57 protein-coding genes and 1 other annotated feature (1 of these 58 running past the window's edge) are annotated in these 57,671 nt (G+C 53.2%); of the genes, 5 read left to right on the forward strand and 52 right to left on the reverse strand.

The window, feature by feature from the left end:
* Positions 1-282: 282 nt before the first annotated feature.
* The 11 genes from EGT51_RS06385 to gmk all read right to left on the reverse strand — a co-directional run bounded on the left by EGT51_RS06385 (position 283) and on the right by gmk (position 13,267).
* Complete coding sequence (locus EGT51_RS06385) at positions 283-957, reverse strand: thiamine diphosphokinase (RefSeq protein ID WP_135367929.1); 675 nt, start codon at positions 955-957, stop codon at positions 283-285.
* Positions 957-1,610 carry a ribulose-phosphate 3-epimerase gene (rpe, locus tag EGT51_RS06390; protein WP_135367930.1) on the reverse strand — a complete coding sequence of 218 codons (654 nt, stop codon included), beginning with the start codon at positions 1,608-1,610 and terminating at the stop codon, positions 957-959. Before rpe ends, EGT51_RS06385 begins: the two co-directional genes overlap by 1 nt.
* A gap of 12 nt (positions 1,611-1,622) precedes the next feature.
* Entirely contained in the window at positions 1,623-2,519 is an 897-nt protein-coding gene (gene rsgA, locus EGT51_RS06395) for a ribosome small subunit-dependent GTPase A (RefSeq protein ID WP_135367931.1), read from the reverse strand.
* Between the two features lie 666 nt (positions 2,520-3,185).
* Positions 3,186-5,222 (reverse strand): Stk1 family PASTA domain-containing Ser/Thr kinase, encoded by a 2,037-nt coding sequence (gene pknB, locus EGT51_RS06400; RefSeq protein ID WP_135367932.1) that lies wholly within the window; start codon positions 5,220-5,222, stop codon positions 3,186-3,188.
* Entirely contained in the window at positions 5,222-5,968 is a 747-nt protein-coding gene (locus EGT51_RS06405) for a Stp1/IreP family PP2C-type Ser/Thr phosphatase (protein WP_135367933.1), read from the reverse strand. The genes pknB and EGT51_RS06405 overlap by 1 nt, the downstream gene beginning before the upstream one ends.
* A 12-nt stretch (positions 5,969-5,980) precedes the next feature.
* Positions 5,981-7,324, reverse strand: coding sequence for a 16S rRNA (cytosine(967)-C(5))-methyltransferase RsmB (gene rsmB, locus EGT51_RS06410; protein WP_135367934.1), 1,344 nt, complete (start codon positions 7,322-7,324; stop codon positions 5,981-5,983).
* Positions 7,324-8,268, reverse strand: coding sequence for a methionyl-tRNA formyltransferase (gene fmt, locus EGT51_RS06415; protein WP_135367935.1), 945 nt, complete (start codon positions 8,266-8,268; stop codon positions 7,324-7,326). The genes rsmB and fmt overlap by 1 nt, the downstream gene beginning before the upstream one ends.
* A 438-nt stretch (positions 8,269-8,706) precedes the next feature.
* Positions 8,707-11,124, reverse strand: a complete 2,418-nt coding sequence (priA, locus tag EGT51_RS06420; RefSeq protein WP_135367936.1) for a primosomal protein N' — start codon at positions 11,122-11,124, stop codon at positions 8,707-8,709.
* Between the two features lie 11 nt (positions 11,125-11,135).
* Complete coding sequence (gene coaBC / locus EGT51_RS06425; protein WP_135367937.1) at positions 11,136-12,347, reverse strand: bifunctional phosphopantothenoylcysteine decarboxylase/phosphopantothenate--cysteine ligase CoaBC; 1,212 nt, start codon at positions 12,345-12,347, stop codon at positions 11,136-11,138.
* An 86-nt stretch (positions 12,348-12,433) separates the two neighbouring features.
* A complete protein-coding gene (gene rpoZ / locus EGT51_RS06430) occupies positions 12,434-12,649 on the reverse strand; it encodes a DNA-directed RNA polymerase subunit omega (RefSeq protein ID WP_061776946.1) in 216 nt (71 codons plus the stop codon).
* Positions 12,650-12,652: 3 nt separating this feature from the next.
* Positions 12,653-13,267: a guanylate kinase gene (gene gmk, locus EGT51_RS06435; protein ID WP_135367938.1), complete on the reverse strand. Its 615-nt coding sequence runs from the start codon at positions 13,265-13,267 to the stop codon at positions 12,653-12,655.
* 417 nt (positions 13,268-13,684) lie between these two features.
* On the opposite strand from gmk, the gene EGT51_RS06440 reads away from it, so the two are divergent.
* Entirely contained in the window at positions 13,685-14,011 is a 327-nt protein-coding gene (locus EGT51_RS06440; RefSeq protein ID WP_135367939.1) for a hypothetical protein, read from the forward strand.
* A 59-nt stretch (positions 14,012-14,070) separates the two neighbouring features.
* Here EGT51_RS06440 and EGT51_RS06445 read toward each other — a convergent pair whose 3' ends face one another.
* The 23 genes from EGT51_RS06445 to EGT51_RS06555 all read right to left on the reverse strand — a co-directional run bounded on the left by EGT51_RS06445 (position 14,071) and on the right by EGT51_RS06555 (position 34,836).
* The gene (locus EGT51_RS06445) at positions 14,071-16,167 is read right to left on the reverse strand and encodes a SpaA isopeptide-forming pilin-related protein (protein ID WP_135367940.1); all 2,097 of its coding nucleotides are present in this window, start codon (positions 16,165-16,167) and stop codon (positions 14,071-14,073) included.
* Positions 16,168-16,332: 165 nt separating this feature from the next.
* Complete coding sequence (gene recN, locus EGT51_RS06450) at positions 16,333-18,048, reverse strand: DNA repair protein RecN (RefSeq protein ID WP_135367941.1); 1,716 nt, start codon at positions 18,046-18,048, stop codon at positions 16,333-16,335.
* Between the two features lie 74 nt (positions 18,049-18,122).
* Positions 18,123-18,578, reverse strand: coding sequence for an arginine repressor (locus EGT51_RS06455; protein ID WP_125575189.1), 456 nt, complete (start codon positions 18,576-18,578; stop codon positions 18,123-18,125).
* Positions 18,579-18,670: 92 nt separating this feature from the next.
* Positions 18,671-19,486, reverse strand: coding sequence for a TlyA family RNA methyltransferase (locus tag EGT51_RS06460; RefSeq protein ID WP_135367942.1), 816 nt, complete (start codon positions 19,484-19,486; stop codon positions 18,671-18,673).
* Positions 19,487-20,389 (reverse strand): polyprenyl synthetase family protein, encoded by a 903-nt coding sequence (locus EGT51_RS06465; RefSeq protein WP_135367943.1) that lies wholly within the window; start codon positions 20,387-20,389, stop codon positions 19,487-19,489. It lies immediately after the preceding gene.
* The gene (locus EGT51_RS06470; protein WP_135367944.1) at positions 20,379-20,627 is read right to left on the reverse strand and encodes an exodeoxyribonuclease VII small subunit; all 249 of its coding nucleotides are present in this window, start codon (positions 20,625-20,627) and stop codon (positions 20,379-20,381) included. Before EGT51_RS06470 ends, EGT51_RS06465 begins: the two co-directional genes overlap by 11 nt.
* A complete protein-coding gene (xseA, locus tag EGT51_RS06475) occupies positions 20,620-21,972 on the reverse strand; it encodes an exodeoxyribonuclease VII large subunit (protein WP_135367945.1) in 1,353 nt (450 codons plus the stop codon). Before xseA ends, EGT51_RS06470 begins: the two co-directional genes overlap by 8 nt.
* A complete protein-coding gene (locus tag EGT51_RS06480; protein WP_135367946.1) occupies positions 21,959-22,825 on the reverse strand; it encodes a bifunctional 5,10-methylenetetrahydrofolate dehydrogenase/5,10-methenyltetrahydrofolate cyclohydrolase in 867 nt (288 codons plus the stop codon). The genes xseA and EGT51_RS06480 overlap by 14 nt, the downstream gene beginning before the upstream one ends.
* A gap of 576 nt (positions 22,826-23,401) precedes the next feature.
* Positions 23,402-23,830, reverse strand: coding sequence for a transcription antitermination factor NusB (nusB, locus tag EGT51_RS06485; protein ID WP_135367947.1), 429 nt, complete (start codon positions 23,828-23,830; stop codon positions 23,402-23,404).
* Entirely contained in the window at positions 23,827-24,270 is a 444-nt protein-coding gene (locus EGT51_RS06490; RefSeq protein ID WP_125575196.1) for an Asp23/Gls24 family envelope stress response protein, read from the reverse strand. The genes nusB and EGT51_RS06490 overlap by 4 nt, the downstream gene beginning before the upstream one ends.
* A gap of 39 nt (positions 24,271-24,309) precedes the next feature.
* Positions 24,310-24,870 (reverse strand): elongation factor P, encoded by a 561-nt coding sequence (gene efp, locus EGT51_RS06495; RefSeq protein WP_125575197.1) that lies wholly within the window; start codon positions 24,868-24,870, stop codon positions 24,310-24,312.
* A gap of 76 nt (positions 24,871-24,946) precedes the next feature.
* Entirely contained in the window at positions 24,947-26,011 is a 1,065-nt protein-coding gene (locus EGT51_RS06500) for a M24 family metallopeptidase (protein ID WP_135367948.1), read from the reverse strand.
* Positions 26,012-26,109: 98 nt separating this feature from the next.
* Complete coding sequence (rpmA, locus tag EGT51_RS06505) at positions 26,110-26,403, reverse strand: 50S ribosomal protein L27 (protein WP_125575279.1); 294 nt, start codon at positions 26,401-26,403, stop codon at positions 26,110-26,112.
* Between the two features lie 24 nt (positions 26,404-26,427).
* The gene (locus tag EGT51_RS06510; RefSeq protein ID WP_135367949.1) at positions 26,428-26,766 is read right to left on the reverse strand and encodes a ribosomal-processing cysteine protease Prp; all 339 of its coding nucleotides are present in this window, start codon (positions 26,764-26,766) and stop codon (positions 26,428-26,430) included.
* A gap of 27 nt (positions 26,767-26,793) precedes the next feature.
* Positions 26,794-27,102 (reverse strand): 50S ribosomal protein L21, encoded by a 309-nt coding sequence (gene rplU, locus EGT51_RS06515; protein WP_011667708.1) that lies wholly within the window; start codon positions 27,100-27,102, stop codon positions 26,794-26,796.
* A 21-nt stretch (positions 27,103-27,123) separates the two neighbouring features.
* Positions 27,124-27,202: a sequence feature (ribosomal protein L21 leader region), on the reverse strand.
* 48 nt (positions 27,203-27,250) lie between these two features.
* The gene (locus EGT51_RS06520) at positions 27,251-27,922 is read right to left on the reverse strand and encodes a TetR/AcrR family transcriptional regulator (protein ID WP_225428693.1); all 672 of its coding nucleotides are present in this window, start codon (positions 27,920-27,922) and stop codon (positions 27,251-27,253) included.
* Between the two features lie 381 nt (positions 27,923-28,303).
* The gene (locus tag EGT51_RS06525; RefSeq protein WP_135367950.1) at positions 28,304-28,846 is read right to left on the reverse strand and encodes a dUTPase; all 543 of its coding nucleotides are present in this window, start codon (positions 28,844-28,846) and stop codon (positions 28,304-28,306) included.
* A 10-nt stretch (positions 28,847-28,856) separates the two neighbouring features.
* Complete coding sequence (locus EGT51_RS06530; protein WP_135367951.1) at positions 28,857-29,798, reverse strand: hypothetical protein; 942 nt, start codon at positions 29,796-29,798, stop codon at positions 28,857-28,859.
* Positions 29,791-30,669: an exonuclease SbcC gene (locus EGT51_RS06535; protein WP_135367952.1), complete on the reverse strand. Its 879-nt coding sequence runs from the start codon at positions 30,667-30,669 to the stop codon at positions 29,791-29,793. Before EGT51_RS06535 ends, EGT51_RS06530 begins: the two co-directional genes overlap by 8 nt.
* Before the next feature lie 613 nt (positions 30,670-31,282).
* Positions 31,283-32,623: a type I glutamate--ammonia ligase gene (gene glnA / locus EGT51_RS06540; RefSeq protein WP_135367953.1), complete on the reverse strand. Its 1,341-nt coding sequence runs from the start codon at positions 32,621-32,623 to the stop codon at positions 31,283-31,285.
* A 41-nt stretch (positions 32,624-32,664) separates the two neighbouring features.
* Positions 32,665-33,045, reverse strand: coding sequence for a MerR family transcriptional regulator (locus tag EGT51_RS06545; RefSeq protein ID WP_135367954.1), 381 nt, complete (start codon positions 33,043-33,045; stop codon positions 32,665-32,667).
* A 109-nt stretch (positions 33,046-33,154) separates the two neighbouring features.
* Entirely contained in the window at positions 33,155-34,084 is a 930-nt protein-coding gene (gene miaA, locus EGT51_RS06550; protein WP_135367955.1) for a tRNA (adenosine(37)-N6)-dimethylallyltransferase MiaA, read from the reverse strand.
* On the reverse strand, positions 34,081-34,836 hold the full coding sequence (locus tag EGT51_RS06555) for a glycerophosphodiester phosphodiesterase (protein ID WP_135367956.1): 756 nt from the start codon (positions 34,834-34,836) through the stop codon (positions 34,081-34,083). The genes miaA and EGT51_RS06555 overlap by 4 nt, the downstream gene beginning before the upstream one ends.
* 204 nt (positions 34,837-35,040) lie before the next feature.
* Between EGT51_RS06555 and EGT51_RS06560 the strand changes: the two genes are divergently transcribed.
* Positions 35,041-35,217 (forward strand): DUF3042 family protein, encoded by a 177-nt coding sequence (locus tag EGT51_RS06560; protein ID WP_125575207.1) that lies wholly within the window; start codon positions 35,041-35,043, stop codon positions 35,215-35,217.
* Positions 35,218-35,538: 321 nt separating this feature from the next.
* Here EGT51_RS06560 and EGT51_RS06565 read toward each other — a convergent pair whose 3' ends face one another.
* From EGT51_RS06565 to EGT51_RS06595, 7 genes are all read right to left on the reverse strand, one after another.
* Positions 35,539-35,949 carry a rhodanese-like domain-containing protein gene (locus EGT51_RS06565; protein WP_135367957.1) on the reverse strand — a complete coding sequence of 137 codons (411 nt, stop codon included), beginning with the start codon at positions 35,947-35,949 and terminating at the stop codon, positions 35,539-35,541.
* A gap of 29 nt (positions 35,950-35,978) precedes the next feature.
* The gene (locus EGT51_RS06570) at positions 35,979-36,950 is read right to left on the reverse strand and encodes an ROK family glucokinase (RefSeq protein WP_135367958.1); all 972 of its coding nucleotides are present in this window, start codon (positions 36,948-36,950) and stop codon (positions 35,979-35,981) included.
* Positions 36,951-36,954: 4 nt separating this feature from the next.
* Positions 36,955-37,185 carry a YqgQ family protein gene (locus EGT51_RS06575; protein ID WP_135367959.1) on the reverse strand — a complete coding sequence of 77 codons (231 nt, stop codon included), beginning with the start codon at positions 37,183-37,185 and terminating at the stop codon, positions 36,955-36,957.
* 42 nt (positions 37,186-37,227) lie between these two features.
* Positions 37,228-37,908, reverse strand: a complete 681-nt coding sequence (locus EGT51_RS06580; protein WP_135367960.1) for a rhomboid family intramembrane serine protease — start codon at positions 37,906-37,908, stop codon at positions 37,228-37,230.
* Positions 37,909-37,923: 15 nt separating this feature from the next.
* On the reverse strand, positions 37,924-38,475 hold the full coding sequence (locus EGT51_RS06585) for a 5-formyltetrahydrofolate cyclo-ligase (RefSeq protein ID WP_135367961.1): 552 nt from the start codon (positions 38,473-38,475) through the stop codon (positions 37,924-37,926).
* 58 nt (positions 38,476-38,533) lie between these two features.
* Positions 38,534-38,683, reverse strand: coding sequence for a 50S ribosomal protein L33 (gene rpmG / locus EGT51_RS06590; RefSeq protein ID WP_081721478.1), 150 nt, complete (start codon positions 38,681-38,683; stop codon positions 38,534-38,536).
* A 790-nt stretch (positions 38,684-39,473) separates the two neighbouring features.
* The gene (locus EGT51_RS06595) at positions 39,474-41,585 is read right to left on the reverse strand and encodes a peptidoglycan D,D-transpeptidase FtsI family protein (protein WP_135367962.1); all 2,112 of its coding nucleotides are present in this window, start codon (positions 41,583-41,585) and stop codon (positions 39,474-39,476) included.
* Positions 41,586-41,985: 400 nt separating this feature from the next.
* Here EGT51_RS06595 and EGT51_RS06600 point away from each other — a divergent pair, with 400 nt between their 5' ends.
* Positions 41,986-44,760: a YfhO family protein gene (locus EGT51_RS06600; protein ID WP_225428694.1), complete on the forward strand. Its 2,775-nt coding sequence runs from the start codon at positions 41,986-41,988 to the stop codon at positions 44,758-44,760.
* Positions 44,761-45,175: 415 nt separating this feature from the next.
* Here EGT51_RS06600 and EGT51_RS06605 read toward each other — a convergent pair whose 3' ends face one another.
* The 9 genes from EGT51_RS06605 to EGT51_RS06645 form a co-directional block, all read right to left on the reverse strand.
* The gene (locus tag EGT51_RS06605; protein WP_135367963.1) at positions 45,176-45,484 is read right to left on the reverse strand and encodes a HesB/YadR/YfhF family protein; all 309 of its coding nucleotides are present in this window, start codon (positions 45,482-45,484) and stop codon (positions 45,176-45,178) included.
* 220 nt (positions 45,485-45,704) lie between these two features.
* Positions 45,705-46,181, reverse strand: coding sequence for a transcription elongation factor GreA (gene greA, locus EGT51_RS06610; protein WP_125575216.1), 477 nt, complete (start codon positions 46,179-46,181; stop codon positions 45,705-45,707).
* A 99-nt stretch (positions 46,182-46,280) separates the two neighbouring features.
* Positions 46,281-46,964: a uridine kinase gene (gene udk / locus EGT51_RS06615; RefSeq protein WP_135367964.1), complete on the reverse strand. Its 684-nt coding sequence runs from the start codon at positions 46,962-46,964 to the stop codon at positions 46,281-46,283.
* A gap of 3 nt (positions 46,965-46,967) precedes the next feature.
* Positions 46,968-48,101, reverse strand: coding sequence for an endolytic transglycosylase MltG (gene mltG / locus EGT51_RS06620; RefSeq protein WP_135367965.1), 1,134 nt, complete (start codon positions 48,099-48,101; stop codon positions 46,968-46,970).
* 571 nt (positions 48,102-48,672) lie between these two features.
* Complete coding sequence (pheT, locus tag EGT51_RS06625; RefSeq protein ID WP_135367966.1) at positions 48,673-51,081, reverse strand: phenylalanine--tRNA ligase subunit beta; 2,409 nt, start codon at positions 51,079-51,081, stop codon at positions 48,673-48,675.
* 9 nt (positions 51,082-51,090) lie between these two features.
* Entirely contained in the window at positions 51,091-52,137 is a 1,047-nt protein-coding gene (pheS, locus tag EGT51_RS06630) for a phenylalanine--tRNA ligase subunit alpha (RefSeq protein ID WP_135367967.1), read from the reverse strand.
* A 332-nt stretch (positions 52,138-52,469) separates the two neighbouring features.
* Positions 52,470-52,838 (reverse strand): winged helix-turn-helix transcriptional regulator, encoded by a 369-nt coding sequence (locus EGT51_RS06635; RefSeq protein WP_125575221.1) that lies wholly within the window; start codon positions 52,836-52,838, stop codon positions 52,470-52,472.
* Between the two features lie 33 nt (positions 52,839-52,871).
* On the reverse strand, positions 52,872-53,369 hold the full coding sequence (locus tag EGT51_RS06640; protein WP_125575222.1) for an HD domain-containing protein: 498 nt from the start codon (positions 53,367-53,369) through the stop codon (positions 52,872-52,874).
* 291 nt (positions 53,370-53,660) lie between these two features.
* Entirely contained in the window at positions 53,661-54,431 is a 771-nt protein-coding gene (locus EGT51_RS06645) for a TrmH family RNA methyltransferase (protein WP_135367968.1), read from the reverse strand.
* A 113-nt stretch (positions 54,432-54,544) separates the two neighbouring features.
* Between EGT51_RS06645 and EGT51_RS06650 the strand changes: the two genes are divergently transcribed.
* Together EGT51_RS06650 and yidC are read left to right on the forward strand one after the other, a co-directional pair.
* On the forward strand, positions 54,545-54,817 hold the full coding sequence (locus tag EGT51_RS06650) for an acylphosphatase (RefSeq protein WP_135367969.1): 273 nt from the start codon (positions 54,545-54,547) through the stop codon (positions 54,815-54,817).
* Positions 54,818-54,923: 106 nt separating this feature from the next.
* Positions 54,924-55,838, forward strand: coding sequence for a membrane protein insertase YidC (gene yidC / locus EGT51_RS06655; protein ID WP_135367970.1), 915 nt, complete (start codon positions 54,924-54,926; stop codon positions 55,836-55,838).
* Between the two features lie 557 nt (positions 55,839-56,395).
* Here yidC and EGT51_RS06660 read toward each other — a convergent pair.
* Together EGT51_RS06660 and EGT51_RS06665 are read right to left on the reverse strand one after the other, a co-directional pair.
* Positions 56,396-56,800, reverse strand: coding sequence for a YxeA family protein (locus tag EGT51_RS06660; protein ID WP_135367971.1), 405 nt, complete (start codon positions 56,798-56,800; stop codon positions 56,396-56,398).
* A gap of 212 nt (positions 56,801-57,012) precedes the next feature.
* On the reverse strand, positions 57,013-57,671 hold the final stretch of the coding sequence (locus EGT51_RS06665; RefSeq protein ID WP_135367972.1) for a HAMP domain-containing sensor histidine kinase. The gene runs 943 nt beyond the window's last position; only the last 659 of its 1,602 coding nucleotides appear in the window; its start codon lies off the right edge, out of view; its stop codon occupies positions 57,013-57,015.

A 57,671-nucleotide genomic window follows, 5' to 3' on the forward strand; every position in this document is an offset into this window, starting at 1 on the left:
TTTCCTCGCTTTCAATTGGTTTCGACGACTTGATTGTAGCACAGAGGTGATATGCCTCTTTTTTATACAAAAATGGCGTCGATGGAGTTCTCCATCAACACCAAATATCATAGAACCTTAATTTTTCGTATCTAGTCACTCATTGGTTAAACAAATCAACCATCTCTTCCATAAGACAGTTTACCAGAAGACCGCCAACTTTGCTGGCCTCGGTACCTCACTTCGCCCAGCTAAAAAACGTCACGACCATCCCCACCGGATCATCGTGACGCTTTTTTGTGGCTATTCATGCCGCGCTTCGTAGGTATCGCAGCTTTGAATCACACACAACACCCCGGTGTCGAACTGAAATTCCCCCGTCTCGCCCGTAAATTCATTGCTGGCTAATGAGATGGGATAAGGAATCGGTTCGTCATGGAGCTGATATTTTTCGTCTAACAAACTCAGATGGTCGATGGACGTCAGTGGGATAAAGGCCAGATAATTTTTATCCGGTTCTTTACGTAGCTGATAGTGCCCCGGCAGGTAAAACGAAATCGTGTTTTGCTTGTCGATCAAGCGAATGCGGTTGGCATAACGCTTGTATTGGGGCTCCAAGACGATAAACAGGTTCGCTAAAAAGTGGTCGAGGCGACCACCCGTGGCCCCGTAAATATCGACTTGTTCGGCGCCGTAGTCCCCAAAGGCCACGGACACCGCCATCTGCGTATCAGTAAAATCTTTTTCGGGTTGCGACTGCCGAATATCTTTGACATTGCGCCGGACCCGTTGCAGTTCTGGGGCCGCCAGAGAATCGAAATCCCCAATGGCCGCCACCGGTTGTACATTGTGTTCGATCAACCGCAGGGTCCCTCGATCAACGCCAATCCAGGGGCCAACGATTTTCTCAGTGAGGTCCGCCGGCCAATTAGCCTTAGGGCCCCCCACTAACAGATTAAACGTTCCGCCCCGAGGCATTATTTTGTCGCGTCCTTCAGGGCTTGAATCCGCGCAGCTGGGTCGTCGGCGTTGAAGACGTATGAACCAGCTACAGCAACCGTGGCACCGGCGTTTGCGCAGTCAACAACGGTTTGATCGTTGACCCCACCATCGACTTCGATATCAAAGTCGTAACCCTTGGCCTTCTTGATGGCATCCAGTTCGGCGATCTTAGCGACCGTGCTGTGTAAGAACTTCTGACCACCAAAGCCAGGGTTGACCGTCATCACTAAGACTTGGCCGACCATGTCCAAGACCGGTTCGATCATGGCAACGGGCGTCCCCGGGTTGATGACCACTTCTGGCGTTGCGCCAGCGTTTTGAATCATTTGTAAGGCCCGGTGAATGTGCGGCGTCGCTTCGACGTGCACACCGATGATGTCGGCGCCGGCCTTAGCAAAGTCCTCAACGTAACGTTCTGGGTTTTGGACCATCATGTGCACGTCTAAGACCATCTTAGTGATGGGACGAATGGCCTTGACCCAGCCGGGACCGTAAGACAGTGCTGGGACGAAGTTGCCGTCCATGATATCGATGTGTAAGACTTCGGCTCCTGCTTGGTCCACCTTTTCGATATCTGGTTGTAAGTTCACGTAATCGGCACTTAAAATTGAAGGCGCTACTTTAATCATAAATTCTCTTCCTCATTTCTTCTTGTTATAAATTGGTTTTTGATTCTTTAACAACGTGAGTAATTGTAAATAATTGTCGTAACGGCTCTGCATGAGCTCACCGTCGGCCAGCGCGGCCTTCACGGCACACCCTGGCTCATTGACGTGCACACAGCCCCGGAAACGACAATCACCGGCCAACGCCACGAATTCTGGGAAATAATGACTCAGCTCCCGGTAATCCAGTGTCAACGTTTCGTACGACGAAAATCCCGGCGTATCGGCCACTAACCCGCCAGCGATGGGCATCAAACTGACCTTTCTGGTGGTGTGACGCCCCCGGTTCAACGCGGTCGAAATCTCGCCGGTGGCCAGGTCCAAATCGGGCGCGATGTGGTTCAACAAGGTCGATTTTCCGGCCCCGGTCTGTCCCATGATCACGGTTTCCTTGTCGGCCAAGGTCGCCTGGAACTGGTCTAAGCCGTCCTGTGAAAATGGCGCCCGACTCAAGATTACCGGATACCCAATCTTGCGATAACCCGCTGCCAGCTGTTCAAAGTACTGGTAACGGTCATCGTCGATCAGATCGGTCTTCGTGAAGTAGATGACGGGCGCAATCCCGCTGACTTCTAAGGCAATCAATTGCCGGTCCAACAAGCCCGTCGAAAATTCCGGCTGGGCCACGGCGGTCACAACGACCCCCTGGTCAATGTTGGCCACCGGCGGCCGGGTCAACGCGTTGTCCCGCGGTAAAATCTCTAGAATATAGCCTTCCTGCGGCGTCGAGCTCTCAAAAGTCACTCGGTCCCCGACCAACGGCGTAATCTTGCGTTTCCGAAAGTTTCCCCGCGCGCGGGTCCGGTACAGCTGACCGTCGCTAAAGACGTCATAAAAGCCACTGAGCGATTGACGAATCTGTCCTTCTGTCAATGCGCACCTCCTTTATGGGTTTGTTTCCAGTTTACACTAATTTGCAAATTGACACTAGTTTTCCTGCGGTTGTGTTAAATATCACAACTAAAGCAGTCGTCTCGCTACCCTTCCACTAGAACTTGTCTGCCCGCCTACCGTTACCCAGAATTGCCGCCCAGTCCTCGCCAATTGCCTGCGGCAGTCACAGTAAGCCTGCGCAACGTCTGACGGCTAACAAACACGTCTATCGACAACTACAGTAGCCTTAACTGGACACCCGCGACTACGCCTGGTTATACCGATGATCGGTCCACTATAAACGTGATTGAAGCCGGTGGGTATGGTAAGTCTCAAGGCATTAAACCAGTATTACTGGCAATCGCCTACGTAGACGAGAGTTCGCCAAATATGGGCTCAGCAGTGGGAGTTTTCAGGCCGCTTAGGCAACTGGCGTCTTTGAGACGTGCTTTCCGGCTCAAAGCGAGGGCGAGACCGCACTGTGGCTCGACCGGTCCGCCCACCGCGTTCCAGTCCCATATTTGGCGAACGGTAGTCGGCCAGCTCGGGTGATATGGGATAAAATATCCCATATCCATATGCATCACCTTTAAACGGCCGAAAAGTTCGCCAAAAAAAGCCCAATTCCCATTATACAGAGAATTAGGCGTAAATTGCAGATTTTTCTTAATTTTTCGTGACGTGACTGTCCGACGCAATCACGTGGCCGTCACGGACCACCTTGTAGGCCCCGGACTTACCGGAGGCCACGGTGAACGGCAACGTCACGCTGGTGTCTGACGTGATCGTCATTTGCTTATAGATGGTGCTGAGCGAATGGTCCTGGTCGCGCAAGTAGATCTGAATCAGATTGGAGGCCGACGAGCTACTGCTGCTACTGCTGTCGTCATCACTATCGTCTTCGCTCGAACTCTCGCTGGCACTGTCATCGTCAAACGGAATCTTCACGTTCACGCTGAATTGATCGACACTGGAGCTGCTTTCACTCTCCACGCCGCGCGACATGGTCAACGTGACCTCGTCGCCTTCCTGGACCACAGCACCCTCACCAGGGGACTGCTTGATGACGCGGCCCTTGGCCACATCATTGGAATAGGCGTAGTCAAACGCCAGGTTCAGGTTGCGGTTGGTGGCGTAGCTTTGTGCCTGGGCCTTGGTCTTGTTGGTCAGATCGGCCAGCGTGACCGTTTCCGACCCCGTGGAGACCGTAAACGTGATATCGGTCTTGGCTGGGACGACCTTTTGGCCCGCCTGGACGCTTTGCTGCATGATCCGACCGGCCGGGACGCTGGTGGAGTGCACCGATTCGCGGTGGACCTTAAAGCCCAGCGCCTCTAACTTCGCGGCGGTGCTGGCGTACGCATCCCCCTGGTAATCGGCCAGCTGATAACGCTTCGGTCCCGTACTGATCCACAGATCCACGACCGTCTGGCGTTTCAACTGGGTTCCCGACCGCGGCTCGGTCCGCACGGCGCGATGAACCTTGACCGTGGCACTAGCCGTCTTGTGGACCTTGCCCACCGTCAAGTAGGCGTTGGTCAGGCGACTCTTGGCCACCTGTTCCGTCCGCCCAGCCACGCTCGGTACACTGGTCATCTGCGGCCGAAAGAGCGCCATGCCGATCAAAATGCCCGCGACCAGCAACAAGACGACTAGCCCGGCCAGCAGGAACTTGCGGCGACGGGGATGACGGGTCTTCTTGCGGCCCTTTTTCCCCGCTGCTTTAGCAGGCGCCGAATCGGTCGCCGTTTTTTCCTGTGGTGTGGTCTGAGTCGCCGCTGCGGCCGTTTCCGGCGTCAACGAACTTAACGCACTGAGAGGCAGGACCTTGGTCTCGCCATCATCGTCTTGGGCCGGGGTAAATTTGACTTCCCCCGCCCGTTTCGGCGATAACGAGGTCTTCAGGTCCGCCGCCATACTCGCCGCGTCGGTGTAACGGTCCTCGGGGCGCTTGGCCGTGGCCTTGAGTACCACATTTTCCAACGCCTGCGGGATCCGCGGGTCGATCTCTCGTACCGACGGAATCTCCGATTGGAAATGCTTCAACGCAATGGAGACGGCCGTTTCCCCCTCAAAGGGTACGGTGCCCGTCAGGAGTTCGTAGAGGATGATCCCCAACGAATAGATGTCGGACTTTTTGGTTGCCATCCCCCCACGTGCCTGTTCCGGTGACAAATAGTGCACGGACCCCAGCACCGTGTTGGTCTGCGTCAGACTGTGTTCAGACAAGGCCACGGCGATCCCGAAGTCGGTGATCTTAGCGACCTTGTGCTGGTCGATCAAAATATTTTGCGGTTTCAAATCCCGGTGAATGATATTGTGCTCATGCGCCGTTTGGACCGCACTCAAGATCTGTTCCATGATGTGGATGACTTCTTGATAGGCGATTGGGAAATGGGCCTTGATGTACGCCTTGAGGTCGGTCCCCTCGACGTATTCCATGACCAAATACTGCATGCCATTTTCCTCACCCACGTCATACACCTGGACGATGTTGGGATTGACCAGTTCGGTTGCGGCCAGCGCCTCTCGCTGGAACCGACGAATCGTGCTGGGGTCATCCCGCAGATCAAGTCGTAACAATTTTACTGAAACGTCACGGTCTAAAATCAGATCGTGCGCCAAATACACGTTGGCCATCCCACCTTCGCCGAGCGCGCGAATGATGCGGTACCGGCCACTTAAGGTATAACCCGTCCGCATTAGTCTGCCACCTCCCGTGAGAAGTTGGTCAGGAGTAACACGGTAATGTTATCGAGTCCCCCGGCATCGTTGGCCAGTTCGATCAGGTGATCACACTTTTCTTCGGCCGTGCGTTCACTGGTCAACACGGCTTGAATCGTCTGGTCATCGACCATGTTGGTCAACCCATCCGTACACATCAACAGCTGGTCGTTTAGCACCAACGGGTAGGTGTTGAGGTCAAAGCGCGCATCGTCAGAAATGCCTAGCGAGCGGATAATGACGTTTTTTTGGGGATGGTGCCGAGCCGCTTGGCGACTGATCTCGCCGCGCTTGACCAGTTCATTGACCAGCGAATGGTCCTCGGTCAGTTGGCGCAGTTTGCCATCGCGTAACAAGTAGGCGCGTGAATCCCCGATGCTGGCGATGACGACTTCTTCCGTGAAGTATAACGCCGCCACCAGCGTCGTGCCCATGCCGTTGAGATCCGCAAATTGATTGGATTTATCAATGATCGATTGGTTCTCGGCGGTAATCTGGCGCGTGATCCACTCACTGGCCGTCGCCGGCGTGGTGAGCTTGGTCTGTTCAAATTCGTGCCCCAGATGGGAAACGGCCATGGCACTGGCCACGTCGCCCCCCTGGTGTCCGCCAATACCATCCGCAATGATGGCCAGGTGTTGACCCGCTAAGTTCGTGAAAACATCGACATAGTCCTCGTTGTCATTGCGCTGTTTGCCAATGGACGTGCGGTATGCCACTTTCATGACGACTCACCCCTACTTTTTCTTCCGAAAGGCACTGACGAAGAACCCGTCCGAATCAAAATCATCCGGATAGATGTTCAACGTATCTGTGGTCCGGTCGGCCTTGACGTCTAAGGCCGTCTTGACCCGCATGGACTCGAAGTCCGGATGGGCAGCCAAGAACTTCGCCGCCACGTCCGCATTTTCCGTGTCCAAAATCGTGCAGGTACTGTAGACCAAAATGCCGTTTGGCTTTAATTTTTCACTCACGGCAGCCAAGATGCCCAGCTGAACGCGTTGCAGTTGCTGGATATCTTGGGCCGATTTTTCGTAACGAATCTCTGGTTTTCGCCGGATCAGGCCCAACCCCGAACACGGGGCGTCGACTAAGATGCGGTCGAATTGCTTCTTCGGGAACTTGTCGTTGATCTTGCGGGCATCTAAGGCCACCGCGTCGACCCGGTCGGCAACGTGGAGCCGTTTGGCGTTGGCTTCAATCAAGTTGACCTTCTTTGCGTGCAGGTCTAAGGCCGTCACCTTCCCACCGGAATGGGCATCGAGCAACGCCGCAATCTGGGTGGTCTTGCCGCCAGGGGCCGCACAGGCATCTAGGACCTGATCGCCGGGCCGGACTTGCAAGGCCTCGACCGGTAACATGGCGCTTTCGTCTTGAATCGTCAGTTCACCGGTCTCAAAGACGTTGCTTTGATTGGCGGCCTTGTCGTCTAACCGAAAGGCATTGCTGGCCACCACGCTGGGCGTGACCGTGTAGCCTTGGTCCGTCAGGGATTGGGCCACGGTTTCTGGTGTGGCCACGGCCGTGTTGACCCGCACGGATTGCGCGGCCGGTTGGTTGATGGTCGCTAAAATGCTGAGCGCCTTGTCGTCACCGACCTGTTGTTGGATGGCCGTCACCAGCCATTCCGGCACGGAATACTGCAGGCTCAACCGCTTGGTCGGGTCCTTGATCTGACTCAAGTCAGGCAAGCCTTGGCGGTCAATGGCGTGTAAGACCCCGGTCACGAACCGGCGAATCCCTTCGTGGCCCCGGTCCTTGGCCAATTGAATGGCTTCATTGAAGATGGCCCGCTTGGGGACCCGATCCAAGTACAGTTCTTGGTAAAGGGCCACCAGCAGGGTCATTTTGACCCATGGCAAGACCTTTTGGTTGGGCTTGATAAACCCGTCCAGATAGTATTCCAACGTCAATTGGTGTTGGATGGTCCCGTAAACCAAGTTCGTCACAAAGCGGCGATCCACGTCGCTCAAGTTGTGGCTTTCTAACGTCTGTTCCAGTTGTAAATTCGAGTAAGCCCCGTTTGCGACACGGGTCAATGCCTCGACCGCTAAAGCCCGTGGTGTTGTGTTTTTTGTCATTATTCAGCCACCTGTTCGCCAATTGTCAATGCGTCGCTCGTCCCGTTCAGAAAGTCCGTAATGCTTAATTTGGGCTTGCCGGCCGGTTGAATCTCGTCTAATCCTAAAACGCCGTGTTCGCCGGTCGCAATCGCCAAGTGGTGCTTGTCATGGCTGACCAAAGCGCCGGGCTTGAGGTCGGTCGTTTGGTCCAAGACCGTCACCCGCCACAGCTTGGTGCGCACGCCGTTCAAGTAAATGTGGGCGATAGGCGCTGGCCGCAGTGCACGGACCTTGCAGTCGATCAAATGGGCGCTGAGGTTCAGGTCGATCCGTTCCTCATCGGACTTGATGGTTGGTGAGAAGGTCACTAGCTTTTCATCCTGTGGTACCGGGGTGATTTCGCCCGCCAGGAGCTTGGGCAAGGTCTCTAAGAGCAGGTCACGACCCAGGTCACTGAGCTTGTCAAACATGGTACCGACATCGTCTTGATCCGTGATGGGAATGGCACGTTGGGCCAAGACATCCCCGGCATCCATCTTCTTTTCCATGAACATGATGGAGACCCCGGTTTCCTTGTCGCCATTCATGATGGCGTAATGCACGGGCGCGCCACCGCGATACTTCGGCAGTAACGACGCGTGCACGTTTACGGCAGCGACCTTGGCCGCCTTTAACAGCTTGGTCGGCAAAAATTGCCCAAAGGCTGCCGTCACGATCAAATCCGGTGCCAATTCAATGGCCCGCGCCATTTCGGGGCTACCGGAGATCTTTTGGGGTTGGAGCACTTCGATGCCGTGTGCCACCGCCACTTCCTTGACGGGCGACGCGGTCAACACGTGCTTGCGTCCCACCCGGCGATCCGGTTGGGTCACCACGGCCAACACCTCATAGCCGTGGTCGATTAAACTACTGAGAATGGGGGCCGAAAATTTCGGCGTGCCCATAAAAATTACTGAAGTCATGTCTTGCACCATACTTTCTGATAGTTTTACTGATTGTTGGTTCGCTTTAAAAAGGGAGCTGGTGGTTGGCCTGACCGTTCCGAGGCGTTCTCGGGACTTAGCGGTTAGCCGCCGAGCGTCCACCAAATCTTGGTTGGCAGGTGGTCGACGAGCCAAGCCCGGTAAGTGGTCTGGGCCTCGCTTGGAGCTGGAAACCACGGTTTGAAACGGCCTGATAGCCGAAACATGTGGCAACAGGCAACTGGTTTCACTGGCCCCCCACCTTTGTCGAAACGTGCGCCCAAAGGCAGCCGGTTCCGCTGGCCCCCCAACATAGCCGAAACGTGCGCCCAAAGGCAACTGGTTCCGCTTAACACTGCTAGGCAAATGATCCAAACCCGGGATTATCCGCCTAGCACCGTTAATGCTCGCCAGTTAACCGCCTTTGGGCCCACTCTTTTACATAAAGTTCATCGGTTCGGGGTCGATGGTGATGGTCAGACCGTGGCGGGCGGGGATTTGGGCCGCCTGCCGGATCTTTTCTAAGACCGCTTTGAGTTGCGGCTCCCTTTTGTATTTGATCACAACTTGATAATAATACTTCCGCTTGACCCGCGCAATCGCCTTGGGCGTCGGGCCTAAGATAATTGCGTTGTCGCTTAAGCCTTTTTGTAACTGGCCGACGATCTGGTACATCGCCTTAGCCGCCTTAGCCTCTTCTTCATGGCTGGCCGTCAGTTGGACCGCAAAATAATACGGCGGGTAGTTGCCCTGATGGCGCATGTGCATTTCCGTCACGAAGAAGCGCTCGTAATCCTGTTGTTGGGCGAGCTCGATGGCGTAATGCTCGGGGTTAAAGGTCTGGATGAACACCTCACCTGGCTTTTCGGCCCGGCCGGCACGCCCACTGACCTGGGTTAACAGCTGGAAGGTCCGCTCACTGGCCCGAAAGTCGGGCAGCCCCAGTGCCGTGTCGGCATTTAAGACCCCGACCAGCGTCACGTTGGGGAAATCCAGCCCCTTGGCGATCATCTGCGTCCCCAGCAAGATATCGGCTTGGTGTTGGCCAAATTGCCGCAGGAGCTTTTCATGTGCCCCCTTACGCCGCGTGGAATCCACGTCCATCCGTAAGATGCGCGCCGTCGGAAATTCCTTTTGCAGGGCTGTTTCGACCTTTTGCGTCCCCGTGCCGTAGTAGCGAATCTTGCGGCTATGACAGTTGGGGCAAATGTGGGGGATGGCCTCTTCATGGCCGCAGTAATGGCATTTCATCGTGTGCGTATCCATGTGCAGCGTCAAGGAGATGTCACAGTTCGGGCATTTCAACACGAACCCGCAGTCCCGACACATCACAAACGACGAGTAGCCCCGCCGGTTTAACATCAAGACCATCTGTTCCTGCCGGTCCAACCGTTCCTGAATGGCCGTCAACAGGGGCTGGGAGAAGTCGCCTTCGCTGTGTTGCTTGACCTCTTCACGCATGTCCACGATGTGTACGGCGGGCAAGGGATGATCGTTGACCCGCTTAGCCAAGACCAGCCGGGTGTACAGACCCTTGGCGGCCCGCGCCCGCGTTTCTAGTGACGGCGTGGCACTTCCCAAGACCACGGGGCAGTGATTGTACCGTCCCCGCCACAAAGCCACGTCGCGGGCGTGGTAGCGCGGATTTTCGTCTTGTTTATAACTACTTTCATGTTCCTCATCCATAATAATGATCCCGAGGTTGCGCACCGGGGCAAAGACGGCCGAACGGGCCCCCACGACCACGGTCGCTTCACCGCGGTCGATGCGCCGCCACTCATCGTACTGTTCACCCTTGGACAGGCCGCTGTGGAGCACGGCGACCTGGTGGCCAAAGCGCGCTTTGACGCGGTTGACCATCTGCGGCGTCAGCGCAATCTCGGGCACTAACATCAACGCGGTGCGGTGCTGTTGTAAGGCGACCGCCATGCTTTGCAGGTAGACCTCCGTCTTCCCACTACCGGTGACGCCTTCCACCAAGAAATTCTCTGTGCGTTGTTCGTCAACGGCACTGGTGATGGCATCCACCGCGGTCTGTTGCTCGGCATTGAGCCGTAGCGGTTGCGTGGGCTTGACGGGTTGATGAAACGGGTCGCGGTACACTTCCAGCGGCTGTTTCACCACCCAGCCCTTGTCCGCAGCGGTCGCAATGACGGCTGTGCTGACGTCGGCAGCGTGAGCGACTTGGCTTTGGGCTACCAATTTATCCGGGGCCATGGTCTGCAGGTACCCCAGCAGTTCGGCCTGTTTAGGCGCTTTTTTGGCCACCGTTGCCTGGATCTCTTGGAGCTTTGCGACCGGTAATGCCGGCTTGATGCCCGTCGTGGTCTTAGCGGCGGCCTTGCTGGTCACCTGGTAGACGACCTCGACCTTGCCCGCCCGTTGCAGGCGCAAGAGGCCGGCCAGCGTCGCTTCATCTAATTTGGCTGTGTCAAAGTCACGCGGCGCTCCCTGGGGAAAATACGCCTGCATCTCATCGGCCGATAGCGGCTCGGTCGGTTGAATCTGCCGTTCCGTTTGGGCCTTCAATAGGTTGGGCAACATGGTTTGAATGCAAGTGATTCGAAAGGCGTAGGTCGTATCGGCCAGCCACTTGGCCAGCTGTTGGAGCTCGTCATCGAGCACTGGCGCCAAATCGAGCACGCTTTGAATCGGCTTTAAGTCCCCGTCAAAGTTGGTGTCGTCACTCAGGCCAACCACGACGCCGGAAACGACGCGGTGGCCGCGACCAAACGGTACCGTGACCCGCATCCCCACCTGAACTTGGTGCGCTAACGCCGCGGGAATGGCGTAAGAATAAGGTTCATTCGTCTGCATGGTTGGCACGTCCACAATAATTTGGCCAATCTGGGCCATGGTGTCTCACCTCACTTTTCTGCTAATAACTGGGCCACGCGGTCAACTAAAGCCCGCGCGATCATTGTTTTACTGGTCTTGGGCGTCTGGTCGGTCACGCCGTTCGGGGCGATGAAGGTCACCTGATTGTCATCGCCGTTGAAGCCGATGTCGGCTCGGGAGACATCGTTGGCGGCTAACAGGTCCAAGGACTTGCTGACCAGCTTCTTTTGGCCGTTAGCCAGCAAATTTTGCGTTTCCGCGGCAAAACCCACGGTCACCTGACCGGGCTGCTTGATGGCCGCCACTTGTTTTAAGATATCCGGCGTTTTCTTGAGTTTTAAAATCAATTCATCATTGTCCGCCGTCTTTTTGATCTTCTGATCGGCAGTCACATCCGGTTGAAAGTCCGCAACGGCCGCGGCCATCACTAAGGCATCCGCCTGGGGAAAAGCTGCCAACACTGCTTCGGACAGGTCCGTGGTGCTTTGAATGGGCACCACGGTGACGCCCGCGGGCGCGGTGAGTTTGGTCGACGCCGTGATCAACGTGACGTCCGCGCCGGCCTGTTTGGCGGCTGTGGCCACCGCGTAGCCCATTTTACCGGAGGAGTCGTTGGTCAAAAAGCGTACGGGATCCAGGCGTTCGCGCGTCCCCCCGGCCGTGACGATGACCCGTTTGCCGGCCAAAGTCTGCGGGGTAAAGAGCCCCAGCGTCATCAAATTGGCCACGATGTCGGTGGGTTCGGGAAACCGCCCCGGCCCTGAGTAGCCTTCTGCCAGTTGGCCCGTCGCTGGGGTCAAGACGTGGACACCATCCGCTTGTAAATGCTGGACGTTGCGTTGGGTTGCCGGGGCCTGCCACATGTGGCTGTTCATGGCCGGTACCACGACCTTAGGCGCGGCGGTCGCCAGCCACGTGGCACTCGCGGCGTCATTGGCCAATCCGTTGGCCAGCTGCGCCATGAGATTGGCCGAGACCGGGGCCGCGATGGCCAGGTCCGTCCAGTCGGCCAGCTCCACGTGGGCGATCTGCCCCTGGGCCTGCCACCAGGTGTCATCCGTCAGCACCGAGGCCTTGGTCAACGCCGCAAACGTCGCCGCCGTCACAAAATGCGCGGCCCCCGCGGTCAACACGATACGGACTTGGGCCCCCGCTCGTTCCAGTTGGCGCGCCAGCAAGGCCGCCTTGTAAGCCGCCACACTGCCACTGACCGTCAAAGTGATGTGTTTGTCTTCAAACATTGCGTTTCCTCCAATTCAATAGCGCCGTCTTGATAAAAAAGGCCAGATTACCCAACGGCAACCTGGTCTTTCCTGAATCGCCAAACTTAGGCGTCCAGATCCTTTTCGTCCGGATCGATCATTAAAGCACCGGCAGCGATTTCTTCCAATGCCCGACCAATCGTCTTGGGCGACTTGTAATCGGTCAAAAGTGGCTTGGCACCGGCATCCAATTCATGGGCCCGCTTGCTAGCCAACATAATCAAAGAGTAACGGGAATCAACTTGTGCTAATAAATCATCAACTGAGGGATAAAGTAACATCTTTTATTCGTCTCCAATCATTTGTTCGTAATCCGGCATGACCCGGGTCACCCGTAAACGTTCACTGCGAATGATCATTTGAATCCGCTCAACGGCCTTGCTAACCTCGTCGTTGACCACGGCGTAGTCGTAGTTGCGCATCATCCGAATCTCACCAACCGCTTTTTTGATGCGCTTGTTGATGACATCCATGGCATCCGTGCCCCGACCAATCAGCCGGTGCTTCAATTCCATTAAGTCCGGTGGCGTTAAGAAGACAAACACAGCGTCTGGGCAGTTGGCCCGCACCTGCATGGCCCCGTTGACTTCAATTTCCAAGAAGACATCTTTGCCCTGATCTAAGGTCTCATTTACATATTTTAACGGGGTACCGTAGTAGTTGTCAACATACTTGGCATACTCCAGCATTTCACCGTTACGAATGTTTTCTTCAAATTCTTCCTTCGAGACGAAGTAATAGTCGACCCCATTGACTTCGCCTTCCCGCGGTTTCCGAGTGGTCATCGAAATGGAGTACGAAAAGTCGGTCGCCCCCGTTTCAAACAGCGCCTTACGAACCGTTCCCTTACCAACTCCGGAAGGACCCGAGAGGACAATGAGCATTCCACGTTTAGCCATCGTTTAAAAATCCCTTCATCACAAAATTTAATTAAGCCGCCATCCCCAAAACGAGTTGGCGGTCAGCACCAGATTGCTTGGCGCAAACTATAATCTATAGGATACTATATTACCACTATTCAGCGATAAATACTGCATATCGCGCCTATTTGTCGAAAAAAACCGGTGAAATCGGGTTAATCCTGACTGGTCACTGGCGGTTAGCCGGCCGTGCCACCACGTTCCGTGTTCGCCCAGACCCCGTCAGCCGACCGGTCGCAAAAATAATGCTGCTGACCTACACACGAGAACATGCGTCCCCCAACGGTTAGCCGCCCTTTACCGTCACAGGCGGCAACCCAATCGAACAAAAAGGCTTGCAATCTCAAACAAACGTTCGTATAATAAAAATACAAACAAATGTTCGAGGTGATCAGCATGCAAAATTCAATCGCAAAACGTGTGACCCTGTCTGATCGGGTCGCCACCCTATCACAGGAACTCTTCAGCCCGTTACCGGTCATTGATGGCCAAGTCGTTTACGCCCAGATGCCTGACTTCCAGTTGACGCTTTTCATCCAACAAGCCCTGGACCGCCACTACCTGGTTCGGCTCCAGTTCAAGGCGGCCCCCGACGTGGCGCCCACGACCGTCATTGGTCAGTTGAAAGAAGACGCCGCTGGTCACCTCATGCTAAAACAAAACAAACAGCTTGCCACCATCGTAACCCCCGCCCTTTTGCGGTCAATCCAACGCGTGAAGTAAGCCAAACGACCATGATAGAATTCTGACGTTCTACCATGGTCGTTTTTTTAACCTGAATTTTAGTTCTTCCGGGTGCGGCGGTATTGCCAGAGGCTTAGGCTACTGCCAAGCAATAGCAACCCACCAATCGCGGCGTAAATAGTCTTGGCTTCATTGGTTTTAGGCAACAGCTTGTCAGCTAGGCCACGGTGATGCTGGCTTGGTGTCGACGTTTGTTGGGTTGGGGTGGAGCTAGCACTCACACCAGCATTCAAATCGTCAGAAGATCCACTATTAGTCGGATTGTAACTCGTCTTATCTGCATGACTCCCCTTATTATCAATAGCGCTCGCAAAACTACTTGATGTCATTGAGTAGACATTACCGCTGCCAGTATCCGTTGAAGAGACACTACTCGATTGGGCACTCTCCGACGAAGCGCTTAGGGAACTACTAGAACTACTAGAACTACTAGAACTGCTCGAGCTACTTGAATTGCTTGAAACAATTATACTGCTGGAGCTATCACTAGTAACAGTCGAACTGGAAGTTGTCAGACTTCCACTGCTCCCCGAACTGCTATCGGAACTACTCTCTGGTACATCTTTTTGTTCGACTGAAACAGCAGTATCATCTTCTTGCGTATCAGCAATCGTGAACGGAATTGGCGTTCGATCTAATTCATAGCCATCCGGCGCTTGTTCCTCAACAAACTCGTAATTGCCTGGCGCCAATCCCGTGACCGTCAGCGTTCCATCAGCCCCAGTCGTGTACGACTCAGATCCGACCGGTGAGCCAGCATCATAGTCCTTCCATTCTGAGCCATATGCTAATTGATACTGCGCCCCCGACAGTTTTTCCTGAGATTGACTATCTAGCTTCGTTAACTTGACAGTTCCTTTAGTATCGACCTGGCTAACCGATTGGTGTGCCGTGGCATTGGTAGAACTGATTGTAAACGAAATTGGTGCGGAATTTCTTTGATAGCCACTAGGGGCCTTGGTCTCGATGAACTGGTAGGACCCCTCTGGCAAGCCATAATCATTGAGGACCCCGTTGCCATCAGACGTACTTGTGGTTGTCAATTGTGTTTGGTAATCCTCATACATCTTAGTAGCATCATTTAACTTCTGCAGTGTGTATTCAGCTCCATTCAGCTTCGTACCATCAATCCCCGTTTTGGTCAACGTAACATCACCGATGTAGGTGCCATCAATATCTGCAGAGCCACCCCACTGAATATTCTTATGTGCATCTCCTACTATCGATGGATCATCTGGATTAGTTCCTGATCCGGGGTCCGTTCCCGCACTACCCGTTTCACCATCCTCAGCCACTAAATTAACACTATTACTGAGAAAACCACTGGTTGTCCCACTGAAATGATCAACATCTACCTTCGTGTAGTAACTCAGCGTTATCTTATGAGTCACGTTGGCAAATGTGATGGTCAACTGGGAACCATCAATCTGAACTGTAGGCTTCAAGGTATCCCCAGTTGTGTCATCTGTAGCTTTAAACCCATCAGCATAGGTTTGATAAGCTCCCAAAGTATCGGTTAAGGTTACCTTCCCCATAGCCTTTTCGGCTGGATTAAAAACAATCTGCCAGACCGCCTGCTTAGGTATACCATTCTCATTGAAGTCACCGTCCTGAATCCAACCATTTTTGGCAATAACGTAATCATTATTGTCAGAACTAGTATCATCTGTCGTTCCTGTAACTTGAAATGTCAGACTTCCTTGACGATAAACGTTGGCGTTCGCTAGCGCGTCATTAAAGGTAATGGTTGCCGTATGACTGGAATCTGCTTTTAAATCAAAATGACCAACTACAGTCTGATTTTGATCACCCGTTTTAACATCGAAACCGGCCGCACCATGACTCGCCGAATTGGGTAGGGTCACAGTCGCAATGTCTTTATCAGCGATTTTAGTATTGTCAGCAACCGTCCAAGAATAGGTCAATCTATAATTTTGGCCCGATTTTAGCGGTTCACCCTTGTCCGTAACATCTGTATAAGTATTGTTCCCTGTCTCTTCTTCAATTTTGCTAGGGGCATCTAATCCCGTCACATAATCATCAATCTTATTGGCACTAGCTCTATTGGGCCCTCCCCACAAAATCAGAAAGCCGACAACCACGCTCAGTAATCCTAGTCCTATCCGTTTTAGCATCTCTCACACCTCGTTCAACTTGTTACATTCACATCAAGTATAACGCAACAAACGAATAAAGTCGTACGGAATTTGTTAATTGACTAAATAAATCTGGCGAATAAATTTAGCATAATCAATTAAAGAGTCCATCAACCCTCTTTCGGCTGATGGACTCTTTTCAAACTATTTCTGTTTCTTAGCGTGCTTTTCCTTAACCTCATCAGCCAACCCCAGCAACTCATTAGCGTGTTCCAACGCCAATTTTGTGACTTGAGTGCCGGCCGACATGCGGGCAATCTCGCTGATGCGGTCCTTTTCAGTCAAGCGCGTCAGCTTGGTTTCGGTCCGCTCACCAACGATTTCCTTGGCAATAAAGTAGTGGTGATCGGCCATGGCCGCGACCTGAGGCAAATGCGTGATACACAGCACCTGCGAGGCGCGGGCAATGCCACTGATTTTTTCGGCAATTGCCTGGGCGACCCGACCGCTGACTCCGGTATCCACTTCGTCGAAGATGATCGACGTGATGCCCTGCGACTCGGAGAAAATAGTCTTCAACGCCAACATGATCCGCGACAATTCCCCGCCGGAGGCAATCTTGGCCAATGGTCGCATGGCTTCACCGGGGTTGGTCCGCAGGTAGAATTCCACGTGATCCAACCCCGTGCTCAAAATCGGCTGGGACTTGGAGCGGGTAAAGTGCACCGCAAAGACCGTCTTGTCCATGTACAGATCCGCCAGTTCGCCGTGGATCGCCGCCTCCAACTTCTCGGCCGCTTGTTGGCGGGCCTTACTCAGCTGTTCGCCCAGCTTTAACAACGTCGTGCGTTGGGTGGCTACTTGGCTCTCTAAATCGTCGGCCGTTTCGTCGGTGGCCTGCATTTGCTTCAATTCGGCGGCAATTTTGTCGAAGTACTTCAAGACCTGGGCCTCGGAGTCGCCGTATTTACGCTTCAACTGATTGATAACTTCCAAGCGCCGTTCAATCTCGTCTAAACGCCCTTCGTCCCACTCCAGCAGGTCCAATTGCGAAGACACGTCGCCCACCGCGTCGCTCAAGGCGTAATAGGCCGTCTCCAGGCTACTGGCAATCTGCTTGAAGGCCGGGTCGAAATCGGCAATGCCCTGCATCGCCTGCATGGCGCCACTGATCTGGTCGGTCGCCCCGGGGGCGGTATCCTCCCCCGTCAGTGTGACCTGAACCAGCTGCAAGGCATCGTTGATCTTCTGAAAGTTATCCAGCCGGTCGCGTTCGGCCACCAGACTGTCCTCTTCACCGGGTTCCAGTTGGGCTGACTCGATTTCGTTGACCTGGAATTTGAGCATGTCCAGGTGTTGGGCCCATTCTTTTTCGTTAGCCCGCTTATTTTCCAGCGTCGCTCGCAACTGGGTGTACTGCTCGTAGACCGCCTGGTACCGTTGTCGTAGCTTGGCGACTGTGGCTCCGGCAAATTCGTCGAGCATCCCCAGGTGTTTTTCCGGCTGCATCAATTCCTGGTGTTCATTTTGGCCATGAATATCTACGGCCGTTTCACCAATGCGCTTGAGCGTACTGGTGTTGACCAGCATCCCGTTGACTCGACAGGTGTTGCGCCCGTTTTGATGAATCTCGCGTTGTAAAATGACGCTGCCGTCATCGTGGTCGATGCCCAGGTCGTCTAAGACCCGATACGTGGTGCCCCCCTCCGGAAAGACAAAGATTCCCTGGATGATGGCTTTGTCGGTCCCGGTCCGCACGAAACTGGCCGATCCGCGACCGCCGGCTAGTAGCCCCACGGCGTCAATGATGATGGATTTCCCGGCACCCGTTTCCCCAGTAAGGACGGTCATGCCATTTTTAAATGCCACGTCGAGTTGGTCGATGATGGCAAAATTTTTAATAGACAGCTCTTGTAACACGTCTGGACCCCCTAAAGAAAAGACCACTGCTGCTTCGTCAGCTTTTGCTGGTCGTCAGTCGTGGTCTGGTTTACCTAATCCGCAAGCATGCGGTCAATCGTCTTTTCTAATTGTAAGGCACCCTGGTGCGAAACACAAACGGTCAAGACCGAACTGTCGTCGCCCACCGTCCCAAAAACAAACTCATATCGCATCTGGTCCAACAGTGACGCAATGACTGGGCCGTTGCCGGGTAAGACCTTGAGAATCGTGAATTGGTCTTGCACCGCAAAGGATATGTAAGCATTTTGTAAGGTCCGTTGGAGTTTCTTTTGGGTGTCGATCTTCTTTTGGACGGGCAGACTGTACCGGTAACCGCCAGATTCTGCCGGCAGTTTGACCAGTTGCATCTCCTTGATATCCCGCGAAATGGTCGCTTGCGTCACGTGGATACCGTCCTCTTCTAATAGCCGGACAAAGTCCTCTTGCCGCTCAATTTCTCGCGATGTCAGTAATCGCTTGAGTAATTGTTGGCGTTCCTGCTTCTTCATACCTAGCCCCCCTTATGTGATAAAAATGCATAATCTTATCATATACCAGACCTAAGTATTTGGAAAGTAAATTCTCATAAATTTCTCATAATCTATTGTTTTAAGCCTTTGTAGGCAGCGTCAATGGTGTCTGCCACCGAGACCGAACTTGCACAAACTGCATGTTTATCAACTGAGCGTAAATGCACGAGGAACTCAATATTCCCTTCACCCCCGCGAATCGGCGAGAAATCCAGGCCTAAAACGCTATACCCCGTGGCCACGGCAAAGTCGATAATCATCTGGACCACTTGCGTATGCACATCACGGTCACGGACAATGCCGTGACTGCCCACGTCTTCGCGGTCGGCCTCAAATTGCGGCTTGATCAGCGCCACCACGTCGCCATTCAACGCCAAAATAGCCTTCAAGGGCGGCAAGATCATTTTCAGTGAAATAAAGGAGACATCAATGGAAGCAAAGGTGGGCTGGCCCTTGGTGAAGTCAGCTAACTTACTGTACCGGAAATTGGTGTGCTCCATGACGATGACCCGTGGATCTTGACGCAACTTCCAGACCAACTGGTTACTGCCGACATCCAACGCGTAACTGAGCTTGGCACCATTTTGTAACATCACGTCGGTGAAGCCCCCGGTCGACGAGCCGATGTCGAGGACCACCCGATCGGTGACGTCGATGTCAAAGGCCTTTAACGCCTTGGCCAACTTGAATCCGCCTCGCGAAACGTAGGGCAAGGGATGGCCCTTCAAATGCAGTTCCGTATCCACGGGAATCAAAGAACCCGGCTTGTCCAACCGCTCTTCATTCGTTCCCAAAATCTCACCCGCCATCACGGCGCGTTTAGCATCATCTAACGACGTGTACAAGCCCTGTTCGACTAAGAGGTCAGCGACCCGTTTTTTCTTCATCTATTTCACCCGTTTCGTATCAAAATAACTAAAGAACGCGGCTAACAGCTCGGTATCCACTGATGCCGGTACCGCTTGCAGGGCGGCCTGTCCCTGAGCAATCGTCTGGATCAAGGCCTGATTGGCCCCGACCAGCCCCAGCTTGCCCGGATAGGTGTTCTTGGCCTCGCCCGCATCCTTTTGGGTCGCCTTGCCCAATTCGGCCGGCGTGCTCACGACATCCAAGATGTCATCGTAGATCTGAAAGGCCAGCCCAAAGGCATCCGCAAATTGGAGGTACGGTGCCCACTGCGTTTGCGGTGCTCCCGCCAAGATCAACCCGGCCTGGACCGCGTAGTGCAGCAGAGCACCTGTCTTTTCGCGGTGCAAGACCCGCAATTGGGCCATCGGCAGGTCCACGTGTTCGTTTTGGACATCCTTGGCCTGACCGGCCACCATGCCGTGAGGACCCGCGGCGACGGCCAAGGCCTGAACCAGCGCTGCCTGCGTGGTCGCCGGCAGGTCGGTTGCCGTTAGCCATTGAAAGGCCAGCGTTAACAGCCCGTCACCGGCCAACGTGGCCATCCCCGCCCCAAACTTCATGTGGTTGGTGGGTTCACCCCGCCGCAAGGCATCGTTATCCATCGCCGGTAGGTCGTCATGGATCAACGAATAGGTGTGCAACAATTCTAGTGCCATGACCGGCCGCCAGTCGCGCTGGTCGTCAAACGGCGCGCCCAGCGTTTGCATCGTCGCTACCGTTAACAGTGGCCGCAACCGTTTACCCCCCGCCAAGACGGAGTAGCTCATGGCTTCGGCCAACCGCGCATCGCCACTATCGGTCGCAATCGCGTCTGCCAGGGGCGCGTTTAGCCGCGGCACCCAGGTTGTTTCAAAGGTTTGGAGCCGTGAATCAATCGGCATCCCCATTGCCCCCTTGTGGCGTTTCAAAGGCGACTTCTTGGTCTGAATCGTTCATCATGGTCGTCAACGTCTTTTCGGCATCTTGCAAGGTCGCTTGTAGGCTCTTGCTCAACGCCACCCCTTTTTGAAATTGGTCCAGGGCTTGTTCCAAAGGAATGTCGCCTTGTTCCAACTGCGACACAATGGTCTCTAAGGTGGTCAAATTCTCTTCAAAAGTTGGTTGTTTTTCATCACTCATGGTTAGCCTCCGTTGCTGGTGTGATTGTCTTGATCTCTGCTTCTGCCGTGCCGTCGCTCAAATGAATCGTGGCGGTAGTGGGCTTAAGGTCCACGACACTCTTAACCACGTGGTCGTTTTGCGTCACGTAACTGTACCCTCTGCCCATGATCTTCAGGGGACTCAAATAATCCAGTCCATTGATCAATTGGGCCACGTGTTCTTGGGTCGTCGTCAAATAGCGCTTGGCTTCGGTGTTCAGCCGCGCCGTCGTTTGGCTCACGGTCAATTGGTCACGGTGGACCCGCTCCAACGGCGATTGGCTCCGCAAGCCCTGTCGCGCCAACTGAAAGCGTTGCTCGCGTTGGCGTAATTGCGTCTGCATGCTTTGTCCCAAGGCCTGTTGGGCCCGGTCAAGCCGCTGCACGTAGGTTTCGTACAGGCGTTGCGGTTGACGGAACACGTAGGCCGTCATCAATTTATTCAAACGTTCTTGTTGGAACGTAATGCGGTTGTTCATCGCATTAAAGAGCCGCGTGCGTTGCTGGCTCAGCTTCAATAGTTCCTCGCTCAAGACCGGCACGGCCAGTTCGGCCGCCGCGGTCGGCGTTGCGGCCCGTACATCGGCCACTAGATCGGCAATCGTGGTATCCGTTTCGTGGCCGACCGAGGAAATGATCGGTAACCGACTGGCAGCAATGGCCCGGGCCACGCTTTCTTCGTTAAAGGGCCAGAGGTCTTCGATCGACCCACCACCCCGGCCAATGATCAGTGTGTCAAACGAGCCATTGGCGTTGGCCCGTTGGATTTGACGCACGATATCGGGAGCCGCCGCATCTCCCTGGACCACTGCCGGATACAACACGATCTGGGCAATCGGATAACGCCGCCGCGTGGTCGTGATGATATCCCGAATGACGGCCCCACTGGGACTGGTGACGACCGCAATGCGCTTGGGAAAGCGCGGTAACGGCCGTTTGGGCGCCGTAAAGAGGCCTTCATCGGCCAATTTTTGTTTCAACTGTTCATAGGCTTGATATAACTGACCCACGCCGTCCGGTTCCATCCGTTCCACGTAGATCTGATAATTCCCGGTCGGTTCGTACAACGAGATGCGGCCGGTCACCAGAACCTTCATCCCGGTCTCCGGCGTGAATTTCAGCTTCTCAAAAGCCGACTTAAACATAATCGCGCTGATCTTGGCGTGGTCGTCTTTCAAGCTAAAGTATTGATGGGCGTGCGGCCGCAGGCGAAAGTTGGAGATTTCCCCCGTCAGGTAGACCTTGCCCAAATACGGGTCCACGTCGAATTTGCGCTTTAAATACTGGGTCAGCGCCGTAACCGTTAAATAATCAGTTTGTGCCACGTTCCTCACTCCACTCACAAAGGTCAACCGTCTGTTGCATTAGCGTCGCAATCGTCATGGGCCCAACACCTCCGGGAACTGGCGTGATGGCCCCCGCCCGTTTCACGACGCCATCGAAGTCCACGTCACCGGTCAACTTGCCGTTCTCATCACGGTCCATCCCCACGTCGATGACGATAGCTCCGGGTTTGACGTCCGTCTCCTTGATCAAATGCGTAACGCCGGTCGCCACAACCAACACGTCGGCCTGTTGGGTCAACGCGCTCAGGTCCTTGGTGTACACGTGCGCCACACTGACCGTCATGTCGGCGTTTAGCAGCATTGAGGCCATGGGCCGGCCCACGATCATACTACGGCCGACGACGACCGCGTGCTTGCCCCGTAAATGGGTGTGCAGCGAGTCCAACATGGTCATAATCCCCCGCGGCGTGCACGAAACGGGGTGATGGCCCGGTAAGTTGGCAAAGAGCCGACCGACGTTTAATGGATGGAAGCCATCCACGTCCTTGGCCGGGTCGATGTGGGCGACCACTGCTTGTTCATCCAAGCCCGCGGGTAAGGGTGATTGGACCAGGATGCCATGAATGGCTGGGTCCTGATTATATTCGGTCACGACTTGTAACAGGTCCGCTTGCGAAATCGTTGCGGGAAGTTGCCGCACCACTGAGTTGATGCCCAGTTGGCCGGCCTTCTTGTGCTTGTTACGCACGTAAATGGCGCTGGCGGGATCGTCACCCACAATAATCACTGCTAAACCGGGCACGATGCCGCGCTGGGCTAAACTTGCCACCCGGTCCTTAGTTTGGGCGTTGAGGTCCTTGGCCAGTTGCTTACCGTCAATAATGGTCGTCATGAAGTACTTCCTCCCGTAAATTTCAAGTTATCTTCCATTTTAGCATAGTTGCCCTGAAAACGGGACTGCATCGTAGCGCAAAATGACCCGGAAGCTACCCGTTAAATGCGTTAACCTTTTGTCAGTCGATAGGGTCTGGTGAAGGAAAAAGAGTGTGACGACAGGCGGTTAACTGGCGAGCATTAACGGTGTTAGGCGGATAATCCCGGTTCTGGATTATTTGTCTAGCAGTGTTAAGCGGAACCAGTTGCCTGTTGGCGCACGTTTCGGCCATGAGGCCACTTTGAGACGTGGTCTTTGGCTCAAAGCGAGGTGTCGAGACCGCCCTCTGGCTTGGCCCGCCCCAGCGTTCCAACCCATATTTGGCGAACGGTAGGCGGCCAGTTCGTATCATGTGACTGTAAACGACTATTTTTGACGTCATGAATCGCATGCTAACAGTAGTTCCAGCTGATTGCCGGCTTTCAAGCTTCAGGTTCACTCTGGATTCGCCCGCACCCCGGGCTGGCGGCGACATCTGACTTGCATAACCAAAAAAGACTGACCGCTAAATACTAGCAGTCAGTCGATTTGTGACTAGGATTGTGAATCCAAAGGTTCGTCCAACGTGTGCGCGAGCACCCCGTTGATGAACCGACGAGACCGGTCATCGCTGAAGTTCTTGGCCAATTCCAAGGCTTCGTTGACGGCGACTCTATTCGGCACGTCTTCCACGTAGTCAATTTCATAAAAAGCGATCCGCATGATCACCAAGTCAGTCTTGGCGATCCGCTTGAGTTGCCAGCCAGTGCTCAGGTACTGGTCGATTTTCGCATCCAAGTCAGCTTGGTGTGCCAAAACGCCAGTAACCAGCGTCTGGAGGTATTCAGGCACCGGAACGGTTTGGTCGGGGTCATCCGTCAAAACACGTTGATACAACGCATCGTGATCGGCATCAGGATTGGCGTTCAATGCAAAGAGCATTTGAAATGCACGTTCCCGAATTTGATGTCGTGTAAGTGTCACTTTTGGTCACTGTCTCCTTCATCGCTCTGGTCAAACAGGTTATCAGGGTCGACCTGTTGCGCCGTCTTTTCGGGAATAACGCCCTCAACGTGTACGTTAACTTCACGCAACTTCAGGTCCGTCATGAACAACAATTGTTGCTTCACGTTATCTTGAATGGCCAAGGCAACCTTCGGAACCGCTACCCCGTAGTTCAAGTAAACGTAAACGTCAACTGCTAATTCGTCGCCGTCAAAGACCAGCTTCACGCCCTTACCGTGTTGTTCCTTACGACCCAACAGTTCGGTGACGCTATTCGCTAAAGAACCCCGCATCCGAGCGACGCCTTCGGTTTGGCTAGCCGCAATGCCGACGATGATTTCGAGGACTTGCGGTGCCACTTCGATTTTGCCCAAAGCAGGTTCCTTGGATTCTAAAATAATATTAGTATCTTCTGCCATTCGTTGACCCTCCCTTACTGATTCAATGGATCGTAAAACCTAGGCGCGAGAAATGTAAGTCCCATCGGTTGAGTTGATGGAGAGCTTGTCGCCTTCGTTAACGAAGAATGGCACTTGAACAACCAAGCCCGTGTTCATGGTAGCTGGCTTGGAACCACCAGAAGCGGTGTTCCCCTTGATGCCAGGTTCCGTCGCAACGACTTCCAAGACTACCGTGTTTGGTACTTCGATTCCCAGCACTTCGGAACCGTATTGAACCAAGTCAACGTTCATGTTTTCTTGTAAGTAAGGCAGTTGGTCCTTGATCTGTTCGCCAGGCACTTCAATTTGTTCGAAGTTGTCGGTGTCCATGAAGACCCGGTTGTCGCCGTCTTCGTACAGGTATTGCATGGAACGCGTTTGGATATCCGCTTGTTCCATCTTAGCACCGGCACGGAAAGTCTTTTCTTGAACGGCACCCGTCCGTAAGTTCTTCAGCTTTGAACGAACGAAAGCGCCACCCTTACCAGGCTTAACGTGTTGGAATTCAATGATGCGCCAGATTGCGTGATCGACTTCAATTGTTAAACCATTTTTAAAATCAGCAGTAGAAATTGCCATAATGTGTTAGCCTCCTAAAATATGTCCTCTTTATAATATCAATTCTTACCCATAAAAAGCAAGATTGGCGTGCCACTTACAGAATAATTAAATTTCGCGGCACGGTCGTCAGGATTTCATGACCGGTCCGGGTGACCAACAGATCATCTTCAATCCGAATGCCCCCCTTGCCCGTGAAGTAGACCCCGGGTTCAACAGTGATGACCTCATTGGGGGCCAAAACGTCCGGCCACCCGCGGCCAATGTTGGGGCCTTCATGGATATCCAAACCAATCCCGTGGCCAGTACCGTGGATGAAGGCGGGACCGTAGCCCTGATCAGTTAAGTATTGCCGGCCAATCACGTCCAGCTCATCGCCAGTCGCGCCGGGACGAACCGCCGCCATGATCTTTTCTTGAGCCGTTTGCACGGCGCGATAGGCCGCCGTTAGTTCGGCGCCGGGATCGCCCAAGGCCACGGTCCGGGTCAGATCCGAGGTGTAGCCGTCCACGTAAAAGCCACAGTCAATGGTGACCAATTCGCCGGTTGCTAAGACCTTGTCACTAGCCTGCCCATGGGGCCAAGCGGACCGCACGCCACTGGCCACGATGGTCCCAAAGCTGGGACCAGTGGCGCCGTGGTCTTGCATCCACCGTTCTAGCCACTGAGCCGCCTGCCGTTCGGTCATGCCCGCGTGCAGCACTTCCAACAAGGCCAAGACGCCCTCACTGGTCAATGCCGTCGCCCGGCGAATCGCGGCCACCTCGGCGGGTTCTTTGACTTGACGCAACTCGTCGATCACATTTTTCAGTGGGACGATGTCCGTCATCAAATGCTCATCTAGCCACTCAAACTCGGCTAAGGTTAAACTATCTTCAATTCCCAGTACCGTGGCCCCAGCGGCCTCTAAGGCATCATCTACGGCTTGTAAGTAGTCGCGGGTGATGGTTTTCGGTACCGCTGGCATCGTACTGGCCAACTCGGCCTCATAACGCGCGTCCGTAATGAACACGGCGTCATTTTGCGTCACCAACAGATACCCGTCACCGGATTCGACACTGGTCCCCACCAGATAACGTTGATTACTAGGGGAAGACACCAAAAAACTATCAATACTCAGTCCTGCAAACTTGGCCTGCAGGCGTTCGATTCTAGTCGTCATTTAACCTCAGCCTCCTTGAAGATTGGAAGAAAAAAGAAGAACTCAAAGCGAATTGGTCTCGCCTCAAGCTCTTCAGTCGTTACGAGGAAAACCTCGTGTTATTTAGCTGCTTCTTCTGCAACTGGGTATACGGATACTTGGCGCTTGTCACGGCCCAGACGCTCGAATTTAACGACGCCAGCAGCCTTAGCAAACAACGTATCGTCACCACCGCGGCCTACGTTCAAGCCTGGGTAGATGTGCGTCCCACGTTGGCGGTAAAGGATAGAACCAGTGGTAACCGTCGAACCATCAGCAGCCTTCGTCCCAAGACGACGACCAGCAGAGTCACGACCGTTAGCAGTGGACCCACCACCTTTATGGTGAGAGAAGAATTGTAAGTTCATGTTCATCAGCATAAGTTTCACCTCCGCAATTTAGTCTTTGATTTCAGCGAATTCAACAAAATCCGCGTAATTTGTGGCGACATCTCTTAACCCATCCGCAAAACTCTGGAGGAGTGTTTGTCCCTTAAGTTCGGTCGATGCTTCCAGCTTTGGTGGCAGGTGAACTTCCAGAAAGCCGCCCGCCTGATCACGATTGTCGACTGACACCGGAATCTTGGCGACCCGTTGTAAGCCATTAACTGTCGTAATCGCAAGCACCGAAACCGCAGCGCAAACAATGTCTTGACCATACTCACCTGAGTCAGCGTGGCCAGTGATTTGAAATGAGTTGATTCGCTTCGCACCATAGTGGATTGTCGCGTGAATCATCGAGATCGCCTCTCTTATTCGTTAGGCTTAAGCGTTGATAGCATCAACGACAACCTTAGTGTATGGTTGACGGTGACCCTTCTTCGTGTGTTGGCCCTTCTTGGCCTTGTACTTGAAAGTCACAACCTTCTTTTCCAGACCCTGCTTTTCAACAGTCCCAGTTACGGTTGCACCAGCAACAGTTGGCGTCCCAATCTTAGGCGTGTCGCCACCGACAAAGACAACTTGGTCAAAAGTAACCTTTTCACCAGCTTCAACGTTCAACTTTTCGACGTAAACAGCTTGGCCTGCTTCGACCTTGTACTGCTTGCCGCCAGTTACGATAATTGCGTACATGTATGTGCACCTCCTTCATACTTTTAGACTTAGACTCGCCGAAAACGAGTGCTCCGCAAGCGGAAAACTTAAAACTCGTCCCGAGCGGTTGCAGCTGTGGAAGTCCACAAATACAACATGAAAATTGTACTTGATGGGGCCCTTCGTGTCAAGCTTTTTCTGCATTGGCAAATGAATCGACACCGACCGGGGCGAACCAAGCCGCCAGGGGCGTGGTTTCCGGCGCCAGTAGCTGACAAAAAGTTCGGGCCAAAAATTCAGGTCGATAACGCCGATTGTCATTTAGCCAGTGATGAACCAGCCCGGTAAAGGCCGTGGCCAGAAAGGCTGCCTGGACGTCGACTGGCGGTTCATCCCCCGCCGGCGCTGGTAATTGCCGACCGTAAGCCGTCAACTCGCGTTCAAACCGCTGCAAAAGCCGCGGTTGAAACTGCGTGAACTGCGGGTGGAGCAAGACCAACAGAATTTGGTGATGCTCATCCACGTAACGCAGGGCCGGGCCCAACGCAAAGCCGGTGGTGGGCTCTCCTTGCGGCGTGATGACGGTCGCCTTAGCGGTCGCGAACCACTCATCGATCACTTGCTGTTCTGTCTGTTCTAAGAAGTCCAATTTATCCTTGTAATGAAGGTAAAAGGTCCCTCGAGTAATCTGTGCTTTTTGCGTCAACTTCTGCACGGAAATCTGTTTCAACGACTGCTGCTGCAACAGGATGCTCAGCGCCTGTCGCAGGCGTTCATTGGTCCGTACGACGCGTGGGTCTTTTTGACTGATAGGTCTCGCTCCTTCCCTGCTAGAAAGGGGCTGTGCCAGCTTGTACACAGTCCCTTAGTCTCACCAATTCATCGCGTTGAAATTAGTCGGCCACTTTGACAACCAGTTTTTGACCAACATGCTGTAGATTCCCGGCTTCACTGTCCTCGACCGCCGCCTTACCGTTACGCGACATACGCTGGGGGAGGACGGGTCGAGCCAAAAGTCGGTCTCGCCCCTTGCTTTGAGCCGAAGATCACGTCTCAAAGTCACCAATGCTGATCTCGTTCAATATCTGCCTCATCATGTCATCAACAGCCACTGATTGGCCACTATTGGTGAGTGACACGCTCTGCCGGAGACGGCCGGAAATGGAAGCGTCCCCGGCCGTCGCAGGCCTTGTCGTGCAGCCTAGTTTTCGCGCAACGGTAAGGCGGCCCGAACGATCAATCAGTAATTGTTTGCTTGACGGTCCAGGTTGACTTGGCGCTTGGCTTCGTAAGCGGCTTGGATCTGGTCTTGGCTGAAACCGAAGTCCACGAACCCCCACTTCAGGAACAACCGCCAAGCGTGGCGGAAGTCCTCTTGTCGGTGGGCGAAATGGCTGTTGAACAGCATCCGCTTTAAGATCAAGTACTGTTGGTCCAAGTCCTTGGCCGGTCGGCTGTTGGCTAACGTGGTCAGGTCTTCTTCCGTCAACATGATCAGATGCGTCCAGGTCTTCTTGGCTGATACCAAGAAGAAAAAGTCCATGGCGTCCGTATATTCCGTCAATAACGTCTCTTCCGGCGTTTGCCCGTCGTCAGCCTTGCCGCGGTGCGTCTTCCACACCTTGAACCACTCCGAGGTGTTGGCCACCTCAGCGAGTTCCACGTCTAAAGCCACGTAGGCATTTTCAATCTGCGACTGCCGGGACATTTCAATATCGCGATCCCGGGTGATCTGCTCATCTAGGGCGATCGATTGTTGAACTAACTTTGCTAACTCTAACACGTGTACCCTCCTAGCCGAAAATCAGGGGATCAGATTTAATTTCAAGGTCCGTCAAGTTTTCTAAGTACCAGTCACGCATGAACGGGTACTTGAGTAAGACGTCGAACCACGATACCTTCTGGTCGTCATCGTGCACGGTCAAGACCCACTCTGGTTGCCCTTCCAATTGGTTGTTGAAAATATCGACCACAACGCCGTGCTCCAACGCAATTTCCGCGCCGTTGCCGTTCACACCGTTGGTCAACATGTAATCTTCCTTGGCCGCCATTACGAATAAACGGTCGACGACGCCAGCTGGTAAATCAGCGGCCCGCACGGCATAGTTTTGCCGGTTGGCAGCGTCGAGTAAGTTGAAGTCCACGGAGTAGCCGTAGTCTTCTTTTAAGTACCGGGCAAAGTCCACCAGGATCTGGACGGACGTTTTGACCGTTTCGGCCGGCACCGCATCGTGGAGGTCGATGATAAATAATTGCGTCAGAGCGTGGCTGTTAAACCGGAACATTTTACGTTCTAGGTTCAGGTAAAACAGGGATTGGCCCGTGGCCCGTTCGCGGTAGTAGACCCCACCGTTTTCGGACGTTTCGACGCGGAAGTTAAAGGTCCCCCGGTCGCCCAGTGGTGTTAATTGCTGGGTCAATTCCTCGTGGTGGTCCCGCGATTGTAAGATCACGTTTTTGCCTTGGTCGTGTAATTCCAGCATCCGGGACATAAACAACAGGTAGTAATCTGCGTTGCTGTACTGGTGCGGGAAGGTCACGTAATCGGAATCCAACTTAAAGTCCGCCAGTTCCGTTGCCGCCGCGACCAATTCGTCTGGTTCCGTGGTCTTGATCAACTGATCCATCAGCTTGGTGAACCGCAGTCCCGTTTCCAGGCCGTCCTTGATGGCATCGTTGTAGTTGAGCAACCGGCCACTAGTCGTCAAAGTCGAGGGGTCATTTTCGTTAATCATTGTTTAGCACCTCGCCCTCGCTCTTGCCTAAGAGACTGTTCAAGTAATCCGCATACAGACTCGCATTGTGTGCTTCAAAGTGTTCGAAGTCATCAAAGGCATCGCGGATACTTTGCTTTTCGTAATTCAAAATCGTGTCTTCTTTCGACAGCACCAAAATCTTGTCATCGTTTTCCTTGATGGTCTTGTGGGCGTTCAAGGCTTGTTCGTCTTCGTCCGCCAACTTGGTCAGCTGGTCGATGATATTTTGCCGTTCGTCCTTGAGCTTGCCGGAATCCCAAGGCATGCTGCTCTTGGAACTGTTTTCCTTCAGCTGTTCACGCAAGTCCGCCTTTTGGTTGTCCCGCGTAGTTTGGGCATCCACCAGCCGTTGGAGCTGTTCGCTTTGACCGGAAATGGACTCGATCTGGGCGGTGTTCAACCGTTGACCGTGGGCTTCTAAGGCAAAGGAGTCCTTGAGCTTTTGGTATTCCTTTTCGTCGAACTTAAACTGCACGTTGATTACGTCTAAGTCGCCGAATAAACGCCGGTCCCACCAGTTCCCAAAGTAAATGTGGAACAGTCCCGTGGTATATTCTTCGTAATAGAAGAACGGGTAGATGTGACCTAAGTAGTCAATCAATTTGTCACTTAAATAGTGGCTGATTTCTGGGTGAATATTGTCGACCAGTTCGGCCAGATGATTGACGCTGCGAGTCGAACGGGTCTTTTTAACTTCTTGGTAGTAGCGCACTTGGTCCAACAGTTCGTAGACCTGGCGATCATCGCCGTGCTGAACTGCCGCCTGTAAGGTGCTTAAGTAATCGAGCTTGTTGGCGATTGCCTGTGTTAAGGTATCGGCGGCACTAGCTTGTTGTTCTTGATTTTCCATGGATTATCCCTCATTATTCTGATGTTCCCTAGCGCTTGCCGTGAACATTTGGTTATATCTTCATGTTACCAAAAATTCTGTGAGAAAAAAGCAGTTTGCCCGAAGTTTTAGGGGAAATGCAGGAATTTTTCCTTATCGCCGGACTTCGGTCGGGGTTTCGTTGGTGATGCTGGTTGGGGTGGCCGCCTTACCGTTCGCCAAATATGGGACTGGAACGCGGTGGGCGGACCGTTTCAAGCCTGAGAGACGGTCTTGAAACTCGCTTTGAGCCGAAGAACACGTCTCAAAGACGCCAGTTGCCTAAGCGACAAGCCCAGTCGCTAAGGCAACTCCCACGGCTGAGCCCATATTTGCCGAACTCTCGGCTACGATAGTGGCGTGTCACCAACACCCCCGTTGACCTCGTTCACCGGCAGTTGCGCCGCAAAAAAGCAATCGGACTTCCCACAGATAATTCCACCAGAACAGCCAGAGAGAACATTCACCCGCCATGGCAAGCCAATGACTCGATCCGTGTTCCCAATCCTCGCTCACAGTAAGGCTTTGGGCGTTTCAAAAAGAGAGCCCGGACCAGCAGTCCTGAGCTCTCCCATGATGTTTAATTAACCTGCGTTTAGTACAGTTCCAGGTATTGATCCCGTTCCCATTCGGAAACTTGGGTCCGATAGGAATTGTATTCCAGGTTTTTGGCTTCAATAAAGCTTTGATACAGATGCGGCCCCATGGCATTGCGCATCACGTCGTCGGCTGCCAAGTCCTTTAAGGCGTTGTGCAGCGTGTCTGGCAAGTTGGTGATATGGTTTTCTTGCCGTTCTTCGGCATCCATGCGGTAAATATTGCGGTCGATGGCCTCTCGCGGTGCTAACTTGTTCCGCAAGCCATCCAAGCCGGCTTCCAAGACCGCCGCAATGGCCAGGTATGGGTTGGCCGCCGGGTCAACACTCCGCAATTCCAACCGCGTAGACAAACCACGAGAATTTGGTACCCGAATCAGTGGTGAGCGGTTAGAGCCGGACCAAGCCACGTAAACTGGGGCTTCGTAACCCGGAACCAGCCGCTTGTAACTGTTGACGATTGGGTTGCAGATGGCGGTAAAGCTACGAGCGTGCTTCAACAGGCCGCCCAGGAAGTGGAAGGCGTCTTCGGACAATTCCATTTCCCCGTTCTTATCGAAGAAGGCATTGCCTTGATCGTGGAACAAAGACATGTTCAAATGCATCCCGGAACCGTTGATGCCGGCCAATGGCTTAGGCATGAACGTCGCGTACAGACCGTACTTGCGGGCGATGGTCTTGACCACCAGCTTGAACGTTTGAATGTTGTCGGCCGCAGCCAAGGCGTCGGCATACTTGAAGTCGATTTCGTGTTGGCCAGGCGCCACTTCATGGTGAGCGGCTTCGACGTCAAAGCCCATTTCTTCCAGCGTCAAGACGATTTCGCGCCGGCAATTTTCACCCAAGTCCATGGGAGCCATATCGAAGTAGCTCCCCTTGTCGTTGAGTTCCGTGGTTGGTTTGCCATTTTCATCCATCTTGAACAGGAAGAATTCAGGTTCCGGTCCAATGTTAAAGTCCGTAAAGCCCGCCTTGCGCATGTCGCCCAAGACCCGAATCAGGTTGTTCCGTGGGTCGCCTTCAAACGGCTTGCCATCGGTGGTGTAGACCTCACAAATGACCCGCGCAATCTTGCCCCGTTCCGTGCTCCAAGGGAAGATCATCCACGTGGAGAGGTCGGGGTACAGGTACATGTCACTTTCTTCGATCCGGACGAAGCCGTCGATAGAAGACCCATCAAACATTAACTTGTTATCCAGTAACTTACCGAGTTGACTGATGGGAACTTCCACGTTCTTAATGGTGCCAAATAAATCGGTGAACATTAGCCGCAAGAACTTGACGTTTTCGTCCTTGGCCATCTGACGGATCTCATCCTTGGAATATTCCGGTTTTGCCATGAAAATCGCTCCCTGCTATTTTTTAGAATCCAACATCTGTCTTAAAGGGGTCGTTGCATCCCCGGCGTCGGGTGACCCAACCCACCCTGGCGAATGAATTCATCCTGCAAAATGCGCCGGACATCCTCATCCGTCAAGGGCTTTTGTTGCGCCGTAGCCTTCGCCTGGGCTGCCTTTTGTTGCTGGTCGTAAATGGCTTTGATGCCCGCCACGTTGACCCCGTCAGCCAGATAATCCTTGATCTCCAAGAGCCGGTCGACGTCATTTAACGAATACATCCGCCGGTTCCCTTCGTTACGTTCGGGAAAGACCAACTGCTGGGCCTCGTAGTAGCGAATCTGGCGCGCCGTTAGACTGGTGAGCTTCATGACCGTTCCAATCGGCAAAACTGCTAGTGAACGACGTAATTCTTTTTCCTTCATCACTACTGGCCCCCTTCAACTATGAGGCTATCATACCACCCTGAAAGCGGTAGTCAAGCATTCATGTCAGAAAATCTAACATCGGCGTCAAGCCTTAACTATTCCTTAATTAATTGTGAGAACTAAGTCCCGCCCACGAAGCAACCTGTGACTGAATCTGGGCGTACGTTTCCGGGTGTTGGACCAGGTCATACCAGGTCGCCGTGGTCTGATTGCGAAACCAGGTCAGCTGGCGTTTGGCATAGTGCCGCGAGTCTTGCTTGACCTGCGCAATGGCTGCTGGATAGGCCGCGGGCTGATCGATCACCGGCAACAATTCCCGGTAACCGATGCCGGTAGCGGCCGGTAGCTGGGTGCCGCCCTGTTGGTCCAGCCAGCGGACCTCATCGAGCAAGCCGGCTTCAATCATTTGGTCCACGCGTTGATTGATTCGTTGATACAACAATTGGCGGTCCGTGTTCAAGGCGACATACAGCTCGTCATACTGTGGGCCACCATTGTCTTGCCGTGAGAACGGCTTTCCCGTGACCTGGATGACCTCTAGGGCCCGCACCGTGCGTCGGACATTGGTCGGGGGAATCTTCCCCGCCGCCACGGGGTCTAGCTGTTGCAGGCGTTGCCAGAGGGCCTGGGGGCCATTGGCTTGAGCCTGCGCGCGCAATTGCTCGCGAATGGCCGGGTCACCGGGTGCGTCGGCCCCTAATTTCAGCCCGTCGAACAGGGCCTGCAGGTAAAAGCCCGTCCCTCCAGCAATGATAGGCAAATGCCCCCGGTCTGTGATCTCTCTGATCAGTCGTTGGGCCGCCGTCACGAATTGCGCGACCGTAAACTGCTGGTCCACGTCACAAATGTCGATCAGATGATGGGTCGCGGCAGCCTGTTCCGCCGAGGTCGCCTTGGCCGTACCAATATCGAGGTGGCGATACACCTGCATCGAATCCCCGGAAATGATCTCCCCATCAAACGCCTGGGCCAACCGAATGGCCAACGCCGTCTTGCCGACCGCCGTCGGACCGACGACTGCTAAAACTTTTGTCATGCTTCGTTGCCTCCCTGAATTTTCGTCCGTAACGCCACGGCGCGGGCTGGGTAGTCCGTGATCAGCCCAGCAAAGTGGTGGCGCAAGCAATACGCCATGTCGGCGGGACTGTTGACGGTCCACGGCCGCAGTTGCACGTGCGGCAGCCAGAACCGGTGGGCCTTGACCCAGCGAATGTCCGGATGCAAACCGCCGACCAGGTGTTGCCGCTGCATGCGCCGCGCCTGGCGACCGGCCGTCTTGAATAATTTGGCATACTCGGCCTGCGGGTACAGGCTACGCAAGGTGATGATCGACTGGGCCCGAAAGCTGGAGAAGACTAGTCGAAACGGTACCGGTTGCCGCGTAAAGTAATCCGCCAGGGCCTGTTCGATGCCATCATAATGAATCTTATTGGTTTTCAGTTCCAGGTTAAAGACACCCGTGAACTCATCGCGAATCAACAGCTGAATCACCTCATCGAGGGTCGGTATCTTGGTCCCGGCAAATTCACTGCCGAAGTGACTACCGGCATCGAGGCGCTTTAATTCGGCCAACGTCTGATCCTGGACCAGTCCGGTGCCATTGGTGGTCCGGTCGACCCTTTCGTCATGCATGATGACTAATTGCTGGTCCTTAGAAAATTGGACATCCGTCTCAATCCCATCGGCGCCAGCATCCAGCGCCGCTTGAAACGCCAGTAGCGTATTCTCCGGGCGCGTGCCCTTGCTGCCACGGTGGGCAATAATCTGTGTGGGTTGTCTCTTAAACACGAATCCCCATTCCTTTCACGTTCAGACTTCTGTAGTAAGGGTACCACAGAACGGCCGGCTTGCCGCTTAATTTTGTGAGAAAACCACAACGACCCGTCCGCAGAAGAATCCCCCTTAATCGGGTAAATCGCTAGCAATTTCGGCTGAAAACAAGCATAATGGAAGCGGATAACTAAAAATCTTACATGATGGGAGTCGGATACGATGAAGCACTTTACGAAAGGTTTCTTATTTGGCGTTGTTGCTACTGCTAGTGCCGTTGCTGGTGCTGTCTTTTCTTTCAAGAAAAAGGTCGTTCAACCAATCGAGGACCAAGAAGCCCGGTTTGAAGAAAACCGCAAGCGGGCCAACCGCAAGAGCCACGCCGCCCACCACGGTTAAGTTTAAACGCAAATACGTAGCGACCAGGACGCAATGCCCTGGCCGCTTTTTTGTTTGTTTGCGCTCGCTGTCCGCCTACCGTTCGCCAAATGTGGGTGGACGGCTTGAGACCTGGTGAGACTGGCGCTCGATCGTAAAAAAATAGAGCCCGGGATAAAGTCTCCCAGGCTCTCGCTACTTTTACGTAGCTGAAACGTGCGCCAAAAGGCAGCCGGTTCCGCTTAGACCTGATAACCAAACAATCCAAGACCAGGATTATTCGGTTATCAGCCTTAATGCTCGCCGGCTAACCGCCTTTGGGCCCACGCTCTTTGCGTTAATTTACTCTGATTTCTTAGTCTTTCCCTGCCAACGGGCGTAACCCGTCTTCAGGATAGAAATATCTTTGTACCCTTCCTTACCCAACATTAGCGCGGCACGGGTGCTGAGTGCCTTACCTTGATCGTACAGGTAGACCGGTAAGTCAGAACGGATACCGGTATGGTAAGTTCTAAACGTTGAATACGGAATGTTGCGGGCCCCTAAAATGTGACCTGCATCGAAGTCTTTCTTTTCACGCAAGTCAATGACCTGCGCCTTACGCATGCCTGCTTGGAAGGTCTCCTCGTCAATGACAGTGGAAACCTGATTTCGCCGAACCACGGTGATGAGTTGCCAGGCGGCCCACGCGATAATCAAGACTAGCAAAATGATGGTGTAGACCGTCATTCCTGAAATTGCTGCAATTACCAAACTAAATCGTCCTTCCTAAACCACAAGTTCTAGTTACTCTTTTGGAAACGCAAAGCTAATGAAGCGGCACCAATGACCCCGGCATCGTTCCCTAATTGGGCTAAGCGTAACTTAGTTGAGTCACGAACGGCTGGGAAGGCATTTTCTTGGAAATACCGCGTCGTTGGTTGTAATAAAGTGTTGCCGGCGTTGGAGACCCCACCACCAATGATGATGTTGGCCGGGTTCAAGATGTTGGCCACGTTGGCTAAGGCTAAGCCTAAGTAGAAGGTCACCCGATCGACCACTTGGTTGGCCAGGATATCGCCGTTGTCGGCCAAGTAGAAGACCATCTTGGAGGTCACACTTTCTTGATTGTCTTCCATTTCCTTCAGCCGTGACGTGCCCATGAAGTCCTTGGCCATGTCGTTGGCGACGTGGACGACCCCGGTCGCGGAAGCGTATTGTTCCAAGCAACCGCGTTTGCCACACGTACATAAGTACCCATTTGGTTGTACCGTGACGTGGCCTAATTCGCCGGCGCCACCGTTGATTCCGTGAAGCAGATGGCCACCAGCGATCACACCGCCACCGACACCGGTCCCCAACGTGACGAAGACGACATCGCTGTCTTTTTCGCCGGCACCCTTCCAGTATTCACCGAGGGAAGCCACGTTGGCATCGTTGTCCAAGATAAATTGTAGCCCTAAGCCAGCTTGAATCTGATCGCGTACTTGTTGGCGCTTCTTCCAGTTCAAGTTGAAGGCGCCAATGACCGTGCCGTTTTCAATGTCGACAGAGCCGGGCGTCCCCATCCCGATCCCCAAGAAGTCATCCTTGCTGAATTCGGAATTGGTGATGTGTTGACTGATTGAGTCAATGATATTTGGCACAATGTGGCTACCTTCGTCGGTAATATCCGTTGGAATGCTCCATTTCGTCAAGATATCCCCTGCCAGTGAGAGAAAAGCCATTTTCGTGGTCGTCCCACCTAAATCGATTCCAATTAAATTCCGTGCCATAACGCTAAATACCTCCAATGGATTGGTGATTATTTTTTGCTCGTTGTTCCTCTAACCGGTGCTCATGTGTCAAAACAATCTTGGCCTGGACAAACGTCGAATCGTCCACCACTCGGGCTTGACGGAGGTGGTCCAATTCTAATGCCATGACTTCGATGTCAAACAGGCGTCTGCCGATATACACATAAATACCAAACTTTTTAAGTAGCTGCTGAACATCATATAACGTTTTCATTGTGCCACAACCTCCATGAAATTGCACGAGACTTTTCGGGGTTTACTGCGCCATGCCGTGTAAATACAACCAGACCAATCCACCAATTAAGACAATGGTTGCTACCACTCTTTTAATTGGGCTAACCTTACCAATTCTGGGAACACCAACTGTATACGCTACCAGAAATCCGGTCACCAGTCCGCCTAAATGCCCGGCCAAATCGATACCGGGCGTAAACAAATCAAAGGCGATGTTCATGACGACAAAGGCCAAAAAGGTCCGTGCCAATTGACGAATCACGGGATTTTGCCAGAAGGATTCCCCTAACATCAGAAAGGCGCCAAACAGGCCAAAAATCGCGGTGCTGGCACCGGCGGATAGACTGTCCGAGAAACAAAACGAGGCAATGTTACCACCGATTCCCGCGACCAAAAACATGGCCAGAAACCGAGTGTGCCCAAAGGCCGCCTCAATTTGCATCCCCACAAAGTACAGGGTCACCATGTTCATCAAGATGTGCGTGAACCCAATGTGCAAAAACATTGGCGTAAACAGGCGCCACCATTCTCCTTGTTGAATCAGCGGATTGAGCTTGGCCCCAAAGGTGATCAACACGTTCACGCTGGTACTGCCACCGGCTAGCGTCATGGCCAAGAAGACCAGCACCATGATCACGATCAACCCAACCGTCATAAAGGGCGTCTGGTCCAATCGCCGCAACCGGTATTTAAAATTCGTCACCGCAAGGCTTCCTTTCTATTCGACGGGTGCCTTTAACACGGCATCCAATAAGACATCAAATGGTTCAACCGACCAACTGGGCTGGCGTGTCTGCTGCGCGGGCAGCGCCAACGCCACCTTAAAGCCAGTCGTCTGGGGTAAATAGCGGTCGTAATAGCCGCCGCCAAAGCCCAATCGTTCACCGGTATCCGCAAAGACCAGTCCTGGGACCACAATTAAGTCAAACGCCGCTGGTTCGATAATCGCACCATTGACCGGTTCCTGCAAGCCAAACGAACTGGTCGCAAAAGTCGTCTGCCGATCTACCACGTGAAACGCCATCTGGCGATGTGGTAAGGTGGCCGGCACGGCAACGGTCTTTCCGGCGGCGTGGGCTTGGTCGATGATGGGTTGCGTCGCTAATTCAAAGCCACCACTGATGGTCGTGGCCACACGTTTGGCATTTTGCCAGGCTGGCAAGGCAAAGAGCTGACGATAGAGATCCGCCGATGCTCGTTGCCGAATTGCTGCGGGCATCGTGTTCAACGCCTGAATGGTTTGTTGCCGAATTACTGCTTTAGTTGGCATCATTTACCCCCTCGGTCGATTTTTTCAATAAAAAAAGGTGCGGACTCTCGCCCGTACCTTACTTAGTTTCACGATGCAAAGTTACTTTCCGTTCGCGCGGGCAGTACTTCTTAAATTCAACCCGGTCCGGGTTATTACGCCGGTTCTTGCTGGATAAGTAGTTGCGTTCGTGGCATTCCGTACATTCTAAAGTGATGTGTACACGCATTGTGGGTAACCTCCCAACTTGTTTAGAATTACAGGCTAGAGCCCTTAACTCGTAATATATTACCATTAATCCGCCGCAATTACCAGGGATATTGCCAAATATGTTAAGGAAAAATACTTAACAGCTGGTTTTCGCCGGTAAAACTAGTGGTTTCTGGCAAAGTAGTTGTAGCTGGCCGCCTTGCCGTTCGCTAGAGATGCGTTGGAACGCTGAGGGCGTCGGCCCGAGCCAAAGAATGGTCTCGGACCTCACCTTGGAGCCGAAAAATCACGTCTCCAAGCTGCCAGTTTCCTAAGCGCCGTGGACCCTGCCGCTAAGGAAACTCCCACAGCTGAACGCATCTCTAGCGAACTATCGGCTACCGTAGTGCTTGTCAAAATAACGCGTTCCGGACCGCGGCTACCAGTACCCATCGCCATCCTTAAAGCATTCGGCTTAGGTCCCCTGGTTGTCACCACCCCGCCTGACAGCTACGTGCAATTCAGTCATGGGGGCCCTTCAATTTTCATTATCGGCTCAGCGCGTTCATCACATGCAAGCGGCCATGCATCGTCAAATGCAAGCACCAATCTCGTCGGAACCACCAGCAGCGTGAAGTGAGGCGAAAGACCGCTTTTCAGGCAGAAATCGGCCCCCTAGCAGGCGAAATGGTGGTGCTGGTGACAGAGACGCTGACTAATGTCGTTTACCCACAGCGGGCCCGCCTCATCTGGGGTGAGCCGGCGAAGTGCCATTCCACTCAAATAGCCGTCGCAACCTGCAACGGTCACAACGGCTATTTTACCAACGACTATCCGTTGGTATTCTGAGCGGCACCAGCTTTGGTTGCCTTGGTTGGGTTCGTCAACGTTGAAGTTGATTGTACCGACTTCCAGTAGGCAGCGTAGATCTGTTTTGCCAGCTTCATGTTATTGTCTTCGGCACTCGTGCTCAGGTTTGGCATCGCTAAGGCCACGACCACTTTCGGATCGTTAGACGGCGCGTAGGAAGCCAAACTCAAGGTGACCGTTTCGCTCCCCTTGTAGTAGGTTTGCGCGGTCCCGGTCTTGGCGGAGATACCTGGCGAGATGGAGGCTAATTCGGCCCCCGTCTTGTAGGTGTTGGTCCCGTGAACCACGTCGTAGAGCCCTTCGGTAACCAATTTCTTTTCTGCCGCCGTCATATCGATGCGGTTCAAGACCTTGGGGGTGACCGTGGACTTCACAGCGCCCAGCGTGCCGTCTGACTTGGTTCCGCGGATGGATTCCACCACGTGAGGTGCGATCCGCGTTCCCCCGTTGGCAATCGTGGACATGTATTGGGCAACCTGTAAGACCGTGTAGGCATCGTAGTTCCCAAAGGACAAGTCCAAGGCATTCCCAATGTGGGCTTTACTGCTGGAACCTTGTAACCCGGTACTTTCGCCTGGTAAATCAATCCCGGTGGCAACCCCCAACCCGAATTGGTTGAAGTAGCCCCGTTCCTTGGCGAAGATGCTGGTCCCCATGGTCAGGGCACCACCGGAAACGTAGTTGAAGTTCGCTTCCTTCATGGCCAGCTGCATCATGTAGGAGTTAGAAGAAACTTCCAGCGCGGTCGACGCGTTGACGGCCATGTTGGCGCCACCGTTAGCGTTGAACCAAGAAGCCTTCTTGACCCCGCCGACCGTGATCGGCTTATCGGTCAGGGTGTTGTTCGTTGGTGTGATCACACCATCCATCAAAGCGCCAGAAACCATGGCACCCTTGACGACAGACCCCATAACAATGTCACTATTCATGGCCCCTAAGGCGTTCGTGGTGATCTTACCCGTGGATGGGTTCCGATCGACTCCGGCCATCCCGATGATGCCCCCAGTTTGTGGGTTCATCACGATGGCGTAGGTCCCGGTCGAGACACCCCCAGCGCTAGATTCAGCGGAGTGGACTAAGGACTGCAGCTTCTTTTGGAACGTGGAGTTGATGGTCAATTGGAGGTTATCCCCCTTAGAGCCACCATACTTCTTCACTTCCTTGGTCACCGTGGTCCCGGACACTTCGACCTGTTTTTCGGCCTTGGTACCGCGCAAGACGGATTCGTACTCTTGTTCCAAGTAAGACTGACCCACACTGTCGTTTCGTGAGTAGCCTTGCGCCAAGAGTTCGTTGACCCGGTCACTTGGTAGCCCGGTCTTTTCGGATGAGACCGTCCCGATGATCGATTTGATCGACGACCCGTTAGGATAGTTCCGCGACCAGCTCGTCCCGACTTGTACCCCAGGCATTTCGGACAAATGCTCACCGATTTCCGCAATTTCCTTGCTGGAAACGCCGGAGTCCTTGATGTAGGTGGTCGATAACGAGTAGGCCCCACTCATCTTAGCGAAAATGGCCGCCGCGTTCTGTTGTTTCTTGGTCAGTTTGAACGAGGAGTCATTTTCCAAATAAGACAGTGCCTTGTTGTAAAGTCCCGTCGTTGACAAGCCCTTGGTCCCGGACAGCTTGCTTTCCACTGCTTTTAACCGTTTCGCATCGGTCAAGTAGTAGTCGATCGCCTGGCGGGGTGTCAACGAACTGGTTGAGACAGTTAAGTAATTGCCGAGCTTGTTAGCGATGTCATACATGCTCGATGACAGTACGCTCACGCCCTTGGTATAGGTGATGGCTTGGTGTGCCTTGTTGCCGACCAACACCTTACCGTTCGAATCGTAAACCATCCCCCGTTGCACGTTGGTGGTTTCAATCGTGGTATCAGTCGAATTGACCTCGGCCTTAAATTGCGACCCATAAATTACCTGCAAATACGCCAACTGACCTATCAGCGCTGCAAATAACAGGGCCACAATAATGAAAAGAATATTCAACCGAAACGGGATCTCTGACTTAATGGGACCGCCACTAGATCGCCGATTACGGTTGCTAACGCGATTATAAAAATTCTTCACAATCTCTGCTCCTTGTTGTACAGCTACTATTTTACCAAATTTCGTTGCCGGTCACTATCCCGCTTCCGAAATTTAAACAATCTATGCTATTCTAGAGACCGGAATTAAATGACGCTCACTTGGTATTCTAGCATACTGTGATTCGACGCCAAGCGGCCTGTTCCCCATTTTACCAAAAATAAATAAAATATGGGGTTTTTCGCTAGAATTCCCGTCAGTTCCGTCACTGAATTACCACGAATCGTCACAAAGTTAGTTGAGTTCTGAATTATCTTTAAAATTGTTTAAGCGGCCAACCAGGGCGACCACATTATAGTATGATGGTAAAAGCGAGGCTCAGGAAAACTGGCCGCCAGTAAATGAACGCCAGGACCACTGGAATTCGTCAGAGGGGCCAATCATGGCAACGGTGTCTTTTCCAACCCACAACAGTGGCCCCTGGCTGACGGCAGCGTCTGGCTTTTCTAAGCCAGCCGGCACCCGCATCAGCACTTATTTCAGCAAATTGCATTTAAACTTTGGAAAGATTGAGGTGGCTTCCTTGCAAAAAAAGAAACAGCGTTGGGCCCTCACCCGACGACAGTTAACCTTACTCGGGGCGTTTTTGACCCCCTTCTTATTGATGACGATCTACTTCATTTACCGGCAAATGGCACCGTTTGGGACCAATAGCTTGTTGACCGTGGATCTGGGCCAGCAGTACATTGATTTCTTCGCGTATCTGCGGCGGGCCATTTTACACGACCCCAGCAGCATCGTGTATTCCTTCGCTAACGGCCTCGGTGGTGAAATGCTGGGGACTTGGGCCTACTACCTGTTGAGTCCGCTCAACTGGCTATTGTTGCTGTGCCCCGGGGCCAGTCTGACCACCGGCGTCTTCTTGTTGACCGTTCTCAAGTACGGTCTGGCCGGGTTGACCTTCGCTTGGTTGCTTGACAAGACCACCCAACAGACCGGATTTCAGGCCGTCACCTTTGCGACCGCCTACGCCTTGATGGGCTGGTCGATCGCCAATCAGCTCAACATCATGTGGCTGGACGCGGCCTACCTGTTGCCGTTGATTTTCTACGGGCTGTACCTGCTGATGCACACGGGCAAATGGCGGACCTACGTGGTCTGGTTGACCCTCATGCTCATCGTGAACTACTACATGGCCTACATGATCTGCCTGTTTATGATTTTAGCCTTCATGTGGCTCGCCGTTGATCAATTCACGAATTGGCACCACTTCTGGGGTCAGACCGCTAAGTTTGCGGCGACTTCCGCCGTCAGTGGGCTGCTTGCGGCCGGCATCCTCTTGCCGACGTGGTGGTCCCTGGCACAAAGCAAGGCCCAATACACCGTCACGACCTTTAAATGGAAATTTGAATTCTTCCCGCCGAAGATGATTGCCAAGTTCTTCATGGGCGCATTCAATTTTGACCAAATGCCGAGCGGCACGGCCAACCTATTTATCGGCGCCATCGCCTTATTGGGAAGCCTCTTCTTCTTTGGCGACCACCGGATTCGCTTACGTAGCCGGATTGCCGCGGGTATTGTCACGGGATTTCTCGCCCTATCCTTATGCGTCCAACCCTTGGACCTGCTGTGGCACGCGGGCCAATTTCCCGTTTGGTACCCCTACCGCTTCTCCTTTGTCGTCAGTTTCTGGCTGATCTGGTTAGCCGCGCAAACGCTGACCGCCGACTTCGAGCCCGGCTGGCTGGCCATTGCCGTGGTCACGGTGATCATCGCCATCGGGGCGGCCTACGTGGCCCTCAACCTCAAGTCCTTCAAATTCCTGCAGCTCAATCTCGTCTTGTTGGGCATCTTCTTTGTCGTCTTAGCCCTGGGCTTGACGACCTTGCCCGTCAAACACCACTGGATCTACCCGTTGGCCTTCTTCGTCATTGGGGTCACCGAAATCTCGGCCAACGCCTTCGTCTCGTTAAACAACATCAGTTACGTCTCTCAGGGCGAGTACGGCAACTACACCAACGAGCTCCAGCGGCTGGTCAATCGCGTGCAGAAGCGCGACGACAGTGCCTACCGCATCGGCAAGACCTTCTTACGGACCAAGGGCGATGCCTTTCAAACGGGCTATGCCGGCGGCGGCGTCTTTTCCTCCGTTCTCCCCAAATCCACGCCCGCCTTTTACGGCCACATCGGTAGCCCGGACGGCGACGGTTTCGTGGAATACAGCAACGGCACGCTGGTCACCGATTCCTTGTTGAACATGAAGTATTACTTCCAGCAAAAGCAGTTATCTGGCGCGTTGAGTGGTACCAGCATGCTGCCCGCCTCCACGAACAAGGCGGATCTAGCCAGCTACCGTGCGATTGGCCAAGACCACTGGGCGACCACCTACCAAAATCCCTACGCCCTGCCGATGGGTTACGCAGCGAGCGACCAGATCTTGACGCTAAAAAATAAGACCGCGGATCCCGCCCAGTACCAAGCCAATTGGCTGGCGGCACTCACGGGCAAGACCACGGATCAAAAGCTCTACACGGCCAAGAATTTCGATCAAGTCACGTTCCAAAACATCGCCCAACAAACCAAGATCACGGGGGCGGTCCTTCAGCGTAAAAACCTGCTGAAGCCGGCCAAGATCACATTGACCTTCACGCCCACGACCAACGACGCTTACTACCTGACCTTTGGTTCCACGGTCAATCCGGACAACGCCACCTTCATTTTGAACGGCAAGACGCTAGATCAGTACAAGACCTACCGAAATACCATCATGGTCAGTGCGGCCGACCACGCCAAGGGCAAGCAACAGAAGCTGACAATTCAACTGAAAAAGGGGTCGCTGTGGCTGGAAAACTTCACGCTCTATCAGTTGAACACGGCGAAGTTCCAACGCGCCGTCGCTCAGCTCAAGCAACAGCCTTGGCAGTTGACCAAGCACTCGAGTCGCTACTTCAGCGGCACCATCACCAGTCGCCACGCCAATCAGGTGCTCAACACCTCCATTCCGTACTCGGCTGGCTGGCACGCCACCGTCAACGGCAAGGCCGTCAAGACCTACAAGACGATTGGCATGTTTACCGCCATCAAGCTCCCGCAAGGCAAGAGTACCGTGACCCTGGCCTACTGGCCACCGTTGCTGAACATGGGCCTATTGATCAGCGGTCTGACGCTCATCGGCCTGACCGGCGGCTGGTGGTTCGTTCACCGGCGCCGTCCCTAATCTCACGCATTAGCAACCCCCATCGCAGGCATCATCGGCCTGCGGTGGGGGTTTTGTGTGTCTGAGGTGAGTTGTTTTGTGGCGACATAGCTAGAACATTCCGCCTACCGTTCGGCAACTATGGGACTGGAACGCGGTGGTGATTCGCCCAACCACGTGTTTAGCCCAGCTACTCCCGTGATACTAGCTAACGTCTAGCTGATGGAAACAACTCCTGACTCCCGTTAGAAGTGACACTTGCTTTGTCGTCCCAGCCAGCTGACGTTTGGGGACCGGTCACTGCACGAGGTCGTCAGCGCTTTGTCGGCACCGCTTCTCAGCGCACGCGAAGCCCAGGCTAACGCAAGCATTGGACTGGCTAGTAGCCACCACAGAAAAAACCACCAACCCAAAGGTCAGTGGTTAGCGGTAACCGTCATTTATCCAGTTCACCGTTGTCATCATAAATATAAACTGGGCCATCCGTCTTGGCGTCGTAGTCGATCGTTAGGTCGTAGCCGACGAAGAACCATTGGTCGCCTTCCGTGATGTAGTAAGTCACGTCATCTTTCTTTTCCGCTACGACTGGGTGGCGGGGATGATCGTCTGGTGTCATGCCTAATGAGAATCCTTCATGCACAGGCGTCTTGCCGTAAACCTTACCAAAGAAACGGACACCGTGGCCGGCCATACCCATGCCTTCACGGAACCATTTGCTTGCTGCATCAGTCACATTAATTTTCATTTGTAAGACTCCTCTTTGACAGTCTATGAATCCGTTTTCATAACCATTTATACCACGCCAAGTAGGGTCTTGGCAAGTATCATTTCACTAACTACATGATACACAATTAAATTGTTGCCCGCAAACTAACTGCTCAAAAGTAAGTAAAAGGGCGCCCCGACCGCAGTCAGTGCACCCTCACCTGATGACCACCAGTGGTCGCCATCCGCAAAATTTTTTCTTAGTCGACCGCTAAAATCTTGACGGTCATGTCGCCACCTGGCGTGTCAAACGTCACTTCTTCACCGTTACGGTGCCCTAACAGGCCCTTGGCAATTGGTGAATCGTTGGAGATTTTACCAGACATTGGGTCGGCTTCAGCGGCCCCCACGATGGTGTATTCTTCGGGTTCTTCGTCTGGTAATTCCTTGAACGTCACCTTCTTACCCACCGTGATTTCATCCTTGTCAGAGCCATCGTTGTCGATGATCTGCGCGTATTGCAGCATCCGTTCAACGGTGCTGATCCGCGTTTCCAACATACTTTGTTCGTCCTTGGCTGATTCGTATTCTGAGTTTTCAGAAAGGTCACCGTAAGACCGGGCGATCTTGATCCGGTCAATCACTTTTGGCCGTTGAACCATCTTTAAATCTTCCAGTTCGGCTTCGAGCTTCTCCTTACCTTCTTCAGTCATTGGATACATTTTATCTTGTGCCACATTGGCCACCCCTTTAGCGTATTTTGATTTGTGGAATTCCACAACTTAAATTTAATTTGATAGAAAAGGCTAGCCGTTTACCAGCTAACCTGTCCTATTCTATATGGTTGTATCTGGATTGTCAAAAACTTGGTCATTGCCACTAGCTTCGAGGATCGCCCGAATCTTAGTCACCAGCAGGTCGATAGCCACTTGGTTCTCGCCACCTTCTGGCACGATCAAATCAGCGTAACGCTTCGTCGGTTCCACGAATTGATGGTAAGTTGGCTTAACCGTTGCCAAGTACTGTTGGATAACGGACTCCAACGACCGGCCCCGTTCGTTCATATCCCGTTGAATCCGCCGAATGATCCGAATGTCATCATCGGTATCAACGAAGACCTTGATATCCATGAGGTCCCGTAAGCGTTCGTCATCTAAAATCAGAATCCCTTCCAAAATGATGACGTCGCGTGGTTCCTGGTGAATCGTTTCCTTACTACGCGTGGACAACGTGTAGTCGTAAACGGGCTTTTCGATTGGTTCGTAGTTCAACAACTGCTTGAGTTGTGAGATCAACAAGTCGGTATCAAAGGCCAGCGGGTGGTCGTAGTTCACGGCGGCCCGTTCCTCCATCGTCATATCGTCTTGGTTGTTGTAGTACGAATCTTGTTGCAAAATCATGATTGAATGCCCAATCAATTGATTGAAGATTGCCCGACTAACCGTCGTTTTCCCGCTACCGGAACCCCCGGTAACCCCAATGATAATCGGTCGCTTTTTCTTTGCCAACACTGTCGCCATCCTTTATTTATTATCGCTAGCTAATGAACTGGTTTTTTCTTGATGTTGCGCGTAAGTCTGTGAGAAGTAAACCTTCCCCGTCTTGGTGTTCGCGATGAAGTAGTAGTACCCCTTCTTGCGGTCCTTCGGGTGTAATACCGAATGGATCGACGAGGTGCTAGGACTGGCAAACGGTCCAGGACCGTACCCGGTGTGGATATACAGATTGTACGGCGACTTGACCTTCAAATCCTTGTAGGTCAACGTCGACTTCGTGGTCTTTAAGGCATACTGGACAGAAATATCGGACTGCAAGGCCATCCCCGCCTGAATGCGGTTCAAGAAGACGCCCGCAATCTTGTCCCGGTCGGTCTGGGTCACCCCTTCACGTTCGACCAAAGAAGCCAGCGTCAACGTTTCTTGGACCGTCAGCTTTTGCTTCTTGATCGTGGCGTAACTGCTTTGCAAGTTCTGATCCATCTTGGCCACCATTTGGGTGATCAATTGTTTCAAGGTCATCTTCTTGCCAGCCTGATACGTCGCGGGAGCTAAATACCCTTCCAACCGATACCGGACGTGCTTGGCTTTCTTGGCCGAACCTAACAGTTGTGGATATTTCGCCGCCAACTGATTGAAGAAGGCCTGATCCTTAATCAGACTCATGAATTCCTTTTTGGTAAAGTCCGTTTGAATCGGGATCTCCGCGGCCAACTGGTCGATGGTCTCGCCTTCACGCACTAACACTTTGCCGGCCGTACTCTGGATGGGTTCTGCCGAGCCACCCTTTTGTAATTGCCGGGCAATTTGTTTCAACGTCATGGACGGTTTCAGCTGGTAGTACCCAGCTTGGAAGTTCGTGAACTTATTTGATTTGACGTAGTAGTTAAAGACCATGCCGCTCTTAACCACTTTCTTGTCCTGTAGGATCTGCCCAATCTTATTGGAAGTCGCTCCCATCGGAACGTGAACCTGAACCACGTCGTTATCGCTAGAATCCAGCGGCTTTAAGGCTGACTGAAAATAGTGATAGCCGAAGAAGCCAATAATCACGGCCAAGACCACCAGCAAGCTGACCACGCCAATCATAATGCGGCGGCCAAACGACCGTTTCTTCCCCGACTCTTGCCGCGACGGGGTCGGATTTGTGCCATTATCCAACTTATTTCCTCCGTTCTAATGCCATAGTCTTCTCTATTATACAGAAATTCCGGGCGAGCGGGAACCTGAAATGGGGATTTGGGAAAATTGTAATAAATAGAGTGTGGCGAAGGGCGGTTAGCTGGCGAGCATTAACGTCGCTAAGTGAATACCCCTGGGCTTGGGGTATTTACTTAGCGGGGTTAAGCGCAACCAGCTGCCCGGTAGCCACACGTTTCAGAAGCCGCCAGTTTCCGGATCCTCTAGACGAGCACCTACCTAACGCTCCCAACAAATGTAAAAACTAACAGCCTGCCGGGCAGTAGCCCTTAATCTTGCTAAGCGCAGGGACCTGGCTCGCGCCACACGTTTCAAAAGCCGCCAATTTCCGGATATACCGGGACCAGACTAACTTAAAGCTCTAAGCAAGAATTATCACTAACCAATATGACCGGCCTTCCCCTAGCATACTACACCCAACGCCCGACCCTGACGTTTGATTCTTAGCTCACCTAACCAAAAACACGCCCACCTCCCCCATGGGAAAGTAGACGTGCGTTAATTTTACAACTTTCAAGAACGCGCTAGTGCCCTAACGAATTTCAGCACCGAGGTCGTCTTGCAGCCGCTTTTCAACCTTTTCAAAGGCTTGGGTGACCGCGTCATCGACCAACGTGGCGTGCTTGTCTTGGTACGTCAACGTGTAGGCCAGGGACTTCTTGCCCTTAGGTACCTTCACGCCATCGTAAACGTCAAACAGCTTGACGGATTGTAAGAACGCCCCGCCACGCTTTTCGATCAGGGCCACAATTTGTTCGTTGGTGATGTCATCGTCGACCAGCATCGCCACGTCACGGGTGATGGCTGGGTAACGGGAAATCACATCGTATTGATTTTCTTGCTTAGGCATATCGATGATAGCCTGCAAGTTCAATTCAAAGACGTAAGTGGCACCAATCTTGAATTGCTTGGCAATCGTCGGGTGAACTTGACCCATGAACCCGATGCGGTGCCCGTGAACCAAAATGTCCGCGGTCCGGCCTGGGTGCATTTCTGGCATGTCGTGGTTGGCCACGTAGGTGACATCCCCGTTGACCGCCATGTCCTTCAGGTAGGCTGCCACGATCCCCTTAACTTGGTAGAAATCGACCGGTTGGGCTGGTAGGTCCCAAGCCGTGGGCAACAACGTCCCGGTAATTGCCCCAGCAATGTGTTCTTGTTCGTTGGGCCGGTCCACGCCGTCTTCACGGTAGAAGACCCGTCCCTGTTCGTACAGGGCCACATCCTTGACCTTACGAGCGCTGTTGTAGGCGATGTCGTCCAGCAGCCCCGTGATGATGTTCATCCGCAAGACCGCGTGATCGACGCTCATTGGCCAAGCCAACTTGGTCGTTTCACTGGCCTGCATCATAAACATCTTGGCCTTGTCTTCGGTCGTCAGGGCATAAGAAATGGCTTGGTTCAGGCCCAGCCCCTCCAGTGAGTGCCGCGTTGCCCGCATTAATTTTTGGGCCGTCGTCAACTCACCCATGGTCATGCGACCGGTGGGTAAGGTGGCTGGCAATTCATCGTAACTGTAGATCCGGGCAATTTCTTCTAGCAAGTCGGCTGGAATGTGAATGTCGTTGCGCCGAACCGGTACCGTGACCGTCAACGTTTCCCCATCAGCGGTAACCTCACAGCCCAACGTGGTCAGGATGTGGGTCACTTGGTCTTGGGACAATTCTGTCCCCAAGACGGCGTTGATGTGGCTCATGGTAATGGTAATCACTGCGGGAGCGGGCACGTTATCCGTGGCCACGACCGTCCCGGCTTGGACTTCGCCACCAGCCAGGTCTGTCATCATCTCTGCGGCGGCGTCTAAAGCTTCTTGAACGCCGGCTTGGTTCACACCCCGTTCGAAGCGTTGGGAAGCGTCCGTGTGCAGATTGTGGCGTTGGGCGGCCTTTCTGATGTGGTCGTGTTCAAAGACGGCGGCTTCAATGGCTACGGTGACGGTCCCGTCAGCGATGGCCGTATCCAAGCCCCCCATGACCCCGGCCAAGGCGATTGGCTTTTGGTCGTCCGCAATCACGATGTCGTGGTCGTCTAAGTCGTGTTCCCCTTCGTCTAGGGTCGTAAGCTTTTCACCGGCTTTAGCAGTCCGGACGTAAACGTCTTGCCCGCTAAATTTATCATAGTCAAATGCATGTAACGGTTGACCGTACTTCAACATGATGTAGTTGGTGATGTCGACCACGTTGTTGATTGGCCGGTAACCGGCGTTCCACAGGCGAATCTGCAGCCACATGGGACTGGGAGCCAATTTGACTTGCTTGACCAGACGCATCCGGTATTGTGGTGCCAAGGCAGCATCGGCGTGGACCGTCAATTGGTCGGCGATGGCCGCCCCCGTCTCCTTGACGGCGGGTTGGTCGAACTTCACGGGCAGGTCGTAAATGGCGGATAAATCATGTAACGTCCCGTATAGGCTCAACATGTCCCCACGGTTTGGCGTCACGTCCAAATCGATCAGGCTGTCGTTCATGCCCAGGTAATCGTAAACGGCGTCACCAGGCGTCGCATCGGCAGGCATCACGTAAATCCCATCGGCATAGGCCTTAGGCACAACGTCTTCAGGGAAGCCAATTTCTTGTAAGGCACAGATCATCCCGGCAGACGGCACACCGCGCATCTTGGACTTCTTGATCTTGACGTTGTCTGCGATGCGTGATCCCGGTAAGGCCACGATCACCTTTTGGTCCTTGGCGATGTTCGGCGCACCACACACGATCTGTAGCGGTTCGTCTTCACCGACGTCCACTTGGCAGATGTGCAAGTGATCGGAGTCTGGGTGGGCTTCCACGGACAAGACGTGGCCGACCACGATCTTCTTTAAGCCGTCGCTAGGCTTGATAACGTCATCGACTTCCACGGAAGTCCGTTCGATTTTTTCCGCCAAGTCGGCTGGTTTAACGTTTAAATCCAAATATTCTTTAATCCAATTGTATGAAATCTTCATGGTTGGCGGTTATCCTTTCTTCGTGAATTGCTTGAGGAAGCGAACATCATTTAAGTAGAAGTTCCGGATGTCATCGACGCCGTACTTCAACATGGCGAACCGGTCAGGCCCGACCCCAAAGGCAAAGCCGCCGTAAACGTCGGGATCCACGCCGGCCATCCTCAAGACGTTCGGGTGAACCATCCCGGCCCCTAAGACTTCGATCCAGCCGGTGTTCTTGCAGACCTTGCAGCCCTTACCGCCACAGTTAAAGCAGGTAATGTCGGCTTCAACGGAAGGTTCCGTGAATGGGAAGTAGCTGGGCCGCAACCGCACGTCAAATTTGTCACCAAACAATTCGTGGGCCAAGACCTGCAGCGTCCCCTTCAAGTCAGCCATGGTGATGTGCTTGTCAATGACCAGCCCTTCCACCTGATGGAATTGGTGGGAGTGGGTCGGGTCATCGGTATCACGCCGGTAAACGACTCCGGGCGAGATCATCTTGAGTGGGCCTTGACTAAAGTCGTGGGTCTCCAGTGTCCGCGCTTGCATCGGTGAGGTTTGCGTCCGCATCAGGATTTCCTTGGTGATGTAGAAGGTATCTTGCATGTCGCGGGCGGGGTGGTTCTTCGGCAGGTTCATCATTTCAAAGTTGTACTTGTCTTCTTCGACTTCGGGACCACTCAAGACCTGGTAACCCATCCCCAAGAACAGGTCTTCGATTTGGTCGATGATCTGTTGGATCACGTGCGGTTCACCCTTGGCGACCGGCGTGCCGGGTAACGTCACGTCGATGGCTTCGTTAGCCAGCTTGGCGTTCAACACGGCATTTTCCAATTCCTCACGCCGCTTGGCCAAAGCCGCGGTCAAATCATCACGAATCTCGTTGGCAAACGCCCCGACCTTGGGCCGCTCTTCGGCGTCTAGGTCGCGCATCCCCCGTAAGACCTCGGTGATGGGACCCTTTTTCCCTAACAATGACACCCGAACCTGATTGACGTCCTTGAGGTCAGCAGACTTTTTAATTTCCGCCAGACCGCGGTCGTGCAGTTCGGTTAATTTATCTTTTAAAGACATACGTCATCCTCCATTTTCTATTTTGACAACATCCAGGCAAACAAAAAAGCCCCGTCCCATAACTAGGGACGAAGCTTCGCGGTACCACCCTGATTCAGCTAAAAGTCGAGACTTCTAGCCACACTCAGAAATGATAACGGTCATTCACCGGAAAATCATTCATCGCTTTCACGAATCCCGATTACAACTCAAGAACTGAATTCACCCAGTAATTTGAAGTTTGCTTCCAGTCTAGGCAAACTCTTCCTGACAAATTGCACCGGCTACTGCTTTTCTATCATCGTTTTTAACTATTACCTTCATAGCCTAGCGGATTTCTCAGCGCCTGTCAACTACTTCTGGTTGACTTCGGTCGGACAATACCATTTATCCGACCAGGCGTGAACGGCGGCCATAATATCTTTGAATTCTTGGCCCTTTTCCGTCAGCTCGTATTCGATCAGTGCGTTGTCCGGGAACGTCCGGCGTACGATCACGCCGTTTAATTCCAATTCCTTGAGCCGTTCCACCAACACCCGGTCACTGCACCGGGGGATGTTGTGGGCCAGGTCACGGAAACGTTGTGGTCCCTCCTGTAAGAGAACGTCAATAATTAAGCCGTTCCACTTCTTACCGAGAAACGAAAAGGTCTGTTCGAATCGGGGGCAGAGTTCAAAATCCACCGTCGATTCGTCTTGGGCCTTTGGTGACATCATTTGCATGTTATCTTGCCTCCCATCCAGGTTTCACTGAAACTAGGCGTTCGGCGTTACTTTGTTCATGAGGGCTTCGACTCGCTTACGAGCGGGACCACAGAATTCGTGGACCGCTTCATAATCATCGACCAGAGAAACAATGGCACTTTCCCGGTATTTCGGCATAGCGAGCGTGGCGCCCCACATGTGCTTCAAGATAATATCCTTTTCCATGGGACTTAAGTCGGTCAGCTTTTCAGCATTGCGCAAAGCGACCCGTGGATGGATAAACGCGTGCGAACCCAGATTGAACTTCGTCGTCCGCCAATCATAATAAAACAAATCATGCAACAACCCACCCCGCGCAGTGGCCCGGGTATTCAAACCAAGTTTCTTCGCAATCAAATAACTGTTGTAGGACACTGAAATGCAGTGTGTTAATCGGTCAGAATGATGGTGCTGGGTATAATTCGCCAGGCGTTGGACCGGCTCCTTGGCCAACAAATCAGAAACTAAAGCAAGGTACTCGGGGTCATCACGCCAAGTAAGTTTGGTCATAGAATGCTTCCTTTTCATTTAAAATTATGATATTCAGTCATCTTATCCTTATATGATACTTGGTTTTGGCCAAATTGCAACCATCTTGCTTGATTTTTCAGTGGGTTTACCTTTTCTTTAGCTTTTCTCGCCACCACCGGGGTAAATCGTTGACCGCTCCAAGGGTGAAACCCCGGGGGACAGACCGGACCTGCTCGCCGAAGAAAGGCGCGGTGTCACCCCTGTTCGTTGATGTTCTGGAGCGCATCACCTGCAGAGCAGACCGTATTTCCGCCTGACGCAGCCTCAGCTCTAGCTCACCAACCGGAACATCACGACGCCCGCTGCGACCGCGACGTTGAGGGATTCTGCTTGGCCCTTGATGGGGATGTAGAGGTTACGCGTGGTCATCTGCTGTAGGTCGGGGGCCATGCCGTTGCCTTCATTGCCCATGACAATGGCTCCAGCCGTTAATGGCGGGACGTCGCGGTAACTCTTGGCGTTGCGGTCCAAATTGGTGCCGTAGACTGGCAAATGCCGCGCCGTAAAGGCACTGATCCAGTCGTGCAGGTCCGCTTCGACCAGTTGGATGTGGAATTGACTCCCCTGCATCGACCGCAAGACCTTCGGCAAGAAACGACTCGCGGTCCCCTTACCGAAGACCACGCCTGTTAGTCCGGCAGCGTCGGCCGTCCGCACCATGGTCCCGATGTTACCGGGATCTTGGACGTAATCCAAAAACAACCAGACCCCATCAGCCGTTTGCGGGTCGCCCGCGGTATCCTTGGGCAACGGGACCGTGGCAAAGATGCCCTGGGGCGTCCCGGTATCCCCAATCGTTTGGGCGATGCTGTCGGTCAGTTCGTAGGTGGCCACCCCCGCGGGTAATTCCGCGGCGTGATCGGCCAATTGTTCGGCCGTGCCCATGATGGCCGTTAAGTCATGATGGGCCTTGATGGCTTCTTGGACCAAATGCCACCCTTCTAATAGGTAAGTTTGGGTCGCCTTGCGCCCTTTTTTCGTGGTCAGTGCCCGCCACTGCTTGACCTTTTTATTTTGTCCCGACGTAATTTTTTCTGTCACGGTATCCTTACTCCCATCTGAATTCTTTTCCTAATTCTACCATATCCCTAGGCAGCACCGGCGACTCGCGGTATGATTAAAGTGAATTTTTTTGAAGGGAGGCCTGGGTAGTCATGCAGACCCAACAGATTCTGGTCAGTGGCCTGGTCCAAGGCGTCGGCTTTCGCTGGTCAACCAGTAAACTCGCCCATCAACTCGGCATTACTGGCACCGTGCAAAATCTCGCCAACGGCCAAGTCGCCATTGTGGCCAGCGCGTCGGCCACACTGCTTAGTCAATTTACCGATCAGCTCCAACACGGATTATCCCCCTGGATTCAGGTCACCGACCTCACCATCACTAACTTACCCGTCAAACATTTCAGTGACTTCCGCATAATCAATTGAAAAAGCCCGCCAAATCAAGTAAGATGGTTGATGTTAACGGCGATTTTGCCGCTGGGGGCGTCTACGCTCTACACGTTTAAAATCATAAAGGGGTTCAAAATAGCATATGAAAATCTCCAAGAAATTCTCGGTTACCGCGGCCCTCGCGGCACTGGCACTGGTCCTCAGTGGCTGTGTCCAGACCAAAAACGGTAAACCCTACGGCTTCGTGTACGATTACCTAGCCGTGCCTGGGCAACACGTGATGGACTGGCTGGCACACATCTTTGGCGGTAGCTACGGCTGGGCCATTATCGTTTTGACGGTGATCGTGCGAATGGTCTTACTGCCCGTCATGGTCAAGCAAATGCGCAACGCCACCGTCCAACAAGAAAAGATCTCCATGATCCGGCCGCAGATGACCGCGCTGCAAAAGCAACAAAAAGCAGCCTCCACGCCAGAGGAACAACAAGCGGCCAGCCAAGCTATGATGGCGCTGTACCGCAACAACGGTATCAGCATGACCGGTGGAATCGGGTGTTTGCCATTGTTGATTCAAATGCCCATCTTCGCCGCCCTGTACGCCGCGATTCGTTATTCACCTGAGCTCTCCAAAGCAGTGTTCATGAACATCCCGTTGGGGAAAGCCAGCTGGATTCTAGCCCTGCTCTCCTTCCTGTCCTACCTGCTACAAGGATACTTATCCCTGCTAGGCATGCCGGAAGAACAAAAGAAGCAAATGCGCTTTACCCTGCTGCTCTCACCCGTGATGATTCTGTTCTTCACGATGAGCTCCCCAGCCGGATTAGGGTTGTACTTCTTCGTCGGTGGACTGTTCGCCTGCCTGCAAACGTTGATCATCAACTTCTACCGGCCACGGATTCGCCGTGAGATCCAAGAAAAAATGAAGGATCAACCGGCACCCGCTGCACCTGTCGTTCCGAAAAAGGTCGTAACACCTGCTGCCAAGCAAGCCACGGCTAAGAAGGTCAGTCAGAAGAATCGGAATCGAAACGCTGGTAAGCAACAACATCACAAGTAATTACGCACTGACAAATAAGCTTCGATGATTGGACGTTCGTGTCGCCCACTATCGTCTGTACGCATTAGGGTTCCTAGATCGAAGTGACAATAGTAAAGAGATGGCCCAATCCTCAAGACTTGAGGACTGGGCCATCTTTTTGACTTGCACGATTTCTGGTTTATTCATAGTAAAAACCTCACCAATTTATTTGATGAGGTAATCATATCGTGTTGTGACCATCAATCATAGATGGTCAGTTATTAGGTGCTTACCTAAAGGATATCGCCAATAAAAGCTATAAGGCCACGAAATGGGCCTACTACCATGGTTCAAAGCTGCATGCCGTCATGGGCAATGATAGCCACTTCATCGATTAGGAGCTAACGCCAGCCGCAGTAGATGACCATAAAGTCACAATCGCTAGTTCAATACGGCCCGTGATTCGGTACTTACTTTTCCCAAAACTGTTGTATGCCCTGCCGTCTGCTAGTTGGCATTAGCCAAAAATATTCTCAGGCAATTGAGACAACCACGCAGACCTGGTAAGCGACTCCCCTGATGTGGTCCACTTGGCGCTAATCCACCATCAAATTCTGCCGCACACCACTCGGTACTGCGGCCCGGTCGACCTTTTCCCAATTTTCGACATTCTGGCCCTTGGTGGTGATCTTCAGGAATTTATTGGGCTTCAACCGCCACTGCGCGTCAAAGGTCAACGTGCGGGCCTTCCCCTGATCGTTGTAGGTCAACAGCTGGTACACGTACTCGTCCTCACCGCCACCACCGATATAGTGACGCACCGGCTTAGCGTTGGTCGAGGCGTAGACAGTTTCCGTCTTGACCAGTGGATTGACGTTGTCGGCGGCCATCGCCCACTCACTGTGCTTATTCTTGGTCACACCGGGCAAAATAACAGCTCCAACGACACCCAAAACGGCTAAACCAGCCACGACCGCGATTAACTTACTTAAAATTTTCATCTTGAAAGATCCCCCTATGTTGGTTAGTTACTCATGTAATTAACTAGTTACCATAGGATACTGAACTTTCGTGGCGTTGTCAATCCTCATTTCTTAAGGTTTGTTAAAACGCGAAAAACTGAGTGGGTTACTGTGACAACCGTAAGCTGGGCGATTGTTTCCAGGATCTAAAAAAGGACTGCTTCGCCACTAGGCCGCAGTCCTTCAAAGTTTTATGATTTTGGTGTTTCATCCGTTGATTGGTCCGTCGTTGACGTATCCGCTAACAGTTCTGACTTGATTCCCGGCACATCATTGGCCGCTTGGGCCTGTTCCTTCTTTTCCGTCAAGAGCTGGGCGTCTTTGTCCGACAAAATCGGCAGGGAGATGCGGAAGACGGAGCCTTGGCCCAGCGCGCTTTCAATGGTGATGCGCCCGTGGTAAGCCTCAATCAACCGCTTGGCAATGGCCAGACCTAGCCCATTGCCCCCCTTGGTGCGAGAACGCGCCTTGTCGACCCGATAGAAACGGTTAAAGACGCGGTCCCGATTCTCCTGCGAGATTCCTTCCCCAAAGTCTTGCACGGCCACCTCCAAGCTGCGCGAATCGCTCTCGTAGCTCATGTGAACCTCCTTGCGCGACTGGGAGTACTTGACCGCATTATCCATCAGAATAATCAGGATCTGTTCCAAATGATTCCGGTAGATCTGTGCTTGCACCGGCCGCTGGACGTCATTGTCTAAGATAAAGACGTAATCTGGATGAATCATCTTGAAGTTGTCAAAGACTTGTTCGACCACTTCACTGACATCCGAGACCTCATTGGGGTAGTTGACCTCAATCTGCTCGGCTCGCTGCAGGTCCAACATTTCCTGGACCAGACTCTTCATGC

Source organism: Levilactobacillus suantsaiihabitans, assembly GCF_004745505.1.
Classification (GTDB): Bacteria; Bacillota; Bacilli; order Lactobacillales; family Lactobacillaceae; genus Levilactobacillus; species Levilactobacillus suantsaiihabitans.

What these genes read in the sequence shown, in the direction of transcription:
- EGT51_RS06385 (WP_135367929.1), bottom strand. Translation starts at nt 957, where the DNA reads ATGCCTCGGGGCGGAACGTTTAATCTGTTAGTGGGGGGCCCTAAGGCT.
- rpe (WP_135367930.1), bottom strand. Translation starts at nt 1,610, where the DNA reads ATGATTAAAGTAGCGCCTTCAATTTTAAGTGCCGATTACGTGAACTTA.
- pknB (WP_135367932.1), bottom strand. Translation starts at nt 5,222, where the DNA reads ATGCGGACGGGTTATACCTTAAGTGGCCGGTACCGCATCATTCGCGCG.
- EGT51_RS06405 (WP_135367933.1), bottom strand. Translation starts at nt 5,968, where the DNA reads ATGAAAGTGGCATACCGCACGTCCATTGGCAAACAGCGCAATGACAAC.
- rsmB (WP_135367934.1), bottom strand. Translation starts at nt 7,324, where the DNA reads ATGACAAAAAACACAACACCACGGGCTTTAGCGGTCGAGGCATTGACC.
- fmt (WP_135367935.1), bottom strand. Translation starts at nt 8,268, where the DNA reads ATGACTTCAGTAATTTTTATGGGCACGCCGAAATTTTCGGCCCCCATT.
- priA (WP_135367936.1), bottom strand. Translation starts at nt 11,124, where the DNA reads ATGGCCCAGATTGGCCAAATTATTGTGGACGTGCCAACCATGCAGACG.
- coaBC (WP_135367937.1), bottom strand. Translation starts at nt 12,347, where the DNA reads ATGTTTGAAGACAAACACATCACTTTGACGGTCAGTGGCAGTGTGGCG.
- rpoZ (WP_061776946.1), bottom strand. Translation starts at nt 12,649, where the DNA reads ATGTTACTTTATCCCTCAGTTGATGATTTATTAGCACAAGTTGATTCC.
- gmk (WP_135367938.1), bottom strand. Translation starts at nt 13,267, where the DNA reads ATGGCTAAACGTGGAATGCTCATTGTCCTCTCGGGTCCTTCCGGAGTT.
- EGT51_RS06440 (WP_135367939.1), top strand. Translation starts at nt 13,685, where the DNA reads ATGCAAAATTCAATCGCAAAACGTGTGACCCTGTCTGATCGGGTCGCC.
- EGT51_RS06445 (WP_135367940.1), bottom strand. Translation starts at nt 16,167, where the DNA reads ATGCTAAAACGGATAGGACTAGGATTACTGAGCGTGGTTGTCGGCTTT.
- EGT51_RS06455 (WP_125575189.1), bottom strand. Translation starts at nt 18,578, where the DNA reads ATGAAGAAGCAGGAACGCCAACAATTACTCAAGCGATTACTGACATCG.
- EGT51_RS06460 (WP_135367942.1), bottom strand. Translation starts at nt 19,486, where the DNA reads ATGAAGAAAAAACGGGTCGCTGACCTCTTAGTCGAACAGGGCTTGTAC.
- EGT51_RS06465 (WP_135367943.1), bottom strand. Translation starts at nt 20,389, where the DNA reads ATGCCGATTGATTCACGGCTCCAAACCTTTGAAACAACCTGGGTGCCG.
- EGT51_RS06470 (WP_135367944.1), bottom strand. Translation starts at nt 20,627, where the DNA reads ATGAGTGATGAAAAACAACCAACTTTTGAAGAGAATTTGACCACCTTA.
- EGT51_RS06480 (WP_135367946.1), bottom strand. Translation starts at nt 22,825, where the DNA reads ATGACGACCATTATTGACGGTAAGCAACTGGCCAAGGACCTCAACGCC.
- EGT51_RS06490 (WP_125575196.1), bottom strand. Translation starts at nt 24,270, where the DNA reads ATGGCAGAAGATACTAATATTATTTTAGAATCCAAGGAACCTGCTTTG.
- efp (WP_125575197.1), bottom strand. Translation starts at nt 24,870, where the DNA reads ATGGCAATTTCTACTGCTGATTTTAAAAATGGTTTAACAATTGAAGTC.
- EGT51_RS06500 (WP_135367948.1), bottom strand. Translation starts at nt 26,011, where the DNA reads ATGACGACTAGAATCGAACGCCTGCAGGCCAAGTTTGCAGGACTGAGT.
- rpmA (WP_125575279.1), bottom strand. Translation starts at nt 26,403, where the DNA reads ATGAACATGAACTTACAATTCTTCTCTCACCATAAAGGTGGTGGGTCC.
- EGT51_RS06510 (WP_135367949.1), bottom strand. Translation starts at nt 26,766, where the DNA reads ATGATTCACGCGACAATCCACTATGGTGCGAAGCGAATCAACTCATTT.
- rplU (WP_011667708.1), bottom strand. Translation starts at nt 27,102, where the DNA reads ATGTACGCAATTATCGTAACTGGCGGCAAGCAGTACAAGGTCGAAGCA.
- EGT51_RS06530 (WP_135367951.1), bottom strand. Translation starts at nt 29,798, where the DNA reads ATGATTAACGAAAATGACCCCTCGACTTTGACGACTAGTGGCCGGTTG.
- EGT51_RS06535 (WP_135367952.1), bottom strand. Translation starts at nt 30,669, where the DNA reads ATGGAAAATCAAGAACAACAAGCTAGTGCCGCCGATACCTTAACACAG.
- glnA (WP_135367953.1), bottom strand. Translation starts at nt 32,623, where the DNA reads ATGGCAAAACCGGAATATTCCAAGGATGAGATCCGTCAGATGGCCAAG.
- EGT51_RS06545 (WP_135367954.1), bottom strand. Translation starts at nt 33,045, where the DNA reads ATGAAGGAAAAAGAATTACGTCGTTCACTAGCAGTTTTGCCGATTGGA.
- miaA (WP_135367955.1), bottom strand. Translation starts at nt 34,084, where the DNA reads ATGACAAAAGTTTTAGCAGTCGTCGGTCCGACGGCGGTCGGCAAGACG.
- EGT51_RS06560 (WP_125575207.1), top strand. Translation starts at nt 35,041, where the DNA reads ATGAAGCACTTTACGAAAGGTTTCTTATTTGGCGTTGTTGCTACTGCT.
- EGT51_RS06570 (WP_135367958.1), bottom strand. Translation starts at nt 36,950, where the DNA reads ATGGCACGGAATTTAATTGGAATCGATTTAGGTGGGACGACCACGAAA.
- EGT51_RS06575 (WP_135367959.1), bottom strand. Translation starts at nt 37,185, where the DNA reads ATGAAAACGTTATATGATGTTCAGCAGCTACTTAAAAAGTTTGGTATT.
- EGT51_RS06585 (WP_135367961.1), bottom strand. Translation starts at nt 38,475, where the DNA reads ATGCCAACTAAAGCAGTAATTCGGCAACAAACCATTCAGGCGTTGAAC.
- rpmG (WP_081721478.1), bottom strand. Translation starts at nt 38,683, where the DNA reads ATGCGTGTACACATCACTTTAGAATGTACGGAATGCCACGAACGCAAC.
- EGT51_RS06600 (WP_225428694.1), top strand. Translation starts at nt 41,986, where the DNA reads ATGGCAACGGTGTCTTTTCCAACCCACAACAGTGGCCCCTGGCTGACG.
- EGT51_RS06605 (WP_135367963.1), bottom strand. Translation starts at nt 45,484, where the DNA reads ATGAAAATTAATGTGACTGATGCAGCAAGCAAATGGTTCCGTGAAGGC.
- udk (WP_135367964.1), bottom strand. Translation starts at nt 46,964, where the DNA reads ATGGCGACAGTGTTGGCAAAGAAAAAGCGACCGATTATCATTGGGGTT.
- pheT (WP_135367966.1), bottom strand. Translation starts at nt 51,081, where the DNA reads ATGAAGATTTCATACAATTGGATTAAAGAATATTTGGATTTAAACGTT.
- pheS (WP_135367967.1), bottom strand. Translation starts at nt 52,137, where the DNA reads ATGTCTTTAAAAGATAAATTAACCGAACTGCACGACCGCGGTCTGGCG.
- EGT51_RS06635 (WP_125575221.1), bottom strand. Translation starts at nt 52,838, where the DNA reads ATGCAAATGATGTCACCAAAGGCCCAAGACGAATCGACGGTGGATTTT.
- EGT51_RS06640 (WP_125575222.1), bottom strand. Translation starts at nt 53,369, where the DNA reads ATGACCAAACTTACTTGGCGTGATGACCCCGAGTACCTTGCTTTAGTT.
- EGT51_RS06650 (WP_135367969.1), top strand. Translation starts at nt 54,545, where the DNA reads ATGCAGACCCAACAGATTCTGGTCAGTGGCCTGGTCCAAGGCGTCGGC.
- yidC (WP_135367970.1), top strand. Translation starts at nt 54,924, where the DNA reads ATGAAAATCTCCAAGAAATTCTCGGTTACCGCGGCCCTCGCGGCACTG.
- EGT51_RS06660 (WP_135367971.1), bottom strand. Translation starts at nt 56,800, where the DNA reads ATGAAAATTTTAAGTAAGTTAATCGCGGTCGTGGCTGGTTTAGCCGTT.